General features: G+C 54.2%; 43 protein-coding genes and 2 pseudogenes (1 of these 45 running past the window's edge). 26 read left to right on the top strand and 19 right to left on the bottom strand.

Annotated elements, in window-relative coordinates:
* The 5 genes from hisS to EPIR_RS12565 all read left to right on the top strand — a co-directional run.
* On the top strand, positions 1–1,159 hold the 3' portion of the coding sequence (gene hisS / locus EPIR_RS12585; RefSeq protein WP_023655804.1) for a histidine--tRNA ligase. It extends 119 nt beyond the left edge of the window; 1,159 of the gene's 1,278 nt are visible here — the last part of the coding sequence; its start codon lies beyond the left edge, outside the window; it ends in the stop codon at positions 1,157–1,159.
* A gap of 37 nt (positions 1,160–1,196) precedes the next feature.
* Positions 1,197–1,817: a YfgM family protein gene (locus EPIR_RS12580; RefSeq protein ID WP_023655803.1), complete on the top strand. Its 621-nt coding sequence runs from the start codon at positions 1,197–1,199 to the stop codon at positions 1,815–1,817.
* A gap of 145 nt (positions 1,818–1,962) precedes the next feature.
* Complete coding sequence (bamB, locus tag EPIR_RS12575; protein ID WP_023655802.1) at positions 1,963–3,144, top strand: outer membrane protein assembly factor BamB; 1,182 nt, start codon at positions 1,963–1,965, stop codon at positions 3,142–3,144.
* Between the two features lie 214 nt (positions 3,145–3,358).
* Complete coding sequence (gene der / locus EPIR_RS12570) at positions 3,359–4,858, top strand: ribosome biogenesis GTPase Der (protein WP_023655801.1); 1,500 nt, start codon at positions 3,359–3,361, stop codon at positions 4,856–4,858.
* A 389-nt stretch (positions 4,859–5,247) separates the two neighbouring features.
* Positions 5,248–7,677 (top strand): glucose/quinate/shikimate family membrane-bound PQQ-dependent dehydrogenase, encoded by a 2,430-nt coding sequence (locus EPIR_RS12565; protein WP_023655800.1) that lies wholly within the window; start codon positions 5,248–5,250, stop codon positions 7,675–7,677.
* 94 nt (positions 7,678–7,771) lie between these two features.
* On the opposite strand, the gene xseA is transcribed toward EPIR_RS12565, so the two are convergent.
* Positions 7,772–9,142, bottom strand: a complete 1,371-nt coding sequence (gene xseA, locus EPIR_RS12560) for an exodeoxyribonuclease VII large subunit (RefSeq protein WP_023655799.1) — start codon at positions 9,140–9,142, stop codon at positions 7,772–7,774.
* Between the two features lie 170 nt (positions 9,143–9,312).
* Between xseA and guaB the strand changes: the two genes are divergently transcribed.
* From guaB to EPIR_RS12535, 5 genes are all read left to right on the top strand, one after another.
* Complete coding sequence (gene guaB, locus EPIR_RS12555) at positions 9,313–10,779, top strand: IMP dehydrogenase (RefSeq protein WP_012440781.1); 1,467 nt, start codon at positions 9,313–9,315, stop codon at positions 10,777–10,779.
* Between the two features lie 81 nt (positions 10,780–10,860).
* Positions 10,861–12,441 (top strand): glutamine-hydrolyzing GMP synthase, encoded by a 1,581-nt coding sequence (guaA, locus tag EPIR_RS12550; RefSeq protein WP_048697541.1) that lies wholly within the window; start codon positions 10,861–10,863, stop codon positions 12,439–12,441.
* A gap of 341 nt (positions 12,442–12,782) precedes the next feature.
* Entirely contained in the window at positions 12,783–13,436 is a 654-nt protein-coding gene (locus EPIR_RS12545; protein ID WP_023655797.1) for a hypothetical protein, read from the top strand.
* 3 nt (positions 13,437–13,439) lie between these two features.
* A complete protein-coding gene (locus EPIR_RS19095) occupies positions 13,440–13,682 on the top strand; it encodes a hypothetical protein (protein WP_023655796.1) in 243 nt (80 codons plus the stop codon).
* A 466-nt stretch (positions 13,683–14,148) separates the two neighbouring features.
* Entirely contained in the window at positions 14,149–14,799 is a 651-nt protein-coding gene (locus EPIR_RS12535) for a hypothetical protein (protein WP_048697540.1), read from the top strand.
* A 264-nt stretch (positions 14,800–15,063) separates the two neighbouring features.
* On the opposite strand, the gene EPIR_RS12530 is transcribed toward EPIR_RS12535, so the two are convergent.
* Positions 15,064–16,095, bottom strand: a complete 1,032-nt coding sequence (locus EPIR_RS12530) for a methionine synthase (protein ID WP_023655793.1) — start codon at positions 16,093–16,095, stop codon at positions 15,064–15,066.
* A gap of 26 nt (positions 16,096–16,121) precedes the next feature.
* On the bottom strand, positions 16,122–17,099 hold the full coding sequence (locus EPIR_RS12525) for a DUF1852 domain-containing protein (protein ID WP_023655792.1): 978 nt from the start codon (positions 17,097–17,099) through the stop codon (positions 16,122–16,124).
* Between the two features lie 369 nt (positions 17,100–17,468).
* On the opposite strand from EPIR_RS12525, the gene EPIR_RS12520 reads away from it, so the two are divergent.
* Positions 17,469–18,008 carry a DUF2058 domain-containing protein gene (locus EPIR_RS12520; protein WP_023655791.1) on the top strand — a complete coding sequence of 180 codons (540 nt, stop codon included), beginning with the start codon at positions 17,469–17,471 and terminating at the stop codon, positions 18,006–18,008.
* A gap of 110 nt (positions 18,009–18,118) precedes the next feature.
* Here the strand turns inward: EPIR_RS12520 and EPIR_RS12515 are convergent, their stop codons facing one another.
* Complete coding sequence (locus EPIR_RS12515; protein ID WP_023655790.1) at positions 18,119–18,817, bottom strand: RluA family pseudouridine synthase; 699 nt, start codon at positions 18,815–18,817, stop codon at positions 18,119–18,121.
* A gap of 176 nt (positions 18,818–18,993) precedes the next feature.
* On the opposite strand from EPIR_RS12515, the gene EPIR_RS12510 reads away from it, so the two are divergent.
* Positions 18,994–19,476 (top strand): cold-shock protein, encoded by a 483-nt coding sequence (locus EPIR_RS12510; protein ID WP_023655789.1) that lies wholly within the window; start codon positions 18,994–18,996, stop codon positions 19,474–19,476.
* A gap of 95 nt (positions 19,477–19,571) precedes the next feature.
* Here EPIR_RS12510 and EPIR_RS19295 read toward each other — a convergent pair.
* From EPIR_RS19295 to EPIR_RS12485, 5 genes and pseudogenes are all read right to left on the bottom strand, one after another.
* Positions 19,572–19,837, bottom strand: a pseudogene (locus EPIR_RS19295) (DUF2938 family protein).
* Between the two features lie 41 nt (positions 19,838–19,878).
* Positions 19,879–20,847 carry a D-erythronate dehydrogenase gene (gene denD / locus EPIR_RS12500; RefSeq protein ID WP_023655787.1) on the bottom strand — a complete coding sequence of 323 codons (969 nt, stop codon included), beginning with the start codon at positions 20,845–20,847 and terminating at the stop codon, positions 19,879–19,881.
* A 17-nt stretch (positions 20,848–20,864) separates the two neighbouring features.
* Entirely contained in the window at positions 20,865–22,172 is a 1,308-nt protein-coding gene (locus tag EPIR_RS12495; RefSeq protein WP_023655786.1) for an MFS transporter, read from the bottom strand.
* Positions 22,173–22,385: 213 nt separating this feature from the next.
* On the bottom strand, positions 22,386–23,828 hold the full coding sequence (gene mgtE / locus EPIR_RS12490) for a magnesium transporter (RefSeq protein ID WP_023655785.1): 1,443 nt from the start codon (positions 23,826–23,828) through the stop codon (positions 22,386–22,388).
* Between the two features lie 112 nt (positions 23,829–23,940).
* Positions 23,941–24,123 carry a YfgG family protein gene (locus EPIR_RS12485; protein WP_048697535.1) on the bottom strand — a complete coding sequence of 61 codons (183 nt, stop codon included), beginning with the start codon at positions 24,121–24,123 and terminating at the stop codon, positions 23,941–23,943.
* A gap of 315 nt (positions 24,124–24,438) precedes the next feature.
* On the opposite strand from EPIR_RS12485, the gene EPIR_RS12480 reads away from it, so the two are divergent.
* The gene (locus EPIR_RS12480) at positions 24,439–26,688 is read left to right on the top strand and encodes a sensor domain-containing phosphodiesterase (protein ID WP_023655783.1); all 2,250 of its coding nucleotides are present in this window, start codon (positions 24,439–24,441) and stop codon (positions 26,686–26,688) included.
* Here the strand turns inward: EPIR_RS12480 and tehB are convergent.
* From tehB to ppk1, 3 genes are all read right to left on the bottom strand, one after another.
* Complete coding sequence (gene tehB, locus EPIR_RS12475) at positions 26,678–27,283, bottom strand: tellurite resistance methyltransferase TehB (protein ID WP_023655782.1); 606 nt, start codon at positions 27,281–27,283, stop codon at positions 26,678–26,680. The two genes, EPIR_RS12480 and tehB, sit on opposite strands and share 11 nt — an antisense overlap.
* 118 nt (positions 27,284–27,401) lie before the next feature.
* Entirely contained in the window at positions 27,402–28,928 is a 1,527-nt protein-coding gene (gene ppx / locus EPIR_RS12470) for an exopolyphosphatase (protein ID WP_023655781.1), read from the bottom strand.
* 5 nt (positions 28,929–28,933) lie between these two features.
* Positions 28,934–30,994, bottom strand: coding sequence for a polyphosphate kinase 1 (gene ppk1, locus EPIR_RS12465; RefSeq protein WP_023655780.1), 2,061 nt, complete (start codon positions 30,992–30,994; stop codon positions 28,934–28,936).
* A 143-nt stretch (positions 30,995–31,137) separates the two neighbouring features.
* On the opposite strand from ppk1, the gene EPIR_RS12460 reads away from it, so the two are divergent.
* From EPIR_RS12460 to pstB, 3 genes are read left to right on the top strand one after another with little or no spacing between them, the layout of a single operon-like run.
* A complete protein-coding gene (locus EPIR_RS12460; protein WP_023655779.1) occupies positions 31,138–33,291 on the top strand; it encodes an ABC transporter permease subunit in 2,154 nt (717 codons plus the stop codon).
* Positions 33,291–34,940, top strand: a complete 1,650-nt coding sequence (pstA, locus tag EPIR_RS12455; RefSeq protein ID WP_023655778.1) for a phosphate ABC transporter permease PstA — start codon at positions 33,291–33,293, stop codon at positions 34,938–34,940. The genes EPIR_RS12460 and pstA overlap by 1 nt, the downstream gene beginning before the upstream one ends.
* A gap of 14 nt (positions 34,941–34,954) precedes the next feature.
* Positions 34,955–35,731 (top strand): phosphate ABC transporter ATP-binding protein PstB, encoded by a 777-nt coding sequence (gene pstB / locus EPIR_RS12450; RefSeq protein WP_023655777.1) that lies wholly within the window; start codon positions 34,955–34,957, stop codon positions 35,729–35,731.
* 49 nt (positions 35,732–35,780) lie between these two features.
* Here pstB and purN read toward each other — a convergent pair.
* Positions 35,781–36,427: pseudogene (gene purN, locus EPIR_RS12445) on the bottom strand (phosphoribosylglycinamide formyltransferase).
* Entirely contained in the window at positions 36,424–37,464 is a 1,041-nt protein-coding gene (gene purM / locus EPIR_RS12440) for a phosphoribosylformylglycinamidine cyclo-ligase (protein WP_048697581.1), read from the bottom strand. Before purM ends, purN begins: the two are co-directional and overlap by 4 nt.
* Before the next feature lie 245 nt (positions 37,465–37,709).
* Here purM and upp point away from each other — a divergent pair, with 245 nt between their 5' ends.
* The 3 genes from upp to hda all read left to right on the top strand — a co-directional run bounded on the left by upp (position 37,710) and on the right by hda (position 40,660).
* On the top strand, positions 37,710–38,336 hold the full coding sequence (upp, locus tag EPIR_RS12435) for a uracil phosphoribosyltransferase (RefSeq protein ID WP_023655773.1): 627 nt from the start codon (positions 37,710–37,712) through the stop codon (positions 38,334–38,336).
* A 179-nt stretch (positions 38,337–38,515) separates the two neighbouring features.
* The gene (gene uraA / locus EPIR_RS12430) at positions 38,516–39,805 is read left to right on the top strand and encodes a uracil permease (protein ID WP_023655772.1); all 1,290 of its coding nucleotides are present in this window, start codon (positions 38,516–38,518) and stop codon (positions 39,803–39,805) included.
* 153 nt (positions 39,806–39,958) lie between these two features.
* Positions 39,959–40,660, top strand: coding sequence for a DnaA inactivator Hda (gene hda / locus EPIR_RS12425; protein ID WP_240987364.1), 702 nt, complete (start codon positions 39,959–39,961; stop codon positions 40,658–40,660).
* On the opposite strand, the gene arsC is transcribed toward hda, so the two are convergent.
* The gene (gene arsC / locus EPIR_RS12420) at positions 40,657–41,010 is read right to left on the bottom strand and encodes an arsenate reductase (glutaredoxin) (RefSeq protein WP_023655769.1); all 354 of its coding nucleotides are present in this window, start codon (positions 41,008–41,010) and stop codon (positions 40,657–40,659) included. The two genes, hda and arsC, sit on opposite strands and share 4 nt — an antisense overlap.
* Positions 41,011–41,024: 14 nt before the next feature.
* Positions 41,025–42,488, bottom strand: coding sequence for a beta-barrel assembly-enhancing protease (gene bepA / locus EPIR_RS12415; RefSeq protein WP_023655768.1), 1,464 nt, complete (start codon positions 42,486–42,488; stop codon positions 41,025–41,027).
* A gap of 340 nt (positions 42,489–42,828) precedes the next feature.
* Here bepA and EPIR_RS12410 point away from each other — a divergent pair, with 340 nt between their 5' ends.
* Positions 42,829–44,421 carry a sensor domain-containing diguanylate cyclase gene (locus tag EPIR_RS12410; protein ID WP_023655767.1) on the top strand — a complete coding sequence of 531 codons (1,593 nt, stop codon included), beginning with the start codon at positions 42,829–42,831 and terminating at the stop codon, positions 44,419–44,421.
* A 112-nt stretch (positions 44,422–44,533) separates the two neighbouring features.
* On the opposite strand, the gene bcp is transcribed toward EPIR_RS12410, so the two are convergent.
* Together bcp and EPIR_RS12400 are read right to left on the bottom strand one after the other, a co-directional pair.
* The gene (gene bcp, locus EPIR_RS12405) at positions 44,534–45,001 is read right to left on the bottom strand and encodes a thioredoxin-dependent thiol peroxidase (RefSeq protein WP_023655766.1); all 468 of its coding nucleotides are present in this window, start codon (positions 44,999–45,001) and stop codon (positions 44,534–44,536) included.
* A 57-nt stretch (positions 45,002–45,058) separates the two neighbouring features.
* Positions 45,059–45,610 carry a glycine cleavage system transcriptional repressor gene (locus EPIR_RS12400; RefSeq protein WP_023655765.1) on the bottom strand — a complete coding sequence of 184 codons (552 nt, stop codon included), beginning with the start codon at positions 45,608–45,610 and terminating at the stop codon, positions 45,059–45,061.
* A gap of 143 nt (positions 45,611–45,753) precedes the next feature.
* On the opposite strand from EPIR_RS12400, the gene dapA reads away from it, so the two are divergent.
* The 6 genes from dapA (at position 45,754) to EPIR_RS18920 (ending at position 51,895) form a co-directional block, all read left to right on the top strand.
* Positions 45,754–46,632: a 4-hydroxy-tetrahydrodipicolinate synthase gene (dapA, locus tag EPIR_RS12395; RefSeq protein ID WP_023655764.1), complete on the top strand. Its 879-nt coding sequence runs from the start codon at positions 45,754–45,756 to the stop codon at positions 46,630–46,632.
* A 15-nt stretch (positions 46,633–46,647) separates the two neighbouring features.
* Positions 46,648–47,679 carry an outer membrane protein assembly factor BamC gene (gene bamC / locus EPIR_RS12390; RefSeq protein ID WP_023655763.1) on the top strand — a complete coding sequence of 344 codons (1,032 nt, stop codon included), beginning with the start codon at positions 46,648–46,650 and terminating at the stop codon, positions 47,677–47,679.
* 194 nt (positions 47,680–47,873) lie between these two features.
* Positions 47,874–48,587 carry a phosphoribosylaminoimidazolesuccinocarboxamide synthase gene (gene purC, locus EPIR_RS12385; protein ID WP_023655762.1) on the top strand — a complete coding sequence of 238 codons (714 nt, stop codon included), beginning with the start codon at positions 47,874–47,876 and terminating at the stop codon, positions 48,585–48,587.
* 150 nt (positions 48,588–48,737) lie between these two features.
* Positions 48,738–49,592 carry a KPN_02809 family neutral zinc metallopeptidase gene (gene ypfJ / locus EPIR_RS12380; RefSeq protein WP_023655760.1) on the top strand — a complete coding sequence of 285 codons (855 nt, stop codon included), beginning with the start codon at positions 48,738–48,740 and terminating at the stop codon, positions 49,590–49,592.
* 6 nt (positions 49,593–49,598) lie between these two features.
* Positions 49,599–51,605, top strand: a complete 2,007-nt coding sequence (locus EPIR_RS12375) for a tRNA(Met) cytidine acetyltransferase TmcA (RefSeq protein ID WP_023655759.1) — start codon at positions 49,599–49,601, stop codon at positions 51,603–51,605.
* Between the two features lie 152 nt (positions 51,606–51,757).
* Positions 51,758–51,895, top strand: a complete 138-nt coding sequence (locus EPIR_RS18920; protein WP_167337189.1) for a hypothetical protein — start codon at positions 51,758–51,760, stop codon at positions 51,893–51,895.
* 179 nt (positions 51,896–52,074) lie between these two features.
* Here EPIR_RS18920 and EPIR_RS12370 read toward each other — a convergent pair.
* The coding region (locus tag EPIR_RS12370; RefSeq protein WP_157037530.1) for a non-ribosomal peptide synthetase at positions 52,075–57,671 on the bottom strand (5,597 nt) is incomplete at its 5' end.

Below are 57,671 nucleotides of genomic sequence, written 5' to 3'. Positions count from 1 at the left end.
AATCCGCATGCCGATTGTAGAGCAGACCCCGTTATTCAAGCGCGCTATCGGTGAAGTCACCGACGTGGTTGAAAAAGAGATGTATACCTTTGACGATCGCAATGGTGAGAGTTTGACCTTGCGCCCGGAGGGAACCGCAGGCTGCGTGCGTGCGGGTATCGAGCACGGTCTGCTGTACAACCAGGAGCAGCGTCTTTGGTACATCGGCCCGATGTTCCGCTATGAACGCCCGCAAAAAGGGCGCTATCGTCAGTTCCATCAAATTGGTGCCGAAGTATTTGGTCTACAGGGGCCGGATATCGATGCTGAACTGATTATGATGACCGCCCGCTGGTGGAAAGCGCTGGGTATTGCCGACCATGTCAGTCTGGAGCTGAACTCCATCGGCTCGCTGGAAGCGCGTGCAAACTATCGTAATGCGCTGGTTGCTTTCCTTGAACAGCATATTGAGGTGCTGGATGAAGATTGTAAGCGGCGCATGTACTCCAATCCGCTGCGCGTGTTGGACAGCAAAAATCCGGATATCCAGGCATTACTGAACGATGCCCCGGCTCTTGGTGATTATCTGGATGATGAATCACGCGAGCATTTCGCCGGGCTTTGCCATCAGCTGGATGCGGCCGGCATTGCTTATCGCGTCAATCAGCGTCTTGTTCGCGGTCTCGATTATTATAACCGCACCGTATTTGAGTGGGTGACCGACAGCCTGGGTGCCCAGGGTACCGTTTGCGCCGGTGGGCGCTACGATGGTCTGGTTGAACAGCTGGGTGGTCGCGCTACGCCAGCGGTTGGCTTTGCGATGGGGTTAGAGCGTCTGGTACTGCTGGTACAGGCAGTTAATCCAGAATTTGAACCGATGCGTGTTGTCGATGTCTATGTTATCGCTTCAGGTCATGGTGTACAGAGCGCAGCGATGCTGCTGGCTGAACAGCTGCGCGATGCGCTGCCGGAACTGAAGCTGATGACCAATTTTGGCGGTGGTAACTTTAAGAAGCAGTTTGCCCGGGCAGATAAATGGGGCGCGCGTATCGCCCTGGTCCTCGGCGAAGATGAAGTGGCGAATGAACAGCTGGTCATCAAAGATTTACGTAACGGCGAGCAGCAAACGCTGGCGCAGCGTGATGCAGCTGCCACTTTGGCGGCGCTGTTACAGCTTTAAGCCTCAAGGCGAGCACGATTTAAAGGAGTAGAATTGCGTGGAAGTGTATAGCAACGAAAATGAACAGACAGATGCGCTGAAAAATTTCTTTGCCCATAACGGCAAAGCACTGGTCGTTGGTGTGGTGCTGGGAGTGGGGGCTTTAATCGGCTGGCGCTTATGGAGCAATCACCAGGACAGCGGTTCGCGTGAAGTCTCTGCGGCCTACCAGCAGGCGACCACGGGGCTGGACGCCAGTAAACCTGCTTCGCTTGCAGCGGCAGCCAAGTTTGCCAGCGAAAACAGTAATACCTACGGTGCGCTGGCCTCGCTGGACGTGGCAAAACGTTATATTGACAACAATCAGCTGGATAAAGCGGCTGAACAGTTACAAAACGGCTTGAAAAATACCCAGGACGCGAACCTGCAGGCGGTGCTGAATCTGCGTCTGGCACGCATCCAGCTGCAGCAGAAGCAGCCAGATGCGGTATTAAAGACGTTGGATAGCGTCAAAGGCGATGGCTGGACGGCTATCGTGGCGGACGTGCGCGGCGAAGCGCTGCTCAGCAAAGGCGATACTCAGGGCGCACGTGATGCCTGGAGCAAAGGCATCGCCTCTGACGGGTCATCGTCGCTGAAAGAGATGCTGCAAATGAAAGTGAATAATCTGCCGGGCTAATACGGTCAAACATAATTTGAGTGCGGCACGACGACTTGAAGGGCAGAGGCCCGGTCATGTACCGCTTTTAGCTTGGGTTCTGTCGGCTTGAAGTATCATGGATCTGGCTCTAAAATTTGGCCTGCACAGGCACAAGAGGAATTTCATGGAATTGCGTAAGTTACTTTTGCCGGGACTGATGTCAGTTACCCTGCTTAGCGGATGCTCATGGTTTAGCGGTGAAGAAGATGTTGTCACCATGTCACCACTACCGACAGTACAGAATCAGTTCGAACCGAAAAAAGTGTGGAGCACCTCTGTCGGCAATGGCGTGGGTGATTTCTACTCTAACCTGCATCCGGCTTGGGCAGATAACACCGTTTACGCGGCCGATCGCCACGGTACGGTTAAAGCGCTGAATTCAGGCGATGGTAAAGAACAGTGGAAAGTTGACCTGTCTGAAAAAACAGGCTTTTTCTCAAGTAATATCCCGGCCCTACTCTCAGGTGGGCTGACTGTTGATAACGGCCGTGTTTACCTGGGCAGCGAACGCGCCCAGGTCTTTGCGCTCAATACCAGCGATGGCTCAATTGCCTGGCAGACTAAAGCGGCGGGTGAAGTGTTATCCCGTCCGGTAGTCAGTGATGGTCTGGTGCTGGTTCATACCAGCAACGGTATGTTGCAGGGACTCGATCAGTTAAGCGGTAATGTTAAATGGTCAGTAAATCTTGATGTGCCAGCGCTAAGCCTGCGCGGCGAATCTGCACCGGCCAGCGCATTTGGGGCTGCCATTGTCGGTGGCGACAATGGGCGCGTCAGTGCAGTGATGATGAATCAGGGCCAGATTATCTGGCAGCAGCGTATCTCGCAGCCTGGCGGCTCGACCGAAATTGATCGTCTCGCCGATGTGGATACTACTCCGGTCGTGGTGAACGGCGTGATATATGCGCTGGCCTATAACGGTAATCTGACGGCGCTGGATCTGCGCTCCGGCCAGATCCTGTGGAAGCGTGAAATTGGCTCGGTGCACGATATGATCGTTGACGCTGGCCGTATCTTCCTGATTGATCAGGACGACCGCGTCATGGCGCTGAACACTGAAGGCGGTGTCAGCATCTGGCGTCAGAGCGATCTTCTGCACCGTAACCTGACTTCACCGGTACTGTATAACGGCTACCTGGTAGTGGGTGACAGCGAAGGTTACCTGCACTGGATTAATACCGACGACGGGCGTTTTGTTGCGCAGCAGAAGTTGGACAGTTCTGGTTTCCAGACGGAGCCGGTGGTTGCCAGCGACAAGTTGCTGATCCAGTCGAAAAACGGCGAGGTTTACGCGATTACGCGCTAATCCGATTTTGCATGACTACCCGCTTGTTTCGCCTGCTGGCAGGCTGAATGATAAAGGGTAAAACGGCTCCTGATTAGTCAGGGGCCGTTTTGTTTTTCTCCCGGCGTGTTATCCTAAGCGCCATCGGCCTGTGCCCTGCGTCAGATTAACTGACCACGGGCAGCGAAAAGATCTTCGCAGCCAGGCGCTTATTATTTAGTTATGAGGCTTCAATATGGTACCTGTGGTCGCGCTGGTCGGGCGTCCCAATGTGGGAAAATCCACCCTTTTCAACCGCTTAACACGCACAAGAGATGCGCTGGTAGCGGATTTCCCCGGGCTAACCCGAGACCGCAAATACGGTCGTGCCGAAATAGAAGGGCGTGAGTTTATTTGCATCGATACCGGCGGTATCGACGGTAACGAAGAGGGCGTTGAAACCCGTATGGCGCAACAGTCACTGCTGGCGATTGAAGAAGCCGATGTAGTGCTGTTTATGGTCGATGCCCGTGCCGGGCTGATGCCAGCCGATACGGCTATTGCTAAACACCTGCGCTCTCGTCAGAAGCCAACTTTCCTGGTCGCCAACAAGACTGACGGACTTGATGCAGATTCTGCGGTTGTGGACTTCTGGTCACTGGGTTTAGGGGAAATTCACCCGATTGCCGCCTCCCACGGACGCGGCGTAACCAGCCTGCTGGAGCTGGTATTGCTGCCGTGGATGGACGAGGTTGCCCCGGAGCGTGAGCTGACGGAAGAAGAAGAAAACGAAGCCTACTGGGCTGAACTGGCAGCGAAAGAAGCCAAAGCCAATGGCGAAGAGACAGCGGATAAAGAAGATGATTTCAATCCGCTCGATCTGCCAATCAAGCTGGCCATCGTCGGTCGTCCTAACGTCGGCAAGTCAACGCTAACTAACCGTATTCTCGGCGAAGACCGCGTAGTGGTGTTTGATATGCCGGGAACTACGCGTGACAGTATTTATATCCCGATGGAGCGTGACGGTCGCGAGTATATCCTGATCGACACCGCCGGAGTGCGCAAGCGCGGAAAAGTCACTGAAACGGTTGAAAAATTCTCGGTAATCAAAACGCTGAAAGCCATTGAAGATGCCAACGTGGTGATGTTGGTTATCGACGCTCACGAAGGTATTTCCGATCAGGACCTTTCCCTGTTGGGCTTCATCCTTAATAGCGGGCGCTCACTGGTGATTGTGGTCAACAAGTGGGATGGTCTGTCACAGGAAGTGCGTGACGAAGTCAAAGAAGCGTTGGATTATCGCCTCGGCTTTATCGACTTTGCGCGTATTCACTTTATCTCTGCCCTGCACGGCAGCGGCGTGGGTAATCTGTTTGAGTCGGTGACCGAAGCTTACGACTGTTCAACGCGTCGCGTTAACACCTCGATGCTGACGCGGATTATGAATATGGCCGCTGACGACCATCAGCCACCGCTGGTACGCAGCCGCCGCGTGAAGTTAAAATATGCTCACGCCGGGGGTTATAACCCGCCGATTGTGGTGATCCACGGCAATCAGGTTAAAGACCTGCCTGATTCCTATAAGCGTTATCTGATGAACTATTTCCGTCGTTCGCTGGATATCATGGGTACGCCGATCCGTATTCAGTTTAAAGAGGGTGATAACCCTTACGAAGGCAAACGTAACCTGCTGACGCCTAATCAGCAGCGCAAACGCCAACGCTTAATGAGTCATCTGAAAAAGAACAAACGTTGATATCTGAGGGGGCCTGATGGCCCCCTTTTTTTTCGGCTGAAAACGGATGCCGTTGGTCAGATTATCAGCCGCTTGTCATCGTACCTGTTGCCCGCCGGAGCCGGAGAGTGAGTTTTTCTCTGCAATATGACGATATTAAACACTTATCCCTTTGTTGATCATTTTGTGCCGAGATTGGGCTAACCGTTACCAATAATGGTTAAGTTGTTAACTTCATGTTTCTGCATTACGAACCTGATGGTACAATTTTTTTGCTTGCCAGTATTGCTGCTTACGCCTGCGCGTAACGGCCTGCTTGCGCAAAAAGGAGGGCGTTACGGCCCCAGGTCAGGTTCAATCAGATAAGGCTTTACGTGAGTCGGCCTTATTATCTCCAGGAGTATTTTTGTATGCCTCAAATGCACGCCGGGTCCTCAAAATGGCTGGGCTTATGGTGTTTTGTGCTGGGTATTCTGTTACTGGCAACCGGTCTTTACTTTGTTATCGGTGGGGGCAAGCTGGTATCACTCGGCGGTAGCGGGTATTTCCTCATCGCCGGTATCTTCACCGTACTTTCCGCCATCCAGTTCTTCCGCCGCCGATCTTCTGCGGTAGTGATTTATGCACTGGTGTTTATCGGTTCCGCTATTTGGGCCGTACAGGATGTTGGCGTGGACTTTTGGCCGCTGGTTTCTCGCCTGATGTTTCTCGGTGGGATATTGCTGCTCGCGTTACTGACTTACCCATCTTTGCGCCTGCGCGAAGCGCGTAACGGTCATGCCAAAGTCGCCTATGGCCTGAGCGGAGTGACGTTGACAGGTCTGCTGGTTACCGCATACGGGATGTTCCAGCCGCACCCGACCGTGGCTTCTGATGGTCAGGAACTGCCGCTGGTGGCGGTTGATAAATCTGCCGAGCAGAAAAATTGGGACAACTACGGGAATACCGCTGCGGGAAGCCGCTTTGTGGCGCTGGACCAGATCACCCGCGATAACGTGAAGGATTTGAAGCCGGTATGGACTTATCACACTGGCGATACCCCCGAAAGCCCGACCGGTAACGGTGCGGAAGATCAGCAGACTCCGTTGCAGGTCGGCGATCGTGTGTTCCTCTGCACTCCGCATAATAACGTGATTGCGCTGGATGCCGACAGCGGTAAGCAGATCTGGAAAACTGAGATTAACGCTCAGTCTCAGGTATGGAACCGCTGCCGTGGCCTGGCCTATTTTGATGCCGCTAAACCGCTGCAACAGCCTTCAGTACCGGACTCCACCCCGGTGACGCCGGTTATTCTGGCGGCGGGTGACAGCTGCCAACGCCGTATCCTGATGAATACTATCGACGCGCGTCTGGTGGCGATCAACGCTGACAATGGCGAGCTATGCCAGCACTTTGGCAACAAGGGGTTTGTTGACCTGAAAGCCGGTTTGGGTGAAGCCAGCGATCCTAAATATCAGCTGACTTCAGCGCCGACCCTGGCGGGTACGACGGTGGTTGTGGGCGGTCGCGTCGCGGACAATGTGCAGACCGATATGCCTGGTGGCGTGCTGCGCGGTTTTGATGTCGTCAGTGGTGCCATGCGCTGGGCGTTCGATCCGGGTAACAAAGAGCCCAACGCCCCTCTGGAGGACGGCAAGAACTTTACTCGCAGCACGCCGAATTCATGGGCGCCGATGTCTTACGATGCGGCCATGAACACCGTGTTCTTACCCATGGGGAGTTCTTCGGTCGATCTGTGGGGGGCTAACCGCAACGCGCTTGACCACAAATATGGCGCTTCCATCCTGGCGCTGGACGCCACCAGCGGGAAAGAGAAGTGGGTGTATCAGACCGTGCATAACGATTTGTGGGATTTCGACATTCCGATGCAGCCAAGCCTGATCGACTTCCCGCAAAAAGATGGCAGCACGAAACCGGCGGTGGTGTTTGGCACCAAAGCGGGACAAATTTACGTGCTGGATCGTCTGACCGGCCAGCCGCTGACTGAAGTGAAAGAGGTTCCGGTTAAGCGCGGGAATATCCCTAACGAACAGTACACGCCAACCCAACCGAAATCCGTCGGGATGCCGCAGATTGGCGCAGAAACCCTGAAAGAGTCGGATATGTGGGGGGCCACGCCGTTTGACCAGTTGGCCTGCCGTATCGGCTTTAAATCGATGCGCTACGATGGTCTCTATACCGTTCCGGGGACCGATATTTCTCTGAGTTTCCCGGGATCGCTGGGCGGTATGAACTGGGGCAGCTTGTCCACCGATCCGCATAATCATTACATCTTTGCTAACGATATGCGTCTTGGCCTGTGGGTGCAGATGCTACCGGCAAAAGCCGATGCCAAAGCCGGTAATGGCGGCGAGTCGGTAAATACCGGGATGGGTGCGGTACCGTTAAAAGGCACGCCTTATGCGGTAAACAAAAACCGCTTTATGTCTCCATTGGGGATCCCCTGCCAGAAACCGCCGTTTGGCACGCTTTCGGCAATCGATTTGAAAACGCAGAAAGTCGTATGGCAGGTTCCGGTAGGGACAGTGCAGGATACCGGGCCGTTTGGTATTAAAATGCATGTGCAGATGCCGGTCGGAATGCCGACGCTGGGCGGTACGCTTGCCACACAGGGCGGCCTGGTGTTTATCGCCGGAACCCAGGATTACTATTTGCGTGCTTTCGATACCTCAACCGGTAAAGAAGTGTGGAAAGCCCGTCTGCCGGTCGGAAGCCAGGGAGGGCCGATGAGCTATAAATCGCCAAAAACCGGTAAGCAGTACATCCTGATCTCTGCGGGCGGGGCGCGTCAGTCACCGGATCGTGGTGATTATGTGATAGCTTACGCGCTCGACAAATAGCAAGCATTGCCGTCTGTCAGCGATACCCCTTCAGTTATGGAGGGGTATTTTTTTGCCTGTTAATCGTCACGACCGTGCCGAAGCGGTGGGGCAATCAGAGGCTGCGTTTGCGCGGTTTTTTCAGCGGGGTGATGGCGGTGACTTCACTTTCTACCCAGCCATCGTCGAGGCGGGTCTTCAGCGTGTCACCCTGATGCAGCTGTCTGGTTTTTTTGATCACCTGACCGTCGGCGGTACTGGTGACGCTGAAGCCGCGTGCCAGCGTAGCCAGCGGGCTGACGCCCTCCAGCCGGGCGGCAAGCTGACCAAAGTGCTGCTTTCCTGCGCTAAGCTGCTGCTGCATCGCCTGCTGTAGCCGATATTGCTGCTGTTGTAACTGCTGGCCTGCCCGCTCAATACGCATCTCCGGGCGGAAAGCGTTGAGGCGCTGGCCGAGTTGCTCCTGGCGACGCGTGGCCTGGCGCAGATGCTGTTGCAGCGCATCGTCCAGACGGCGCTGCACTTTCATTAGGGCGGTTTGTTGGCGCGCCAGCCTCAGCTGCGGGTGCTGCTGCTGTAAGCGATGCTGCAAGCGGGTAAACGTGCTCTGCTGCCGGGCGAGATAGTAATCCATCGCCATTTCCATACGCTGCTGCTGCGACTGTAGCTGGCGCAGCCGATCAATCTGATCGCGGCTGACCAGCTCGGCGGCGGCGGAAGGCGTCGGGGCGCGCAGGTCGGCAACAAAATCGGCAATGGTGACATCGGTTTCATGGCCCACCGCACTGACAATCGGTATGCGGCTGGCATAAATCGCCCGCGCCACGCGCTCATCGTTGAAGCTGCATAAATCTTCCAGCGAACCGCCACCGCGACCGACGATCAGCACGTCGCACTCGTTACGGGCGTTGGCCAGCTCAATGGCGCGTACGATGCCTGTAGGCGCTTCTGCGCCCTGCACGGGAGTCGGGTAGATAACCACGGGCAGGGAAGGGTCACGGCGTTGTAACACGCGTAACACGTCGTGTAACGCAGCGCCGCTAGAGGAGGTGATCACCCCAACCTGACGCGCCGGATCCGGCAACGGTTTTTTATGCCTCTGTTCAAATAGACCTTCGGTCATCAGGCGCTGCTTCAGCCGATCGAACTGCTGCTGTAACAGGCCGTCTCCGGCAGGCTGCATGCTTTCGGCGATCAGCTGATAGTCGCCGCGTGGTTCATACAGGGTGATGGTGGCGCGCACCAGTACCTGCTGACCATTTTGCGGGCGGAAGGTGACGCGGCGGTTGCCGTTGCGAAACATCGCGCAGCGAACCTGAGCCGTATCGTCTTTTAGCGTAAAATACCAGTGGCCGGAAGAGGGTTGGGAGAAATTAGAGATCTCCGCGCTCAACCAGACCTGGCCCATCTCAATCTCCAGCAGCTTACGCACTGTGCTATTGAGACGGCTCACGGTAAAAATATTACTGGCTGGTGGTTGCGACATGTGATGAAGATGAAACTCTAAATCAGCGGGTTAATCAACTGATACTACATCCCTGGCTCAGGGGATCAAGAGTTTTAAGTAAATAATGCTGGAGGCAATCGATTACCGCCTGTATAATGCCGCGGCAATATTTTACAAGTTCTCATTCACCCTGAGGTTGAGATATTGCCATGCTAAGAATCGCTAAAGAAGCCCTGACATTCGACGACGTTCTGCTCGTTCCTGCTCACTCCACGGTGCTGCCAAACACCGCCGACCTCAGCACCAAGCTCACTAAAACTATCCGTCTGAACATTCCCATGCTATCTGCTGCTATGGACACCGTGACCGAAGCGGGTTTGGCCATTGCGCTGGCGCAAGAAGGCGGTCTGGGCTTTATTCACAAAAACATGTCCATTGAGCGCCAGGCGGAAGAAGTTCGCCGGGTGAAGAAGCATGAAAGCGGCGTGGTAACCGACCCGCAGACCGTGCTGCCAACTACGGCATTAAGCGAAGTGAAAGCACTGACCGAACGTAACGGCTTTGCCGGTTACCCAGTGGTCAACGGCGAAAACGAGCTGGTCGGCATTATCACCGGACGTGATGTTCGCTTTGTTACCGATCTGAGCCTGCCCGTTTCTGCGGTGATGACGCCAAAAGAGCGCCTGGTGACGGTGAAAGAGGGTGAAGCGCGCGAAGTGGTGCTGCATAAAATGCACGAAAAACGTGTAGAAAAAGCGCTGGTGGTGGATGACAGTTTCCATCTGCTGGGCATGATCACCGTGAAAGACTTCCAGAAAGCGGAACGTAAACCTCTTGCCTGTAAAGATGAGCATGGTCGCCTGCGCGTGGGTGCCGCCGTCGGTGCGGGGGCTGGCAATGAAGAACGCGTGGACGCGCTGGTCGCTGCCGGAGTTGACGTGCTGCTGATCGACTCCTCCCACGGCCATTCTGAAGGCGTTCTGCAACGCATCCGTGAAACCCGTGCTAAATACCCCGATCTGCAAATCGTCGGCGGCAACGTGGCGACCGGCGCTGGCGCGCTGGCGCTGGCCGAAGCGGGCGTCAGCGCGGTGAAAGTCGGTATCGGCCCTGGCTCCATTTGTACTACCCGTATTGTTACCGGCGTGGGCGTACCGCAGATCACCGCCGTTTCTGACGCTGTTGCCGCGCTGGAAGGCACCGGCATTCCGGTTATCGCTGATGGCGGCATCCGCTTCTCTGGCGATATTGCTAAAGCTATCGCCGCCGGTGCTGCGGTGGTGATGGTCGGCTCCATGCTGGCAGGTACAGAAGAGTCGCCGGGCGAAATTGAACTGTACCAGGGACGTTCATTTAAGTCTTACCGTGGTATGGGCTCACTGGGCGCGATGTCGAAAGGTTCTTCCGACCGTTATTTCCAGACCGACAATGCTGCAGATAAATTGGTGCCGGAAGGTATCGAAGGCCGCGTGGCGTACAAAGGCCGTCTGAAAGAGATCGTGCATCAGCAGATGGGCGGCCTGCGCTCCTGTATGGGTCTGACCGGCTGTGCTACTATCGACGAACTGCGCACCAAAGCGGAATTCGTGCGCATCAGCGGTGCCGGTATTTCGGAAAGCCACGTTCACGACGTGACCATTACCAAAGAGTCGCCGAACTACCGTATGGGTTCCTGATAACCCGATACTACCCGCCCGGCTTGGCCGGGCGTTTTATCCCATCCCGAATTTTGTATGACATCGCCCTGGAATAGCCCAATGACGACGGAAAATATTCATAAACATCGCATCCTGATCCTCGATTTCGGTTCACAGTACACTCAGCTGGTCGCGCGTCGCGTGCGTGAGCTGGGTGTCTACTGCGAGCTGTGGGCGTGGGACGTTACCGAAGAGCAGATCCGTGGGTTCAATCCGAACGGCATCATCCTCTCCGGCGGCCCGGAAAGTACCACAGAGCACGACAGCCCGCGTGCCCCGGAATACGTGTTTAACGCCGGCGTGCCGGTGCTGGGCGTGTGCTACGGTATGCAGACAATGGCGTTGCAGCTCGGCGGCAAGGTGGAAGGCTCCAGCGAGCGTGAGTTCGGCTATGCGCAGGTGGAAGTGAAAAACCAGAGCGCGCTGGTCCGCGATATCGAAGATGCTATCAGCGCAGACGGTAAGCCGTTGCTGGACGTGTGGATGAGCCACGGTGATAAAGTCACCGCCATCCCGTCTGATTTTGTCACCGTTGCCAGCACCGATACCTGTCCGTTTGCCATTATGGCTAATGAAGAGAAACGTTTCTACGGCGTGCAGTTCCATCCGGAAGTGACGCATACCCGTCAGGGGCTGCGCCTGCTGGAGCGCTTCGTGCGCGATATCTGCCAGTGTGAAGCGCTGTGGACCCCGGCGAAGATCATTGAGGATGCCGTTGAACGTCTGCGTGAGCAGGTAGGTAACGACAAAGTGATCCTCGGCCTGTCCGGCGGCGTTGACTCCTCCGTTACCGCGATGCTGCTGCACCGCGCTATTGGCGACCGTCTGACCTGCGTATTCGTGGATAACGGCCTGCTGCGCCTGAACGAAGCGGAGCAGGTGATGGAGATGTTCGGTGACCACTTTGGTCTGAATATCATCCATGTGGCGGCGGAAAACCGCTTCCTTGACGCACTGGCCGGTACTGACGAGCCGGAAGCCAAGCGCAAGATTATTGGTCGCGTATTCGTGGAACTGTTCGACGAAGAAGCCACTAAGCTCACTGATGTGAAGTGGTTGGCGCAGGGAACTATCTACCCTGACGTGATTGAATCTGCCGCGTCGGCAACCGGTAAGGCGCATGTGATCAAATCGCACCACAACGTGGGTGGCCTGCCGAAAGAGATGAAGCTGGGTCTGGTTGAGCCGCTGAAAGAGCTGTTTAAAGATGAAGTGCGCAAAATCGGTCTGGAGCTGGGCCTGCCGCACGCCATGCTGTTCCGTCATCCGTTCCCGGGGCCGGGTCTTGGCGTGCGCGTACTGGGCGAAGTGAAGAAAGAGTACTGCGACCTGCTGCGCCGTGCCGATGCTATCTTTATTGAAGAGCTGCATAAAGCCGACCTGTATAACAAGGTCAGCCAGGCGTTCACCGTGTTCCTGCCGGTGCGTTCCGTTGGTGTCATGGGCGATGGCCGCAAGTATGACTGGGTCGTTTCCCTGCGTGCGGTAGAAACCATCGACTTTATGACCGCGCACTGGGCGCATTTGCCGTATGAGTTCCTCGGCCGCGTATCTAACCGCATCATCAACGAAATCGACGGTATTTCCCGCGTGGTTTACGATATTTCTGGAAAACCACCGGCGACTATTGAGTGGGAATGATTTAACGTCTGGCAACAGCCTGCTCGTAAAGCAGTAAAACTCATCTAAACCCGCGTAACTGCGGGTTTTTTTGTGTCTGGCATTTCCTGGCAGCTATTACTTACGGGAAGTACTTTTTTTAATGGGATTGTTTTTAACTCAATGAAAAATAAACATTTAAATGGTTTTATTGGTAGCTGTATTGCTATCGTAGCTTCCCAAGCCCTCTGCCTGTCGGTGAAAAAAACTTCGCTTCATGCTCTCTGATGCCGTTCGAACGAAATTTCTACTTGCTTTATTTTCTTTAATAACGCAGCATCGTCCCTTGTCCCGGGACGCGGGACGGCGAGATAGGTTGGGGTATGAAAGGTCAAGATATTTTATTATTATTGAAGCTGGTATCGCTGCAACGCCAGGAAAAGCACCTAAACGATGCTGAAAAATTAAGGCCGCGGCCTGAGTTATGGCGGGACTGGGACATCACAGAAGAAGAAGCGCTGAAGCAGAAAGGGATCATTGAATTTAGTGAGATTGGAGCTTACCGTGAGAGTCTTTATACCGTTCGTAGCTTGGAAAAAACGACGGGCATAAGTAAAACACAAATAGCAGAGTCTGTTAAGAGATGCACGGATATTGGTCTGGCTAAGAAAGACCGTAAATATGGTGTGCCGAGAACTAATAAGAAATCCCTGCTCGAATTTGTCATCTACGGGATAAAGTATGTCTTCCCCGCCAGGATGGGAGAACTAACACGTGGGATAGCCACCTCTTTTTCTGCTCCTGTGTTAAATGAAAAGCTGTTCAGTTCGGGTGAGTTAATCGCGGTCTGGCCTGATGAAAGAGCAAAAAGTAAAGGATTGAAAGTGATACCTTTATTTCATAGCGTTCCTTATGCTGTTCGGCAGGATGGTGATTTATATGCCATGCTTGCCTTGGTAGATGCGATCAGGCTCGGAAATCAGCGTGAAGCGGGCTTAGCCGCAAATATGCTGAAAAATATGTTTACGGAGATATGATTCATGCAAGCTAAACAGCAACAGCGTATGCTGGTCGAAGTGGCGGGTGCATTAGGGCCTGATTTGGTGAAGCAGGTCACTTTTGTCGGAGGATGTACTACTGCACTTTTACTGACGGATGAGGTTACTGCTGAGCAAGTCCGGCATACAGATGATGTAGACTTAATTGTTCATGTGATTAGTTATGCAAGTTATCATGCTCTTCAGGATAAATTAAAGGAGAGGGGTTCAAAGATGTTGCCCTAGATATAGATGAAGATACCCCCATTTGCGCTATGCAACTGGGTGAACTGCGTGTAGATATTATGCCAGATGATGAAGATATTCTAGGTTTCAGTAACAGATGGTATAAAGAAGCCATGGAAAATGCTTTTGATTAGCAACTTAATGAAGACATCGTTATAAAGCTTGTTTCTCCGGTCTACTTTATTGCCACCAAACTCGAAGCCTGGCTTGGCAGAGGGCAGGGAGATGCATTAACCAGCCGTGACATTGAGGATATCATTAATTTAATCGACGGGCGTGAAGAGTTAATAAGTGAACTGGGCAGTGCACCAGATGCAGTTAAGGCATTTATCTCAGAGCAACTTAGCCAGTTACTGGACGACACTAATTTTGAATATGCAGTGAGCAGTCAAAGCAACGGTAGTAGCCAGCGTGAGAAAATTATATTTGATCGTATTGAAGAGATAGTCACCCGGACTTCATGCTAATGCATATATCCTGGAAAAGCCAAAAAGGCTCATCACATAAGAATAATAATGATTATGTAGCCATCAGAGCGAATGGTGACCATTTTTCTGCGGTTATTGTTGATGCCTCAGATAAAGGTAAAGCACCCAGTCGTCTGGCTGAATATTGGGCAAAAACACTGTTAACGAGTTATATAAAGCAAGAACATGGATCGGTCTTGACGCTTCTGAAGGATATTCACCGGACGCTGATCCCAGACTATCTTACCGAGAGTGCCAGTTATACTCTGATTGACATTGACTTAAAGGATCGTAGCGGAGAGATCGTTTATGTCGGCGATTGCAGACTGGGAAAAAGCAATCACTGCGATATTAATTGGGTTAACGAACCCCATATTATTGTTAGCACTTTCCCGGAGTTAGATGAAAGCTATGCTTGCTTCCTCACTCGAGTTTTAAAAGCCCGTCGATTTACCTTGCCGGACCAGGTAAATTTTAGCTGGCAACACGGAGAGATATTGCTGCTTTGTACCGATGGCTACTGGCGACCTCATAGCGATAATCAAGGGTTAAATCGTGATGATGCCAGTGCACTCAAAGTCAGGCCTGACGATTCTGACTTAACTCTTACTGTCGATTCAGATTGTGACAATTTCTTCTTTATTACTTAAGAAGCACGCATGACCAATAGAAATCACAGCTCAAAGCCAACACGAGATGATCCTGAGACGACTTTGTTTCGGTAGCGGACATTGGCGTTCCAGACTAAATCAATGAAGGGCAGGTCATGGACAGGAGAATCGCAGAAGGGGAAGTCACGTTGCTGAGTATGATCATGATTGCTCAGTCCGGTTGGTGGTCTGGGATACCTCGCGATTGATCAGATCGCTCAAACCGGACTGATTTTCCTTCGATTAAACTGATTTTTGGCGAAGTTATTTCGCCGTCAGCTCTCTTCGCACGATTTCTGCGCCTGCACTTAACGCATGCAGTTTGCCTCTTGCGACACGACGCGATAAGGGAGTCATGCCACAGTTTGTTGAAGGATAGAGTTTGTCGGCATCGACAAACTGAAGTGCTTTTCGTAGCGTATTGGCAACTTCTTCTGGTGTCTCAATGTTGTTGGTTGCCACGTCAATGGCCCCAACCATGACTTTTTTGCCTCGAATAAGCTCAATGAGATCCATTGGAACACGAGAGTTTTGACATTCCAGCGAGATGATATCGATTTGAGAAGTTTGCAGTTTGGGGAAAATCTCTTCATATTGCCGCCATTCTGACCCCAGCGTCTTTTTCCAGTCAGTATTGGCTTTGATGCCGTATCCATAGCAAATATGCACAGCAGTTTCACATTTAAGCCCTTCAACGGCCCTTTCTAACGCGGCAATCCCCCAATCATTCACCTCATCAAAGAAGACGTTAAATGCAGGCTCATCAAACTGGATGATATCGACACCGGCAGCTTCTAATTCTCTGGCTTCTTGATTGAGTATTTTAGCGAATTCCCAGGCCAGTTTTTCGCGACTTTTATAGTGGCTATCATAGAGCGTATCTATCATCGTCATCGGGCCTGGCAGCGCCCATTTAATGGGTTGTGTGGTTTGTTGACGTAAGAACTTTGCATCTTCGACAAAAATGGGTTTCTGACGCGCCACAGCGCCGACGACTGTCGGTACACTCGCATCATAGCGATTACGAATTTTAACGGTCTCGCGTTTCTCAAAATCCACACCGTCGAGGTGCTCAATAAACGTAGTGACAAAATGTTGGCGCGTTTGCTCACCATCGCTGACGATATCAATACCGGCCTGCCGTTGGTCTTCCAGGCACAAACGCAGGGCATCTTGTTTACCCTCAATCAGTTCATCACCTTGCAGTTTCCAGGGAGACCACAGTGTTTCGGGCTGTGCCAGCCAGGAGGGTTTAGGCAAACTGCCCGCAGTTGAGGTAGGTAACAATATTTTCATAACAGATGACCTTGTGTTTTGTTTAATCAGAGAACGTTATTAGCAGACCATTGCTCAAGAATAGCCCTGTATGGTTTGATGAAGTGCTCCTCGGTAAACTTTCCCTGCTCAATAGCTAACTGGCTACGTTCTTCTCGATCATAAACAATTTGAGTTAATGCATAATCCGGGTTAATCAGGTTTGGCTGGTATTCTTTTCCTGCTACAGAATTAGCATTGTAAATCTCAGGTCGATAAATCTTCTGAAAAGTCTCCATCGTGCTGATGGTGCTAATAAGCTCAAGATCCGTGTAATCGCTCGTTAAATCGCCGGAAAAATAAAAAGCCAAAGGCGCAACACCGTTTGGTGGCATAAAATAACGAGCCCGTAACCCCATTTTGTTGAAATAATGGTCAGTCATGGAAGGTTTGTTTTGCTGGTATTCGAAGCCCAATACAGGATGCTGGTGTTCAGTGCGATGATAAGTATTTTTATTAGAGACACTCAGGCATATTACAGGCTGTTTATTGAACTTATCTTTGAATTCATTTGAGTTAACGAAGCATTTAAACAGATTTCCATGCAAATCGCCGAAGTTTGCTGGGGTGCTAAATTCGGTTTTGTCCTTGTTGTGCTCTGGAAGTAATACGCTAAAGTCGTAGTCCCTCACGTAAGAAGAAAAGTTATTGCCGACAATACCTTCGATGATTTCGTTGTTTTTTTGATCGATAATATTCGTTTTTAATATTTCAATCACTGGGAAGGTATTGCCCTTGCCTTCAACATCCATCTCAACGGAAATGATCTCTAGTTTGACAGAGTAGCGATCCCCATTGGGGTTATCCCAGTGTGCCAGGGTGTTGAAACGATGGTCAATCATCATTAAGGTATTGCGCAAATTATCCTGACGCTTACTTCCTCTGGCTAAATTAGCAAAGTTGGTCGTGATACGCGTATTCTCGGATGGGTTATAATTTTCATCGAAGGAAATGCTTTTAATCGTAAATGTAAATTCTTTATTCATCGCGATGCGGTATCCTGATTTCCAATATAAACCTGAAATTAATTCTTGTTTTTACAGCAATTTCAAATTTTCTTGTACGGTTTTAGTCTTTATTGGCCTTCAGGCCTTCATGTTGTCTGGTACTGATTGCACTGCATACTTTATGCCAGAGTCATCGATTGAGTAAAAGTGATTTAATTTCATCAAAACATGAGCCACCTTCATGATTTGGTGCATGTGGAGCATTGTATCCGCTCCAAGAGCACACCAGCCGACCTGTGGTCGCATCCTTAAACTCAAGTCAAACGGTGCTCGGGTGCGGCAGCCTGGCATAGCCTCTAAAATTACAGGTATAATCCGATAAATTTCTCAACGGGTTTAGAGACGAACATGACAAAACTCACCTTACAAGAGCAGATGCTTAAAGCTGGGCTAGTGAGCAGCAAAAAAATGGCCAAAGTCCAAAGGACGGCTAAAAAATCACGGGTTCAGGCTCGTGAGGCAAGAGAGGCAGTGGAAGAAAATAAAAAAGCACAGCTTGAGCGCGATCAGCAGCTAAACGAACAACAAAAACAGGCTGCTTTATCTAAAGAATACAAAGCTCAGGTGAAGCAGCTTATTGAAATGAATCGAGTTGTCATTTCAAGAGGTACCATCGATTTCAATTTCACGGATAATAACCTGATTAAAAAAATAGCGGTTGATAAGACCACGCAAACGCAGCTGGTGAGTGGGCGTCTCGCCATTGCTCGCCTGGTGACCGGTAATAGCGCAGAGAGCGAATATGCCATTATCCCCGCGATCGTCGCCGATAAAATCGCGCAACGTGATGCGAGCTACATCGTATTAAATAGCGTACTGAGTCAGGAAGAGGAAAATGAAGAAGATCCTTATGCCGATTTTAAAATTCCTGATGATTTGATGTGGTAAAGACAATTTCGAAATTTTACTATTTAAAATCAGATGATTAACGACATTGTTATGCGCTTTGCATGATGCCGCGAGGCTTCGCTGCGGCAGGGTGATAGAGGCTTGCGCTTTCAGAACGGGCTGGCGTGATGTGCGTTGATCCATTCCCCGCTGATGGGATGCACAAAGTGCAATTCACTGGCGTGCAGCATCAGCCGTGGCGTCCGTTCAGTGCCCGGCGCCAGGCGGCCGCCATACAGGTCGCACCCCAAAATGGGGTGGCCTAGCTGCTGGCAGTGAATGCGGAGTTGATGTGTGCGGCCAGTCTCTGGGGTTAGCTGTACCCGCGTCAACGGTAGTTGCGTACCGTTTTGCGACGGGTGATAAAAGCGCGCCAAGACCTGATAGCGTGAGCGTGCGGGCTTGCCGTGGATTGAGCAAATCGACATCAGCGGGAACAGCGCCGGATCTTTGGCAATCGCCGCATCTATCATCCCTTCGTTATCGTTCAGGTGTCCGTAGAGCAGTGCGCTGTACACTTTAGCTACCTTGCGCTGACTAAACTGCTGGCAGAGGGCGGCATTAATAGCCTTATTGCGGGCAATCAACATCAGTCCGGAAGTACCAAAATCAAGGCGGTGGACCAGGGTGCAGCCGGGAAATATCTTTACCAGCCGATGATGTACCGAGTCGATATTTTGTGGATTTTTCCCCGAAAGGCTGAGCAGCCCGGCGGGTTTATTAATCAACATCAGGTGTTCGTCCTGATAGAGGATCTCTATCTGGTCATAACAGGGTGGGGCAATAAAAGTATCGGCGATCGTAGACATCAGGCTGCCCGGATGGAAAGTGGGAGCGGATGATAGCGAATTTCCAGCCGACTGGCGAATCTGGCTGTGCGGAAAATTATCGTCCACACTTAAACCAAAGACGTAGTCTGCGCAGGCATTGTGTTTTACACTGCGCGCTGCAAAAATTGAGTAGATAAACGATTAGGTAGACGGTAATGGCGATGAACGGAACGATCACAACCTGGTTTAAAGATAAGGGTTTTGGATTTATCAAAGATGAAAACGGTGAAAACCGTTATTTTCACGTGATTAAAGTCGCCAATCCCGAGCTGATTAAGAAAGATGCGGCGGTGACCTTCGAACCCACTACGAATAACAAAGGTTTATCAGCTTATGCTGTGAAAGTCGCACCGGAAAGCCAGTACATCTATATCGCGGGCGAGCGCCTCAAGCTGACCTCGATCAGATCTTACCTGGTTTACAGCGAAGAAGTGCCTGCCGAGACCCGAATTGATAAAGAGAATACGGTGCTGTCGGTCGGTGCACTGATGAGTAGTATTCGACCAAAAACAGCCGTTGAACCCGGCGACACACGCTCGCTGAAAAAACTGGCGATCACCACCTTTCAGGGAACGACGTTAATCTTCTCTGAAGATGAAATAGACGTAGATGCCACGGTGAAAATGCTTAAGGTTTGAAACAGGTTGGACGGGCCCAGCGCTGAAGTTCTGCGCCCGTCATGTGTATTGACTCAGACCTGACAACCGTTCTCAAGCGGCAGAACGGCCAGCTGTCAGGTTTGATATCGAAAATATTTAGATAAGGGGAAGGCCAGCAGCCATGCGCTTAACCACCGGCCAAGGCCAAAGGAGACATGTGCGACCAGATTGCGCCTGCGCCCCAGCCACGGGGCCGGGGTTTTCGCGGCAGCGATACCATTACCCAGGCAGGGTTGCATAAGCAGAAAGGGGACATCACGCTGATGACACCCATCAGAAGCGCAGGCCAGAAAGTAGGGCATTGCAACCAGCTGTCACCCACGATAAGAATCGACTGCATGGAAAAAACGATACCAATAAGATAGTGTGCCATCCCTCCGCTCAGGCAGGTTCCACCAGATATTCGTTTATCATTTCATCAAATGAGGCATTGGCCTGAAAACCCAGCCTGTGCGCATAATCAGCATGAAAATCACCTGGCCACGAATTCACAATGTCCACAATGGCGCGATCCTGCTGGAAGCTGACGCGCGATGCGGTTTCATCGCCGCACAGGCGCTGAAGCGATGCCAACATCTCTGCTACCGTCACTGATAGACCGCACAGGTTAATCACTCGCCCCTGGTCGAGCCGTTTGACATCCAACTCATGGCCGTGGATCAGTGCCTGTACGGCCCTGGCCGGGGACATCAGCCACAATCGCGTCTGAGGGCTTACCGGGCAGTTGACCGCTGCACCATTAAGCGGTTCGCGGATAATACCGCTGGCGAAACTGGATGCGGCGGCATTGGGTTTGCCCGGACGTACCACAATCGTCGGCATCCGCAGACTGCGTCCGTCGATAAAGCCCCTGCGGCTGTAATCTGCCAGCAGCAGGTCACTTATTGCTTTCTGCGTGCCGTAGGAACTTTGCGGCATCCACACCCAGCTGTCCTCAACCTTGAGCGGCAGTCTGCCACCAAACACCGCAACTGAACTGGTGGTCACCAGCCTGACGCGCTGTGGCAGATGGCGCAGGCGATCGATAATTTGGCGTACTGCATCAATATTGATCTTCATGCCCAGTTCAAAGTCCTGCTCCGCCTGACCGGACACGATCGCCGCCAGGTGAAACACGCTGTCTGTACGAGCGTCAATCAGCGATTCCAGTTCAGAAGTTTGGCTGATATCCGCACTCACTGCCCTTAATCGTGGATCGCTGATCCCCTTGAGCGCGACGATATCAATGGCGGTAATACGTTCTATCGCCCGTAATTGTCCCTGCCGATCCGTCAGGGAGCCTTTAGCCAACAGAGCCTGTACCAGCTTTTTACCCAGCAATCCGGCTGCGCCGGTGATAACGATATGCATCATGTGCCTCTGTGCAGTTAGCGATTGACGATACGGCCGGGGATAAAAAAAATCGCCCCTGCGCCGACCAACAGCGCGCAGGAAATAATCAACATGCCGCTCAGCGTCGAGTGGGTCAGATCGGTAAGTATTCCCATCAGGTAAGGGGCGACAAACCCGGCAAGGTTGCCGAAAGAATTAATCAGCGCGATGCCGACTGCCGCCATAGTGCCTCCGAGGAAAGCCGTGGGCAGGCTCCAAAACAGCGGCAGAGTGCTCAGGCTACCAGCCGCCCCGAGAGTCAGACCAAACATCGCAACCCACAGGTTGTCGCTATACAGGGCAGAAATCACCATACCCACGGCCCCGACCGTGGCGATAATCGCCAGATGCCAGCGGCGCTCACGATGTTTGTCTGCACTTCTGGCTGCCACGGTCATCGTGACAATGGCCGCCGTGTAGGGGATAGCGGTCAACAATCCGACGGTCAACACATCCTGCGTCCCGGCGTTCTGTACCAGAGTGGGGAGCCAGAAGCTAACAGTGTAGAAACCGGCAATCAGGCAAAAGTAGATAAAGGTGAGCAGCCATAACCTGCCGTTACGCAGTACGCTGTTCAATGTTGCCCGTGTGGCGGCGAGATCCTGCACGGCATCATCCTGTAGGCGGGCATTCAGCAATGACTTTTCTTCAGGGGCAAGCCAGCGAGCGTGCTCAATGCGCTCCGGCAGTAGCCAGAAGACCAGCACGCCAATCAGCAATGAAGGTGTACCCTGAATGATAAACAGCCACTGCCAGCCAGCCATGCCTAAACTGTGATGGAAGTTGGTCATAATCCAGCCTGAAATCGGGCCGCCGAGCAACCCGGATAGCGGTACGGCGGCGGCAAACAGAGCAAATATTTTGCCGCGACGATATGAAGGGAACCACCTCGAAAGATAGAGGATCACCCCAGGATAGAAAGCGGATTCGGTCAGACCAAGTAGAAAGCGTACCGCATAAAACTCTCCGGGCGTGGTAACGATGGCGGTAAGCGGGGCAATTGCAGCCCAGGAGATCAACAGCGCGGTCAGCATGCGACGTGCACCAATACGTTGCAACAGCACATTGCCTGGGATCTGGAAAAAGAAAAAACCGATAAAAAAGATACCGGCGCCAAGCCCGTATACGGTTTCTGAAAAGGCGAGGTCGCCGGACATTTGCAGTTTGGCAATGCTGACGTTGATGCGGTCGAGATAGGCGAAAATATAGCTGATGGTCAAAATCGGTAAGATGCGCCATATGGTGCGCTTCCAAACCTTTTCTTCCAGCTCACTCGTAGAGTGAACTGCATTGGGTGAACACATATAGCATCCTTTGCGGGTGAGGGAGATATCCTTTCTTCAATAATAGCCAACCCGACTCTTCTGCCGCCGGGAGTCAATCCGGCAACAGAAAAGTGGGGGCAACAGCGATCTTGGCGATCGGGGGGCAGTCTAGAGGAGTAGGGGGCAAATGATCTGAGTCCGCTATCACAATAATCACCATCGGTGATTAATTTATAGGCGAAAAAGTGACCTTTACGCCTGGTGAAGCAGGAAAATTGTCGCCAGTCCGAGGAAGATAAAGAAGCCGCCGGTATCGGTCAGAGCGGTAATCAGCACGCTAGAGCCTACTGCCGGGTCGCGTTTCATTTTTATCATCAGTAGCGGGATCAATACGCCCATCAGGGCCGCCAGCAGCAGATTAAGCAGCATCGCCAGCATCATGACGCCGCCCAGTGCCGGGTTACCATACATCGCCCAGGTAATGCCCCCCATTACACCTCCCCAGAACAGACCGTTGATCAGGGCGACGCCCAGCTCGCGCCTGATTAAAAAGGAGAAGTTAGCCGGTTCTACCTGATGAAGTGCCATTGCCCGCACGATCATCGTGATCGTCTGGTTGCCGGTATTACCACCAATTCCGGCGACAATCGGCATTAGCGTGGCCAGCGCAACCAGCTGCGAAATGGTATTTTCAAACAGGCCAATCACTCGCGAAGCGATGAAGGCGGTACAGAGATTAATTGCCAGCCAGGCCCAGCGGTTACGCACCGACTTTCTGATTGGCGCAAAAACATCCTCTTCGGGGTTCACCCCGCCCATTTTTCGAATATTGCTGTCGTTCTCTTCGCGCACCAGATCGACCACATCATCAATGGTGACACGCCCCATCAGTTTGCCTTTGGCATCGATGACGGCAGCAGAAATCAGGTTATAACGCTCAAATGCACCGGCAGCATCTTCAGCCTTATCATCGATAAGAAAGCTGGTTGGCCTGTTGTTCATCACTTCGAACACCTGTTTATCCGGTGTGTTCAGCAAAATATCAGTCAGCGGCAGCTCGCCCAGCAGCATATTGTTCTTATCGGTGATAAACAGTTTATCGGTGCCGTCAGGAATGGTTTTTTTTCGGCGCAGGAAACGTTGTACGGTCTCCAACGTCACATCGGCACGCACTGTCACCAGTTTGAAATCCATTATGCGGCCGACGCGATCGCGATCGAAGTCCATGACCTCCAGCACGTGTGAACGTAGCGCTGGGTCAAGTGATGTCAGTAACCGGCCCGTTAAATCGCGCGACAGATATTTGGCCAGCCAGGCCTGTTCGTCGATATCAAGGGGCTTGATAGCACGTAACAGATCGCGGTCGCTCATCTCCTCTATCAGACTTTCCCAAACGTTTTCTGACGCTTCGAGCAGGACATGACCTCGGCGGTCGTTTCCTATCAGCCGCCAGAGCGCCTGGCGTTCGTCTTCGGGCAGCGCTTCCAGCAGGTCGGCAATATCGGCGGCGTGGAGCAGAGGTAATGTTTGCTTAATCTCCTCAACCTGCTGACGATGAATGTCCGCTTCCGCAGGCGTTTCACGCCGTGGGCGTTCAAGAAGGGTATCGACAAGATCTTTATCAGATAGCAGCAGATTGAGAATGCGGCTACGGACTTCAGCCAGTTGCTGGACATGAGAAGGGGCTAAAGGCATGCAATATCCTTTTGTCTGACGGAAACAAGGGTTATAGCTTAGCTGATTTCAGGCAGCAGCGTGTGGGCAAATGTCAGGAAAAACATCTGCTTCGCGAGCCATGCATCAATGATTACTTTTCGTTAACAGCGCTGGTGGATGTTGCTGGTGAGAGTTTTTTCTGTTGGTAATGCTGAATCGCACCCGGAACAACATAGATCAGCCTTCCCAGCAAAATAATAAAACTGACCAGTAAAATAACGCGGGTGAAATGGCTGGTCTTCTTACGTTTTTTTAATAGCATAGCGTTATTCACGCAGTGAATCCTGTAGTATACCCGTCAGGGCGATGGAATATTGAGTCACAGTTGATAACAAAGGTCAATGGCAAAGAGCACGCTTTTGGGCTAATTATTGATGGATCTGGCTATTTTTTAAGTCTTGCCGTTGATGTTTATTGATGAAAAATTTTTAAGTATTATTCACTGAATCATAGCCCTGAACGGATTAAAGTGACTCATATCATCTTCATCCGTTCAGGATGCCATAAACGCTTTTCATAAATATGCCATACAATTGTCGGCTATGATGTTGAAACTCTACGAATAAAAACAGTAAATAAAGATAAAACGATGAAAAAAACGAGAATGCTGGAAAAATTTACCACTCGCTGGTGGGGGTTACCGCTGCTGCTTGCGCTGGTGATGCTACCATTAGCTTCTGCATTGTCGGTGCGCCTTTGGATTTCAGATGGTTATGTCTACCTTATCTATCTGCCCGTAGCAATGATGATCGCCATGCTGATGGTGTTTGACTGGCGTTCTTTTCCCGGTATCGCTGTAGCTTTATGCTTCCACTATTTGGGGCGCTACACCGTGCCGCAGACGATAGTGCTTGTTGGGATGTTACTGACTTCGTTGGCGGTGGGCTGGTGGGGTTATCGAGCGCAAATCAAAACTCGCTGGAGCGTCACTCCCGGTGAGCTGAGTCAGGTAAGCATTCGTTTAATCTGGCTGGTATTGGTGATATCTACCCTGTATATGATTTTTACCCAGCTGGTGCTCCCGACCGGAATTCTCCCGCTTCATGGATCGGTCTTCGTTGACGATTCATTTTCTCTGCGTACGCTACTCAACTATCAGTCGTTACTACTGGCATCGCTGGGTACCGTACCTCTGTTCTATTTTTCTATACGTCTGCTGCGTAAACCGCGATTTATCTTCATTTTAAAAATGCGCTGCCAACGCCAGATTTCCGCAGGGGTGACGCGGCGAGAATGCCTGCTGTGGCTGGTCTTACTGGTGTCATTACTGATCATGCTGACGTTATTTAGAGCCAATCAGGATAATCTTCTGACAACCGAATACGGTCTGCCACTTTTGCTACCGCTGATGCTATGGTCTGCTCTGCGTTTTGGCTATCTTTTTACCTCGCTAAGTTGGGGCATACTGCTGGTTGTGCTTTATCAGCTGCGTGACCGTTTTATGGATCTGACGGCGATGAAACCCTACAATTTGCTGGTTATTTCAGCCTATCTGTTGGCTTTTACGCTGGTGGTTTTGCTGATGTCGGCTATCAGCACGCGTCAGCGTAAATTGCTGGCGCGCGCCAGAGAATTAGCGCTGACCGACCCGATTATCGGGCTACCCAATTTGCGCGCCCTGAACCAGGATCTGACGGTTGTCTCATGCTCTTCACTCTGCTTTCTACGCATTCCCGATCTCGATCGTTTAAGCCGCACTTACGGGCTGCGGCTGCGTATTCAGTACAAACGCAGTCTGGCTATTTATCTGCGGCCTAACCTGTTTACCGGTGAGACGATTTATCAGCTGCCTGGCTTTGACTTGGTCATACGCCTGAATAATGCCGTTCTTCCGTCACGTATTGAAGAGCTGGAGGCGCGCATAAAGAGTTATCACCTGAGCTGGGATGGCCTGCCGATCCATCCCGACATTGGCCTTAGTTACTGTACGGTCAATACGCCGGTGCTACACCTGTATGAGTTATTGGGGGAGATGAGCGCGTTAGCCGAAACCTCACTGCGCAGTGGCCACGCGGTCAATCTACAACAGACGACGAATGTCACGGTGCAGCGCCATATCACGGAAAAACTGGCGATGTTGCATGATATTCAGTCCGCCTTGCAGAACGGAAGTTTTCAACTGATGTCGCAAAAAATCTGCGGCGTCCGTGGCGATGATTACTATGAAATTTTGCTGCGTATGGTGAATGCGCAGGGTGAATATATCAAACCCGCCAGCTTCATGCCGGTCGTGCAGGAGTTTGGATTGACCTGGGAGGTCGATCGCATGGTACTGGAGCAGGCGCTGCTATTTGTCAGTCGTCATCGCGATCGGCTACCGGGCATTCGTTTTGCGGTCAATTTATTTGCCGCCACGCTGTGCCGACCGCAGCTGACGGAGGAAATTACCTCCTGTCTTAAAGCCCACGGTGTGGAGCCTTGGCAACTGATCATTGAAGTGAAAGAGTCGCCGATGCTGAGTGACAACAGCTGGGGTAACCGCTCATTGGCCCAGTTACGTACACTGGGTTGTCGGGTGGCGATTGACGACTTTGGCACAGGCTATGCCAGCTATTCACGCCTGAAGCGGGTGCAGGTCGACATGCTGAAAATTGATGGTAGCTTTGTGCGCAATATGCTGAATAACAGTCTGGATTATCAAATAATTGTCTCTATTTGCGCGGTGGCACGACTGAAGCGGATGCAGATCGTAGCTGAGTTTGTCGAAACGGAAGAGGTCGCCGAGGAGCTGCGCAAGCTGGGTGTCGACTATCTGCAGGGAGAGAGAGTCGGTATGCCCATACCGCTGCAGGAGCTGGCCTCTGATAAAACAGAGGCCGATCGGGGTATCAGGCTTTGACGCTGGCTTTCTGTGCCAGTAGGGTGGCATAACGCAGTGAGATGCACTGACCATTTTCATCGATGCGATGCCACTGCCCGACATTCTCGTTGTATTTCACAATATGCCATTTGCGATAGTAGTGACTCAGTTCGCCGGACTGGAAAGTAAACGAAAAGCCCTCGTGACAAGGATAGTCGTGACTGTCCATGACTGACACAATCAGGTTATAGCCATCGCGTACCGTGCTGGCCTGCATATCGGCAATCAGCTGTGGAATGGTTGCCGGCTGTAGACACATCATGACTCCCGTCGACAGTACCAGGTCATAAGCCCCGTTAAAACGCAGCGCGTTGAGATCGTGCCGCGCGGTATGCACGCCGGACAAATTCTCGGTAGTCACAATGTGATTGAGCAGGGCGAGGTTGGTCGGGTTATTATCCCAGGCCGTGACGTCAAAGCCTTTACCGTTCAGCCAGAGTGCATGACGTCCGCTACCGCAGCCAATGTCGAGTGCTCGGGTTCCCTCAATACGCGGCAGCGCTTCTGCCAATTCTGAGTGCGGTGCGCCAAGCGAATATTTTGTGCAAAGGGGGTCATCAGCGAGTTCGGTCATGAGGTCAGTTTATGATATCCAGTCATTGTCTCACTGCGGCTGCGGAATGATCGACACATCAAGTCGAACCCCGCCGCCGCAACAGGCGGTATACACAGGTAGAATAACGCAGGCCGGTTTATGGCTCTTCGCGAATGGTGAGTTGCCAGCCGGTCACATCATTCCAGTAACTCTGTTCGCGCTCAACATCCAGCTGAACCAGATTGTTCTGGCTGAAGTAATCACGCGGAAAAGTCAGAGTCCAGTTACCCTCATCGGTATGCAATTGCAGATGGCCCGGCTTAGTGGTGGCCTGTCGCTGGTTGTTTAGCAACGCGGCCAGACGCAACAGAAATACCATCGGCAGGAACTGTTTGCGCTTAAACAGCGTCAGGCGCGGCATATCTTCCACTTTAACCGCTTTACGATGATAGCGTACCAGCGTGGCCAACAGCGTCTGCTGATCCTGGTTGAACCCCGGCATATTGGTGTTCTGTAGGATGTAGGCAGAGTGACGCTGCATACCGCTGTGATTAATGGTCAGTCCGACTTCATGCAGCATCGCCGCCCATTTTAGTAGGGCAAACAGCTGCGGATTTGCCTGCTTCTCATTCTGGTCGCGCCACTGATAGTAGAGCTGCTCGGTGGTTTCCAGCACGCGGCGTGCCTGGTCGTTGTCGATAGCATAATGATTCGCCAGGCTCTGCGCCGTGCGGCTACGGATATCCTGATGTCTGAAACGGCCTTCCATTTCGTAGAGTACACCTTCGCGCAGTGCGCCGTCGGACAGGCGCAGTTCACGGATGGCAAGGGCATCAAAAACGCCGCACAGGATCGCCAGACCTGGTACAAATACGCCTTTGCGCTCTTCCGATAACCCCGGCAGGCTAAGGGCATCAAAGGATTTATGCTTGATGACTTCGTCCTGCAATAATTGCAGGCGCTCCGGGGTGATCAGCTTATCTTTCTCTCCCATCGCCTGTAGCACTTCGCAGGCTGCTTTGATGGTGCCGGAGGCACCCAACGCAAACTGCCAGCCTTTCAGACGATATTGCCAGGCCAGCGTTTCCAGCTTTTGAACCGCTGCCAGCCGGGCGCGACGAAAGTTCTCTTTGCTGATGTTGCCGTCAGGAAAATAGAGATTGGCAAAACTGACACAGCCCATTCGTCGGCTTTCAACCAGTTTCGGTTCGAAATCTTCACCAATCACCAGCTCGGTGGATCCACCGCCAATATCGATAACCAGCTTGCGTCCTTTTTCTGGCTGGGTGTGTTCCACGCCCATAAAGATCAGTCGCGCTTCTTCATGGCCCGAAATCACTTCGATAGGATAGGGGATCACTTCTGCCGCGCGCTGGAGAAACTCTTCTGCATTCACCGCCTGGCGCAAGGTGTGAGTACCGACAATAGTCACATTGGTTGCGTTAAATCCCTGTAAGCGCTCGGCGAAGAGCGCCAGGCAGCCGAGGCCACGTTGAATCGCGTCTTCGCTGAGGACATTATCATTATCCAGCCCGTCCGCCAGATGGACACGCTGTTTAAGGCGTCCCAGTACCTGCATGGCGCCATCTACCACGCGGGCAATCACCATGTGAAAACTGTTTGAACCCAAGTCAATGGCCGCAAATTCCTGCGGCTTGGCGATATTTTTAGGGGTAATTGGCATAGTGATTAATCAGGTTGTTCAAGTGATTTAATGTATTCGTAGATCGCCAGCTGCGAACGAACCTTACGGCGATTACCGCGCGGAACATATCGATTGCTCAGCTCTTTATCAACGAAGCGGGCTTTCAGCGTATCGCTCATCAGGATGGTAATAATATCCATGATGCGCTGCTTCAGAATGGGATCAAGTATGGCAACGGCGACTTCGATCCGGTAATCAATGTTGCGCGTCATCCAGTCTGCTGAAGACAAGAAGACCTTCTTATCGCCGGCATTCTCAAAAATATAAACGCGATCGTGCTCCAGATAACGGTCAACGATGCTGATCACTCGGATATTATCACTGATCCCTTCAAGATTGGGTATCAGTGAGCACATGCCGCGCACCACCAGTTCCACTTTGACGCCGACGCTGGAAGCGGTGTACAGGCGATCGACCAGACCTTTATCCACCAAATTATTGATTTTGAGGGTTATCCCGGCAGGTATGCCCTGCTGCGCATTGGCTATTTCATTATCGATCAGCTGATAAAGCATCTGCCGCGAGTTCTGTGGCGATACCATAAGATGTTCAAAAGTCACCGGACGATACGGGTTTTCAATAAAGTTGAAGACTCGCCGCACTTCATTGGTGATGCGCGCGTCGGCGGTCATCAATGAATAATCGGTGTAAAGCCGTGCGGTCTTTTCATTAAAGTTACCGGTGCCAATATGCGCATAGCGGTTGATCTCCCCGTTTTCACGTCGTGAGATCAGGAACAGCTTGGCGTGAATTTTCAACCCCGGAGCCGAGAAGATAACGTGTACGCCAGCTTCCGTCAGGCGCTTCGCCCAGTGGATATTGGCTTCTTCATCGAACCGAGCCTGTAACTCCACCACCACGGTGACTTTTTTACCGTTGTAGGCGGCATGGATCATCGCGTCAATAATGCGGGAGTCTTTGGCAACGCGATAAATATTGATTTTGATTGCCAGTACCGCCGGGTCGAAAGAGGCCTGACGCAGCAGTTCAAGCACATGTTCAAAGGTGTGATAGGGATAGTAAAGCAGCACATCGCGGTTACGGATAGCATCAAATCCATTGCGAAAACGGTCGAACCAGATGTGACGCAGCTGCGGCAGCGGTTTGTTCACCAGATTGGCTTTGCCCACGTTGGGGAAGCTAATAAAGTCTTTAAAGTTATGATAACGTCCGCCGGGAACAATCGAGTCGTAATTGGATATATTCAGCTTGTTGCGCAGCAACTCCACCATCGCATCCGGCATATCGCGCTGGTAGACAAAGCGCACCGGTTCAGCCGTCAGGCGCTGTTTCAGGCTGGATGACATCAGTTCCAGCAGGCTGGACTCCATCTCTGTGACCAGGTCGTACTCCGCATCACGCGTCATTTTCATCGAATAGGCGTTGAGCGCGTCATAATCAAAAAAGCCGCGAAAAATATCACCCAGGCAGTAACGCAAAATATTATCCAGCAGGATCATCGGCTTTCTGCGGCGCGGCGTTTCAGGAGGCAGATTGACAAAACGCGGCACTTTATCCGACGGGATCTCCAGCAGCGCGTAGTTTATCTCTTCTCCGCGAATAATTTCCACCGCCAGATACGTGTAGTCGTCTTTGAGAAATTCAATTAAATCAGTGTCATGGTTGATCAGGATCGGAGTAATATGCTGGCGCAAATGATGTTTGAAGTAGTGGCGCAGCCAGCTTTGCTGATTCGGTGAGAGCTGGCGTTCATTGATCAGGAAGATTTGATTACGTGCCATCTCCAGCAGCAGATCGTTGTAGAGGCTGTCGAACTCCTGATCGGCTTTCAGTACCCGGGCCTGAATTTTTTTCAGCAGGTGGCGCGGTGTACCGGGGATGCCCTGTTCTTCACCGATAAGAATGCGGCGCTTCAGGTCAGCAAAGCGAACTTTATAAAACTCTTCTAAATTATTGGAATAAATGCCAAGAAAGCGCATACGTTCAATCAGCGGGTTACTCTTATCTGCCGCTTCTTGCAAAACGCGCTCATTAAAGGATAACCAACTCAACTCTTTTTCTATATACAACTTTTCCTGACCCATTTTTACTCCGTTCGCTGCTCCAGGATAAAGGTAGCCATTATCCTGAAACATTATGGCGACAGTATGGCAGCATTGTCCAACGCTCGGTGAATGTTGATTGTCTTATTAATCACAGACGGGCAACATAACGGTTTTGAACTAACATGGAAAGCCACCCAGAGATGACTGACCGCCCAATCCCCGTTCACGACAACACCGGGCGTCGCCGCACGATCGAAAGGCTGACGCGGCGCGTGGTAACCGCGTGCGGGATGGCCATTTTGCTGGTCATGATGCTGCTGCTCTTCTGGTTGATCTGGGTGGTAGTGCCGCTGTTTATCGCTCCGGGGTTTCAGGCAGAAAGGCCGATAGCGTTGGGGCAAAACGATGGGGCGGTAGCAATGGGGATGGATCGCCAACAGAAGTGGGGCTGGCGTATTGATAATCAGGGCAGAGGACGTTTTGTGCCGCTCAATGCTGAACCGCCAACCGCCGCTTTGACGCTGCTACCCGGCCGCATCAGAGCCAGCGCCAGCATGGATAATCACAGCGTGATGCTGTTGTCAGAACGCGGGACGATGGTGCTGGTGCAACCCGACTTTACCTCGGGCGCGCAACCGCGCTGGACACATCCTCTCGGCGATGCGCCACTCTCCAGTGGTGAAGATAACATCGGTCATTTCGCTCTCACGCAGAGCGCGGAGAACTGCTGGCAGGTCGCACTGGCAACGCCCGATCATGTCGCCTTGTGGCGGTTGCAGACGCAGCAGCCCGCCGTGACCTATCGGCTGAATATCAGCGGCGTTGAACGTCTGGTGCTCTCGCCAGACGGCAGTAAGCTGTTCACGCTGTCCGGCACGCAGCTACGGGTGTGGACGATCGGCAGCGGTGAACCCCGGCTGCGCGAGTCTCTGACGTTGACGGAAAAGCCGACGGACATGAAATTATTAAGCGGTGGTACGTCACTTTTGATTGCCGACCAACAGGGCATCGGCCAGTGGTTTGATATTGCCAGCGCCAAAGGGCCGCAGCTGCATTTTATTCGCCACTTCGTCGATGCGCAGTGGCAACCGCTAATGATGACGGAACCTTATCGTCGCGTCTTTGCCACCTTGAGTCCGCAGGGCGAACTCAAGCTGTTTGCCAGTAAGCAGCAGGGGGCTATCTTGAGTCGTCAACTGATACCCGGCGTACAGATGGCGCGATTTGCTCCTGAAGGCGACGGGCTGCTGGTGGAACGCGCTGGCTCCTGGCAACATTATCGCCTGACCAATCCGTGGCCAGATGTCAGCTGGCGCAGCCTGTGGCACAAAGTCTGGTATGAAAACTACCCTGAGCCCGATTATGTCTGGCAGTCGACCTCAGCCAATGACAATTATCAGGGTAAATATAGCCTGGTGCCGATGGTGGTGGGGACATTAAAAGCGGCGGGTCTGGCCATGTTATTTGCCACTCCACTGGCGCTCGCCGCCGCAATCTATACGGCCTGGTTTATGACGCCGGGCCTCAGACGCTGGGTGAAACCCTCTATTGAAATGATGGGAGCGCTGCCGGGCGTGGTCATTGGGCTTGTCGCCGCGCTGTGGCTAGCTCCGAGGATAGCCGACCGACTGTCCGGCGTTCTGCTATTGCCGCTGATTCTGGCGGCAATACTGCTGTTATGCAGTTGGGTGGTGCAAAAATTACCGCCAAAGTGGCAAAAGCGCTGGCGCACAGAGGGAAATGAAGTGCTGCTGCTGATGCCGTTGTTACTGTTAAGTGCTCTGTTTTCTTTGTGGGCGATCCCGTTGCTGGAGCAGGCACTTTGGGGGCAGGGGCTGGCGGAACGTTTGAGTGCCGATTATCAACAGCGCAATCTGCTGGTGGCCGGGGTAGCGATGGGTATTGCCCTGGTTCCGCTCATTTTTACCCTATCTGAAGATGCTATTTTCAGCGTGCCCGCCTCACTGGGGCAAGGCTCAATGGCACTGGGTGCAACCCCCTGGCAGACGCTGATGCGGGTGGTTCTACCGGCCGCCTCATCCGGTATTTTCGCGGCACTGATGATCGGCTTTGGTCGGGCGATAGGAGAAACGATGATCGTGCTGATGGCTACCGGAAATACCCCGCAGACCGACGGTGGGCTATTTGCAGGCTTACGCTCACTGGCTGCCAATATTGCGGTGGAAATGCCGGAGGCGGCGGCAGGAAGTGCTCACTATCGCATGCTGTTCTTATCTGCGCTGGTGCTGCTGGTGTTCACACTGGTGGTCAATACCCTCGCTGAACTGGTACGTCAGCGCCTGCGGCAGCGTTACAAACAGTTGGAGATACAGTGATGAACGGTGCCGCTGCGGGTAATAACCGCTGGCGCTGGCTAACCGCCGGGGCGGTGTCGGTCAGCCTGTTGGCTTTTCTGCTGCTTATTGTGCTGCTCGCCTGGCAGGGACTACGCTATTTCTGGCCGCAGCCGCTGGTGCTTTTCACTCTGCACGCTCCGGCTGGACAGGTGCAGATGTTAGGTGAGGTTGCTTCACAGCAGCAGGTATCGCGCCAGCAACTGCGGGACAGCGGGCAGTCACTAGCGGAAAATCTGCCGGAAAGCGTCACGCGCTATCTGATTAAAACCGGTAACCGCGATGTCGATAGCGCGGATTTTCGCCCGCTGCTTGCCAGCGAAATCCTGCGCCAGGAAACGCCCGTGCAGGCCATCGTGTTGCAGCGGCGCTCTGGTGGCAATGCGTACGGATGGTTTGAAGGGCTGATGGAAGACCAGCATCCGCTGACTGCACAAAACCTTTTCCAGACCTTGCAGCAACGTTTACGACAGACTCACGAGATCCTGGATGAAGCGGAAAGAGTGCGGCGGGTGAATCTGGCGCGACTCAATGCGCAGATGAAAGATCTTGAACAGAAAAGTCAACAGCAGCATGATCATCAGCGTTATACGCCGGAAGCCCAGTCTGCATATGAATCCGGTCGCGCCGAGCTACGGCGTCAGTTCACCCGCCAGTCATCTGTTCTGGCGACGTTGAATCAGGAAAGTCTCAATACCGTTTTGATCCTGCGCGATGCCAGCGGAGTCAGGCACTCAATACCGCTGGCGCAGATCGTCGCCGCCTGGCAGCCGAATGCCATGACCACCGGGATGAAATGGCGGCACTTTGGTCACCAGCTGTGGCGCTTTGTCAGTGACTCCGGGGATGGTAACCTCAGTGACGGCGGTGTATTCCCGGCGATTTTCGGCACCATTCTGATGGTACTGCTGATGTCCGTGGTGGTGATGCCGTTAGGCGTGGTGGCGGCAATCTGGCTGCACGAATATGCCGGAAGCAATGGGTTGACCCGGTTGGTTCGCATCGCGGTGGTCAATCTCGCGGGCGTTCCCTCCATCGTGTATGGCGTATTTGGTCTCGGTTTCTTTGTCTGGCTAATGGGCGGCAGCATTGACCGTCTTTTTTTCGCCGCCAAGCTGCCTAATCCCACCTTTGGTACGCCGGGCCTGCTCTGGGCCTCATTGACGTTGGCACTGCTCACCTTGCCGGTAGTGATCGTTGCCACTGAAGAAGGGCTGTCGCGTATTCCTCCCTCGCTACGCCAGGGATCGCTGGCATTGGGGGCCACTTCGGCGGAAACGCTGTGGCATATTACCTTGCCGCTGGCTGCGCCCGCCATGTTAACCGGGCTGATCCTGGCGGTGGCGCGCGCCGCCGGAGAAACGGCACCGCTGATGCTGGTGGGCGTGGTCAAAAAAGTGCCGGAACTGCCGATCGATGCGCTGTTCCCATACTTACATCTGGATCGTAAGTTTATGCACCTCGGGTTTCAGATCTACGATCTGGCGTTCCAGAGCCCCAATGCCGAAGCCGATCGTCCACTGGTTTTTGCCACCGCACTGCTACTGGTATTACTGATATTGGCTTTAAATCTGATGGCAATGATATTGCGCCATCGTCTGCGCGAGCGCTACCGTGCGCTGATGCCTTAACCTGGGGATCTTTAATGGCAATCACGATTGATGATGCGGATACCGCGCTGGAACTGGATAATCTGAATTTATGGTATGGCGGGAAACAGGCACTCAATGAGATCAGCCTGCGGGTGCCTGCCAAGCGTATCACCGCGCTAATCGGCCCTTCTGGCTGCGGCAAGTCGACTCTGCTACGCTGTTTTAACCGCATGAACGATGCCATCGAAAGCTGCCGTATTACCGGGAATATCCGTCTGCAACAACACCCAATTCTGGCTGCGGGGCAGGATCTTTGTGCGCTGCGCCGCCGGGTTGGGATGGTGTTTCAGCGGCCAAATCCCTTCGCTAAATCCATTTATGACAATGTGGCGTACGGCCTGCGTTTACAGGGCGTACGCGACAGGCGGGTACTGGATGAAGCGGTAGAGCGGGCGCTGCGTGCGGCGGCGCTGTGGGCGGAGGTGAAAGATAACCTGTGGCAGAATGCCCTGACGCTTTCCAGCGGGCAGCAGCAGCGGCTGGTTATTGCCCGTGCGATTGCCATAGAGCCAGAGATTTTGCTGTTGGACGAACCGACTTCGGCCCTTGACCCGATTTCAACGCTGGTGATTGAAGAACTGATGACCACGCTGAAACAGCATTTCACCCTGATTTTGGTGACGCACAATATGCAGCAGGCGGCGCGCGTATCTGACTATACCGCGTTTATGCATCAGGGGAGCGTGGTGGAGTTTGGTTTGACCGATACGCTGTTTACCGCGCCGCGTCAGCGGCGTACGGAAGATTATATTACCGGAAGGTATGGCTGAGGCGGGCCGAAATCGAGTTTAATCCAGCCCGTAACATCGGTTTTGCTGCTTACTCAAAGGCATGTCCTGCTGCGGGCAGCCGACGATCGTCTAGCCAGGCTGCACCATCACGCATAGCCAGGCGACCATCAACAAACCAGCTCACCACCAGCGGGTAAATAGCATATTCCTGGTGCTGTACCCGTGCGATGACGTCTTCTTCGCTATCATCACTGAATACCGGCACTTTTGCCTGCAAAATCACCGGGCCGCCGTCGAGCTGCTCGGTGACAAAATGCACTGAGGTGCCGTGCTCTTCATCGCCATTTTCAATGGCCTGGCGATGAGTATGCAGCCCCGGATATTTCGGCAGCAGGGAAGGGTGAATATTCAGCATGCGTCCGACGTAGTGTTCAACAAACTCTGCGCTGAGAATGCGCATATAGCCTGCCAGCACCACCAGATCGGGCGCATAAGCGTCAATTTCCCGCATGAGCTGACGATCGAAAGCACAACGGTCGGCGAAATGGGCCGCTTCCACCACATGGGCGGCAACATCAGCGGCGCGCGCACGCTCCAGTGCAAAAGCCCCGGGTTTATTGCTGAAGACGGCAGCTACGCTGCCGTCGATCCGTCCTTGCTGGCAGGCTGGCAGGCGTCGAGAATGGCCTGCAAATTGCTTCCGTTACCAGAAACCAGCACGACTATGCGTTTCATGCGTTGATGACCACACGCTCTTCAGAGTCAGAGGCTTTGATTACGCCAATTTTCCAGGCTTTCTCACCCGCATCGTTCATCAGCCGTATTGCTTTGTCCGCGTCCGCCGCGCTCAGGGCAATCACCATGCCAACGCCACAGTTAAAGGTGCGGTACATTTCAAAGCGGCTGACGTTTCCGGCCTGCTGCATCCAACCGAAGACGGCTGGCCACTCCCAGCTTGACTCTTCCAGCACGGCCTGGGTGTTGTCGGGCAGTACGCGAGGGATATTTTCCCAGAAGCCGCCGCCGGTCAGGTGCGCAATAGCGTGCACATCGACCTGTTCGATCAGGCTGAGGATATTTTTCACGTAGATGCGCGTCGGGGCCAGCAGATGGTCCGCCAGCGGCTTACCTTCCAGTTGGGTGACTTCCGGATCAGTGTTGCTGAATGCCAGAATTTTGCGCACCAGCGAGTAGCCGTTAGAGTGGGGGCCGCTTGAACCAAGGGCGATCAGTACGTCGCCTTCAGCCACTTTGCTGCCGTCGATGATCTCGGATTTCTCCACCACGCCAACGCAGAAGCCGGCGACATCATAATCTTCGCCGTGGTACATGCCCGGCATTTCAGCAGTTTCGCCGCCAACCAGCGCACAGCCGGACTGCGAACAGCCTTCTGCGATGCCGGTGATCACACTGGCAGCCGTATCGACGTCGAGCTTGCCGGTAGCATAATAGTCGAGGAAAAACAGTGGCTCTGCGCCTGATACCACCAGGTCGTTCACGCACATGGCGACCAGGTCGATGCCAATGGCATCATGGCGTTTCAGATCCATCGCCAGACGCAGCTTGGTGCCAACGCCGTCAGTGCCGGAAACCAGAATCGGCTCACGATATTTTTGTGGCAGGGCACAAAGGGCACCGAAACCGCCCAGGCCACCCATCACTTCCGGGCGACGAGTCTTTTTCACTACGCCTTTGATACGGTCGACTAAAGCATTACCCGCATCGATATCTACGCCGGCGTCTTTATAGCTGAGAGAGGTTTTGTCGGTCACTGCGAAATCCCCACGCGGTTTGCGATTGGTGTGGTGGTAAAAATAGAGCGCGGCAATTCTACCAGTGCAGGCAAACGTTTGCGAGTCCCATCTTTTCCCCTGTTGCATATCCCCGAATCCCAGGCGATGCTTATAAAGGCTGGACGGCAGAGAGAAACATTTGCACGAAGTCATAGGGCAGCAGAGGAAATGGCGCTATAATCCCGCGATTTTTTTTTGCAGCTTAACACTCCGGGAGAACAACAATGAAGATCGTGGAAGTTAAACACCCGCTGGTCAAACATAAACTGGGCCTGATGCGAGAGCATGACGTAAGCACCAAACGTTTCCGTGAACTTGCGTCAGAAGTGGGAAGCCTGCTGACTTATGAAGCCACCGCCGACCTGGAAACCGAGAAGGTCACCATTGAAGGCTGGAATGGCCCAGTCACCATCGATCAGATCAAAGGTAAGAAAATTACCGTCGTACCAATCCTGCGTGCCGGTCTGGGCATGATGGAAGGCGTGCTGGAGCATGTACCAAGCGCTCGTATCAGCGTGGTTGGCGTCTACCGTGACGAAGAAACTCTTGAGGCCGTTCCCTATTTCCAGAAGCTGGTATCCAATATTGAAGAGCGTATGGCGCTGGTCGTCGATCCGATGCTGGCTACCGGTGGCTCGATGATCGCCACCATTGATCTGCTGAAAAAAGCGGGTTGCAGCAGTATTAAAGTGCTGGTGCTGGTCGCCGCGCCCGAAGGCATTGCCGCACTGGAAAAAGTGCACCCGGACGTCGAGCTTTACACGGCTTCTATTGATCAGGGGCTGAATGAGAAGGGTTATATCATCCCTGGCCTCGGCGATGCGGGTGATAAGATTTTCGGAACCAAATAAATGTTGCTACAGCCCATCTCAACGGCATATTTACGCCCCGTTTCCTGCGCGCTGGCCGTAACGGCTGGCCCTCACGCTTTGGCGTGCTGCAGCGATGGTGCTGTAACATAAGATCTGATTTGACAAGCCGACCGCAGAGTCGGCTTTTTTATGGCTCACACTTAAAGGGTAATGACCGTATGACACGTCGTGCAATTGGTGTAGATGAGCGGCCACCGCTGCTGCAAACCATTCCACTCAGCTTCCAGCATCTGTTCGCCATGTTTGGTGCTACCGTGCTGGTGCCGATCCTGTTCCATATCAATCCGGCTACCGTACTGCTGTTTAACGGCATCGGTACGCTGCTTTATCTGTTTATCTGCAAAGGCAAAATTCCGGCGTATCTGGGATCGAGTTTTGCCTTTATCTCCCCGGTGCTGCTGCTGTTGCCTTTGGGTTACGAAGTGGCGCTGGGCGGTTTTATCCTCTGCGGCGTGTTGTTTTGCCTGGTAGCGCTGATTGTTAAAAAAGCCGGCACCGGCTGGCTGAACGTGATGTTTCCCCCGGCGGCGATGGGCGCGATTGTGGCGGTTATTGGTCTGGAATTGGCGGGCGTGGCGGCGAATATGGCCGGCTTATTACCGGCTGACGGCGCAGCTCCTGACAATAAAGCCATGATTATTTCTATGGTCACGCTGGGCGTAACGGTCTTTGGCTCGGTGATGTTCCGTGGCTTCCTGGCGATTATCCCGATTCTGATTGGCGTGCTGGCAGGCTACGCCCTTTCCTGGGGTATGGGGATGGTAGACTGGACGCCGGTACGCGAAGCGCACTGGTTTGCTTTGCCTACCTTCTATACGCCGCGTTTTGAGTGGGCTGCCATTTTCACCATTCTGCCTGCTGCGCTGGTGGTGATCGCCGAACATGTCGGCCATCTGGTGGTGACGGCAAATATTGTGAAAAAGGATCTGCTGAAAGATCCGGGCCTGCACCGATCCATGTTTGCCAACGGGATTTCCACCGTATTCTCCGGCCTCTTTGGCTCGACGCCAAATACCACCTACGGTGAGAACATCGGCGTCATGGCGATCACCCGCGTTTACAGTACTTGGGTGATTGGCGGCGCGGCGATTCTGGCGATCCTGCTCTCCTGCATTGGTAAACTGGCTGCGGCGATCCAGGCGGTGCCAGTACCGGTTATGGGGGGAGTATCGCTGTTGCTCTATGGGGTCATTGCCGCTTCCGGTATTCGCGTATTGATTGAATCGAAAGTGGATTACAACAAGGCGCAGAACCTGATCCTGACATCGGTTGTCCTTATTATCGGCGTCAGCGGGGCAAAAGTGCATATCGGGGCCGCCGAGCTCAAAGGGATGGCGCTGGCGACGATCGTCGGCGTTGCACTCAGCCTCATCTTCAAGGCGTTCAGCCTGCTGCGCAAAGAAGAAGAGGTTATCGACGTACCGGATAAGCGTCACGACGCGCAGTAAACCTGCTGGGGCAGCGCCCGCTGCCCCTCTTCTACGCAGCAACGTGCTGGCTCGCCACCCCTTACTTTGGCATCCTGGTATAGCGTTTCATGATCCAGCCAGAATTGTGATAGAATTTTTGCGTTTTCTGCCTGCTCAAACCCTGAGGTGATTCTGAACACGCCGGCACAGCTTTCACTGCCACTTTACCTGCCCGATGACGAAACCTTTGCCAGCTTCTGGCCGGGGGAGAATATGTCGCTGTTGGCCGCGCTACAGAGCGCATTGCACCAGCAACATGGCAGCTACTTCTACTTCTGGTGCCGCGACGGCGGAGGGCGCAGTCATCTTCTGCATGCCGCCTGCGCGGAATTGTCGGCGCAAGGCGATGCGGTCGGCTACGTTCCGCTGGATAAACGCACCTGGTTTGTGCCTGAAGTGCTCGACGGAATGGAGCAGCTGTCCTTAGTCTGCATCGACAATATTGAATGTATTGCAGGCGATGAACGATGGGAAATGGCGATCTTCGATCTCTATAATCGCATTTTGGAAACCGGAAAAACGCGGCTGCTGATCACCGGGGATCGTCCCCCGCGCCAGCTCAATCTGAAGCTGGCGGACTTGGCTTCGCGCCTCGACTGGGGTCAGATCTATAAGCTACAGCCTCTTTCCGATGAAGATAAGCTACAGGCGCTACAGCTGCGCGCCCGACTGCGCGGTTTCGAACTGCCCGAAGACGTCGGCCGCTTTCTGCTGAAACGTCTCGATCGTGAAATGCGAACGCTATTTGTGACGCTGGATAGGCTGGATCACGCCTCTATCAGCGCCCAGCGCAAGCTGACCATCCCTTTTGTTAAAGAGGCGCTGGCGCTCTAAAGGATCTCCAGTACCTTCTGTGGCGGCCTGCCGATCCGCGCCTGGCCGTTTGCCACCACGATGGGGCGTTCGATAAGTTTCGGCTGTGAAGCCATTGCCCGCATTAATTGCTGTTCTCCAACCTGCACATCTTGCAAACCCAGGGCCAAATATTCCTCCTCTTTTATGCGCATCAGCTGGCGCGCGCTGCTCATTCCCAGCTGCTGCAACAGCGTTGTGAGCGTGGCGATATCCGGCGGTGTTTCAAGATAGAGAATAACCTGTGGTTCAATGCCCTGTGCTCTTAGCAGTCCCAGCGTTTCGCGGCTCTTCGAGCAGCGCGGATTGTGATAGATTTGTACGTCGCTCAAGCTGTTCTCCCTGATTATTTCTGGTACTGACGAAAACGCTGCTGTAGCTGTCGCAGCTGATCGATACGTGCATCGTAGCGTGCCTGTTTCAGACTTCCCAGTGCGACCTGCGCGCTGGCGCTGCTCAGGCTGCGGATCGCCTGGTCGAGCTGACCGGCTAACGCCAGGCTTTCGGCCCGGGCGGCCTGCTCTTCATCACTCAACCCTAGCTGAGAAGATGCCAGTGCCAGCAAATCCCAGCCGTTGGCATCGTCTTTGTTGGCCCAGGTATAGCGATACAAAATCTTGCTGGCATTGGCAGGCTGTTTCGCTTCTATATACGCATTAGCCAGGTTGAGCTGGATGACCGGGCTGTTGCTGATGCTACCCTTTACCGCCAGCAGGCGGTTTATCGCCTGCTGCGGCTGCTTCAGCCCGATATCAATGTCGGTCATGATATCCAGATACCAAACGTTGTCAGGCTGTTTTGCCAGCAGCGGGGCGATGATGTTATGGGCGTCAGAAAACTTGTTGTCACCCAGCAGTAATACCGCTTTGCCATAGTGTGCGGCGGCCTGTTCGCGAGTGTTGCCGCGTGAAAGAAGCGTGAGCAGATCGTCATTTAGCTGGTTCTGCCCGGTGGAGAACATGCCCAGCGCTCTGACTTTCGCCATGTAGTAATCCGGGGAGGATTGGACAACCACGGGTTTCATCTGATTTGCGCGGTTACGCGTATCGGCCAGGCGGCTGTCGGGAAGAGGGTGCGTCAGTAAAATCTCCGGCGGTTTAGAAGCATAGCGCGATGCGTCGGCCAGCTTTTGCAGAAAGTCCGGCATGGCTTGCGGGTTGAAACCGGCACGTTGCAGCACCTGAATTCCGATGCGATCTGCCTCCTGTTCATTTTGCTGGGTAAAGCTTATCACCCCTTGTTGAGAGCCGGCGAGCGTGCCGCTCAGCGCCGCCATCCCTGCCTGCGGGCTGGCCATTGCCAGTAATATCGATCCTAGCGCTCCCACCCAGGTGAGGGGGGCATTGCGCTGTTGCTGTTCCATTGCTCGTGCCAGATGACGCTGGGTAACGTGCGAGATTTCATGGGCCATAACCGACGCCAGCTGGCTCTCATTATCGCTGTAGCGAAACAGCGCAGAGTGCAGAACCACGTTGCCGCCAAAAAAAGCAAACGCATTAATTTCATCATTGCGTATCAGATAGAAATGGAAGGGCGTTTTGACTGACCAGGCGTGTGCCACCAGGCGTTGGCCCAGCTGGTTAATATATTGATCGAGTAACGGGTCGGTGATGATTGGGGCGCTGGCTCTTAGCTGGCGGACATAAAAATCGCCCATTGCCAGCTCCTGATTAATCGATAGCGTACCTGCCGCCGTGGTGCCAATATCCGGCAGATTATCGCTGACGTCGGCATGAGCCGCAAGCGTGTTCACGGCTACGACCGAGGTGAGCAGCGAGATCAGCAGGCTTTTCTTCAATCGAATCGACATACGGGACCCTAACAAGGAAATGCTGTTTTAACCGTTAAAGCGGCGTAAAATGTCTGTATGCCTTTTTCCACGGCACCAACCTTATATATTAACCAGTGCATGCACTGAAAGAAACGGCTAAAACATGCGAATCGGTAGGGTGAATACAATGAGAACAGCGGTTTTTTGCGCGAAATCATCATGATTTGAAACAATTCGTCCAGCCGACAAATGTTATATGATTTATGAAACGATTTAGCGGTGTGCGATTAGCCGTTGCCAGCACAGATGCGAATACGGTTAATACATATCGATACGATAAGGCAATGATTATCATGCTTTTTATAATGGAGAGTCGGCGTTGAGACTCAAACGGTATAAAACGGACTTGCGCACCTTGATTACCCTGCTGGCGGTCGCCAGCATCGTGATCACGCTGGCTAATTCTTTGTACGCCAGCTGGCGGGTACAGCGAGAGGTGCTGATCAACAATACGTTGGAAGCGAACAGGGTTTACGCGACTAAGCTGGCTTCGACTACCGAGGTGTTTTTCAATCTTGCCAGGTCACAGCTCTCCTACAGTGCCAGCGTACTGAGTGAAGGAATTGACAGCGAGAGCACGTTGCAGGCTGAAGTTGAGCGACTGCGTGGACAAACCAACAGTTTTAACTCGGTGGTGATCGCCGATGCGCACGGCTGGGTGCGCGCCATTTCACCAGAATCGCTGATGCTAAAGGGAATGCAGCTCAGCTCCTCTGTGGCAAAGCAGGCACTTATCGAGCGTAAGCCGCTGATTAGTCAACCGGGTCTTTCTACCGCCAATAATCTGTTGGTCTTTATCTCACGCCCTGTCTGGTCGAAAAGCGGTAGCTATCTGGGCTTTGTGGGGGGATCTATCTATCTGAAAAAGAAGAGCGTTCTTGATGTACTCCTCGGCGAGCAGTTTTATCGCGACGGATCTTCATTGTACGTGATCGACGGTGAAAACCGGCTGCTGTATCACCAAGATCTTATGCAGGTGGGCAAAACCATCGATCCACCGATCACCCGGCAACAGCGACAAGATGCCAGCAATGGAAAGCTTGAAGTTGTCATGCCTGACGGTGAATCCGTGTTGGCAGGCTATGCGGTGGTTCCCTCAACAGGCTGGACGATTGTCTCGCTGAAACCCACCGCAGCGACGCTGTTACCGTTAAACAGCCTGCTGTTGCAGGTGCTGAAGAATTCGGTTCCGTTTGCCCTGCTGACGGTGATCCTTGCGCTGATCCTCGCGCGCCGTATCGCCCGACCCCTTTGGCAGCTGGCGCGCAAAGCCAGCCGCATGGATGCAAAAAATGTTTCACACGAAATCAACAATATCCGTTCCTGGTACTATGAATCCTCACAGATTAAGCGGGCGATGCTGGCTGGGATCGCGCTGATGCAGGACAAAATAGGACGTTTGAAGAGTGAAGCGCAAACCGATCCGATGACCGGGCTGCTTAATCGCCGTGGGTTAGATGCGGTGCTGGACTATTTTCTCTCTACCCATCAAGCCTTTGCCGTGTTGGCACTGGATATCGATCGTTTTAAACGCGTGAACGACACCTTTGGCCATGCTGTCGGCGACAGGGTGATTAAAACCGTGGCGGATCTGCTGGAAAAGACGGCCAGACGAAGCGATATTATCTGTCGCAATGGTGGGGAGGAGTTCTTGATGATCCTACCGGGTGCAGAGCGTGATATTGCGCTGATGATTGCTGAAAGAGTGCGTGTACATATTGATCAAATCCACCTTGAGGCGGTTGGCCATGTGACTGTCTCTATCGGTATCTCTTTCTGGGCACCTGACGACGAAACGACCATGCACCAAACCTTCGGGCAGGCGGATGATGCGCTTTATCGGGCGAAAAACGCGGGGCGCAACTGTGTCATCGTCGCAAAAAATGCGCCGCAACCTCCTGACCGGGTTTAAAAAATCTCGCGCCAGCCGCCTGTCAATGTGATGTTTGTCTTGTGAAAAGCGCTATTGAGCAGGCCCGGTCCCCTGTGCGGGCGGCCCGGATGATTGGGCTCGCCGCCGAAGTTCACGCGTTTTTCAGGTAATCAATAACGATATCGTGATGGTTACTGGTTTTGAAGTCGTCGAAGACTTTCTCAACTTTGCCATCGGCATCAATCAGGAAGCTGGTGCGATGTATGCCGTCATAGGTTTTACCCATAAAGGTTTTTTCACCCCAAATGCCAAACTGGTTGCTGACCTGATGATCTTCATCTGACAATAAGGTGAAGTTCAGTAGCTCTTTTTCAACGAAGCGCGACAATTTTTCCGGTTTATCGGTGCTGATACCCAACACTTCAACCCCGCATTTTTTCAGCTCGTCCATGCTGTCGCGCAGACCACAGGCCTGAACGGTGCAGCCCGGCGTCATCGCTTTCGGATAAAAATAGACCAAAACGCGCTGTCCCTGGAAGTCGGTCAAATTGATCTGTTCACCATCCTGATCGGGCAGGCTAAATTTCGGTGCGATATCACCGGCTTTCAGTGCATTCATTACTACTCTCCATGGGTTGTCGTCATAAAATCGTCGGCATAACACCTATTTCGCACCTTACACTTCGTGGTGGGAAACGGCTTTAATAGTGCCTTGAGCGTGTAACTCTGTACATAGCTGATGGAATGCTTGTTCAATAAAAGAGGCATCCTGGCTGGCCGGACTGTGTGCCGTTATTTGAATGTAGAGTTGCGGGGGCTGGTTTTCTTGCGCTGGCTGCGTGCGTGAGACCAGCTCCGCAATATTCATCTGATGCGTATCGAAGAGATCGGTAAAGCGCTCAATGATATGCGGCGAGTCGGTGACTTCAACTTGCACCCAGACCGTGGCTGGCATCGGTGGACGCAGGCTGGCATTGGTGCGTTTCATCACGATCAGAAGCTCCAGCTCGGCCCCTTTCAGCGGTAGCGTGGACTCAATCAACGTTATCGCGTGCCAGCTACCGGACAGCAGCATGATAAAGCTAAACTCTTCGCCGAGAATAGCAAGACGGCTATCCTCGATATTGCATCCGCAGCTGCTGACATGGCGAGTAATGGTATTGACTATTCCGGTGCGGTCAACGCCAAGTGCGGTGATAACCAGATGGTGTTGCGATGGCTGCGGCAAAATCACGTTTCCTGTCTAAATGCTAATAACCGTAAGGTAAACATAAAAAAAACTGCTGACAAGCACATAGGTCGACCTGCGCACTTGCTTTTATTACGCGGTCAAACGTACCATGAAGAACTTGTTTGTCGAGGGGATGACTAATGTTCACGGGAAGTATTGTTGCACTCGTTACACCGATGGATGACAAAGGAAATGTCTGCCGCGCGAGCCTGAAAAAACTGATCGATTATCATGTTGCCAGCGGAACTTCGGCAATTGTTTCTGTTGGAACGACCGGCGAGTCAGCCACCCTGAGTCATGATGAACATGGTGAAGTGGTTTTGTTAACGCTGGAACTGGCCGATGGGCGTATTCCGGTTATTGCCGGCACCGGTGCGAATGCTACCGCTGAAGGCGTCTGTTTGACCAAACGTTTTGAAAACTCTGGCGTTGTTGGTTGTCTCACCGTAACTCCCTATTACAACCGTCCGACGCAGGAAGGATTGTATCAGCACTTCAAAACCATTGCGGAAAGTACTGACCTGCCGCAAATGTTGTATAACGTTCCCTCGCGTACCGGCGTCGATTTATTGCCGGAAACCGTCGGTCGGCTGGCCAAAATTAAAAATATTATCGGGATCAAAGAGGCCACCGGGAACTTATCGCGGGTAAGTCAGATCCAACAGCTGGTAAATGATGACTTTGTGTTGGTAAGTGGCGATGATGCTTCCTCACTGGACTTCATGCAGTTGGGCGGGCAGGGCGTCATCTCCGTGACGGCGAACATCGCTGCACGCGAAATGGTTGAACTCTGTGCTCTGGCACAGCAGGGAAACTTTGCGCAAGCACGCCTCCTGAACCAGCGCCTGATGCATTTGCATCAGAAACTGTTTGTGGAACCCAATCCTATCCCGGTGAAATGGGCCGCGAAACGATTAGGATTAATAGCGACCGATACGCTGCGTTTACCCATGACGCCGCTGACCGATGCCGGTTGTTCGGTTGTTGAGCAGGCGCTCAAAGATGCAGCCCTGCTTTAAATTTAGGGAGAATTGATGGTTTACTCAGTACAAAAGTCCGCAGTTGCGAAAGTGGTCGGACTGTCGCTAGTGATGCTGCTTGCAGCTTGTTCCAGTGACCAGCGTTACAAGCGCCAGGTGAGCGGTGATGAATCCTATCTGCAGGCGGCCAATCTTAGCGATTTGCACGCGCCTGCGGGTATGATCCTGCCAATACAAAATGGCGACTTTGATGTCCCGTCCGTCAATGAAAAAGGGCCGGTGGGTAAGCAGCTTGATATCCGTCCACCGGCACAGACTTTGGCGCTGATGAACGGTACTCGCAGCCAGTTTGCCGGTAACACGGGCATTCTGCTGATTGACAGCCGCAGCGGTGCCATCTGGACACAGGTGGTTGATGTCGTGCAGGCAGCGAAGTTCCCCATTGCCGACCGTCAGGACGCGCGTCAAACTCTGACCACCGATTGGGTTCAGTGGAACCGTGCCGATGAAGACAATCAGTATCGTGGCCGTTACCAGCTGAGCGTTCAACAGCAGGGCGGGCAGCAGGCGCTGATGGTGAAGCTGCTTGAACTGCAACAGCAGGATAAAGTGGTTAACTCGCCGGTGCAGATCCAGCGTTACACCGCGCAGATGTTGAACGAAATCAGCGCAGGTCTGGATAAAATTGAAACCCGTCGTGAAGATACCGTAGCCAGCCGCAGCCCAACACAAATCGATGTGCAGAGCGGTGCCGATGATACTGGCCTGCCTGATCTGATCCTGCGTGCGCCGTTCAACGTGGTCTGGCAGCGCCTGCCGGCCACGCTGAAACACATTGGTATGAAGGTCAAAGATGACAACCGTTCGCAAGGTAGTCTGAACGTGACATACAGTGCACCGGACAGCAGCACCTTCGATGAGCTGGGTGCCAAAGATCCGCAACTGAAAAATGGTGATTACAAACTTCAGGTCGGTGACCTGGGCAACCGTAGCAGCCTACAGTTCCTCGATCCTAAAGGCCATCCGTTAACCCAGTCGCAGAATGATGCGCTGGTAGCGGTGTTCCAGGCCGCATTCAGCAAGTAAGCTTTAAGGCCGGAAAACTTCCGGCCTTTTTAATTTGGCGTGACGTAAACGATTGCTTCGATTTTTCATCAACGGAACCTATAATTCCGTCAGTCAATTTTTTAACGGGTTGGCTTTACCAACCCGATAGTTATCTACCTACGGCCAGATTGATGCCGGGTACAGTTCATTATTGTTGGAGTGGAGTTAACAAGATGCAAAAGAAAGCTGAGTTGTATCGCGGCAAAGCGAAAACCGTCTACAGCACCGAAAACCCGGATCTGTTGGTACTCGAATTCCGTAACGATACGTCAGCGCTGGACGGCGAGCGCATCGAACAGTTCGATCGTAAGGGCATGATTAACAATAAGTTCAATCATTTCATTATGACCAAACTTCAGGAAGCCGGGATCCCAACACAGATGGAGGCCCTGCTCTCTGACAACGAAGCATTGGTGAAAAACCTGGAGATGGTGCCGGTGGAGTGCGTGATGCGTAATCGCGCTGCGGGATCTCTGGTGAAGCGTCTGGGCGTGGAAGAGGGCATGATCCTTACTCCCCCACTGTTTGATCTGTTCCTTAAAGATGATGCTAAACACGATCCGATGGTGAACGAATCCTATTGCGAGACGTTTGGCTGGGTAAGTAAACCGCATCTGGCGCGTATGCGCGAACTGACATACCAGGCGAACGAAGTACTCAGCAAGCTGTTTGCCGATGCGGGCCTGATTCTGGTGGACTTCAAGCTGGAGTTCGGTCTGTTTAAGGGCGAAGTGGTGTTGGGCGATGAGTTCTCACCGGATGGCGCACGCCTGTGGGACAAAGAGACCCTGAATAAGATGGACAAAGACCGTTACCGTCAAAGTCTGGGTGGCCTGATCGAAGCCTACGAAGAAGTGGCAAATCGTCTGGGCGTTAAGCTGGACTGATCCCCCTTATTTTTCGCGCAGTGCCGAGGCCAGGGAAACCTGGCCTTTTGCATCATATAGCGCGCTTTTTAGCGTTTTCTGGTTTTCCCCGCCTTCTGCGACTAAAATCGACACAGCCATAAAATAAAAATTTATCTCAAGGGGACAGTTATGCGTTGGCAAGGACGTCGCGAAAGCGACAATGTGGAAGATCGCCGTGATCAGTCAGGCTCCGTTGGCAGCGGGCGAATGCGCATTCCCCGTGGGAAAGGCGGCATCGCCCTGCTGATTGTGGTGATAGTGGCCGGTTACTATGGCTACGATCTCAGTCCGTTATTGAGCGGTGGCAGCTCCTCCGTTTCACCGACCACCCAGCAGCAGTCTTCTCCAAAAGATGATGAAGCCGCGCAGTTTACCCGCACTATTTTTGCCATGACCGAAGATACCTGGCAGCAGCTGTTCCAGAAAATGGGCAAAACCTGGCAGGCACCGACGCTGGTGATGTACCGCAATCAGACATCAACCGCATGCGGCAGCGGTCAGTCGGCAATGGGGCCATTCTACTGCCCTGGCGACAGCAAGGTTTATATCGATCTTTCATTTTATGATCAAATGAAAAGCCAGCTCGGCGCGGGGGGGGAATTCGCTCAGGGTTACGTCATCGCCCATGAGGTTGGCCACCATGTGCAGCACCTGCTGGGGATCGACCAGAAAGTCCGTCAGATGCAGCAGGGGGCAAATCAGACCCAGGTGAACCAGCTGTCGGTGAAAATGGAACTTCAGGCGGACTGCTTTGCTGGCGTTTGGGGCTACTATATGCAGCAGGAGAAGGTACTGGAAACCGGCGACCTTGAATCGGCGCTTAATGCGGCTCAGGCGATTGGTGATGACCGCCTACAGCAGCGCAGTCAGGGGCGCGTGGTGCCGGACAGCTTTACTCACGGAACCTCGCAGCAGCGCCTAAGCTGGTTCAAAAAAGGTTTTGACGGCGGTAATCCGGCTCAATGTAATACGTTTGCCGATTAACCGCAGGTGGGTGATTTATTAAAGGCGACAGCCCAAATCGAAAGACAGGGCTGGCGTCGCCTGTTGGTTGTCAGTGGCGATGCTCTCTGGTGTGAACAGCAGGTTGCAGCCTGTATGGCACAGATCCCCGGCGACTGGTTGACGGTGGGCGAACGGCCGTTCAGCGCGCAGCACTGTGCGCCGCAGGCGGTTCGTACGCTGCTTGGCCGCGAGTTTAAACACGCGCTGTTTGATGCCCGCCACGGTTTTCATGCCGAAGCGCTGGCAGCGCTGGCAGGGACGCTGCGCGCCGGAAGCTGGCTGGTGATGCTGGTTCCCGAATGGCAACAGTGGCCGCTTCAGCCTGATACGGATTCACTACGCTGGAGCGAACGCGACAGCCCCATTCCCACTCCTTTTTTTATTCACCGTTTCCAGCAGCAGCTGCTGGCCGATAAGCGTGTCGTGCTGTGGCGTCAGCACCATCGATGCGCCGTGACCGATTTGAGCGACCCGCCAACCAGGCAGGGCGATAACAGCGATCGGCAGCAGCAGGTACTGACGGCGCTTCTGGGCGCTAAGCCGGGCATCTATGTGGTGACCGCCGCTCGCGGCCGTGGCAAATCGGCGTTGGCGGGGATGCTGGCCGCGCGCTGGCCGGGGCGCAGCCTCGTGACGGCTCCGGCGAAAGTATCAACGGACGTGTTGGCTCACTATGCCAGAGAGCATTTCCGCTTTATCGCTCCCGATCGCCTGCTGGCTGAAGCACACCAGCACCAGGCGGGCGTTGACTGGTTGCTGATTGACGAGGCAGCAGCCATCCCCGCTCCACTGTTACAGCAGCTGGTCGCCTTGTTCCCTTATGTGCTACTGACCACGACGGTACAGGGCTATGAAGGCACCGGGCGCGGCTTCTTGCTGAAGTTTTGCGCCACTCTGCCAGACGTGACAGGCTATCAGCTGGATTTACCTTTGCGCTATGCGGCGGAAGATCCGCTGGAACAGTTTATCAGCCAGGCGCTGCTGTTTGAGGATGCGGTCTCTGTCTCCCGGTCAGATGCGGTGGTCATTCAGTCGTTAGAGCAAAGTGATTGGGCGCGACGGCCTGGCAGTATGGCCGCTATCTACCAACTGTTAACCAGCGCCCACTACCGCACCTCTCCCCTCGATCTGCGCCGGATGATGGATGCCCCGGGTATGCATTTCAGCGCGGCGTGGCAAGGGGATAACATTCAGGGTGCGCTGTGGCTGGTGGATGAGGGCGGACTGTCAGCCGAACTCTCCGCCGCCGTCTGGGCAGGATACCGCCGCCCGCGAGGTAATCTGGTGGCGCAGTCGCTGGCGGCGCATGCGGGTTTTGCTGAAGCTCCGCAACTACGTTCGCGGCGTATCAGCCGCATCGCGTTGGCACCCTCGCTACGCGGGCGTGGTGTTGGGCAGCAGCTGATCTCCCGCAGCTGTCAGGCAGCGCACGGGCTGGATTTTCTTTCGGTTAGCTTTGGTTTTACGCCCCGACTGTGGCGGTTTTGGCAGCGCTGTGGTTTTCAGCTGGTGCGTTTTGGCAGCCAGCGCGAAGCCAGCAGCGGCTGCTATACGGCAATGGCAATCTATCCTCTGTCAGCGGCCGGGCAGCAGCTGACGGAGCGAGCGACAAGGCGGCTGGCGCGTGATGGCTACTGGCTGCGCCAGTTACTGGATCAGGACGATTTGCCGTTGCTCACGCAGCGCGATGGTCAGATGACGGAAGATGACTGGCAGGAGCTGGCAGGATTTGCCTGGGCGCAGCGGCCGTTTGAGGCCAGCTTCGGGGCATTGGGGCGGCTGGTGACTTTATGGGGCAGCGAACTGCCTCTGCTGCATGCCGCACTGCTGGAAGGACTGTCTGTGGCCGAGCTGTGCAGCCGTTTCGCTCTGGCCGGGCGCAAAGCGCTGTCAGAGGCCCGGCGGCGCGAGGCACAGCAGGGGTTAATTATGCTGGATAAGCTGCGTGCGCTGCGCTGGCAGCAGTGGGTTAGCGGGCTAAACGCAAACTGAATTACCCTTAACATCTTAAGTGTGCCTAAATGCCAAAAAACGAAAAAACCCGCTCGCCGGCGGGTTTTTCGCTCTGTCAGCCAGCTGTTTCGCGTGCGGCTAACGTACAGCATGATGAGATTCTTCTTTAGCGAAGTGAACGGTATAACCGGATGGGCAGATTAGCGGTAAGGGGGCTGCTCAATCACCTACACGCCACAAAGATGGTGGGGCGGGCTATGTCAGAGCTGGCAATAGCGATACTTAGCTTAGTTCTGGCGGTGCTGGAACAGATCAACGGGTTCCTTTAATTGAGCCGGTAAAACGGCAAAGTTTATAGCCGTCCTTCGGGACGGCTTTTTTGTTGTGTGCCGGACGTGCTTACCAGCCTGAGAAGAAAGTCCACCGTCAAGACGGGGCATGGCGAAGCACAGGTGACGAGCTGCCGATGGCACAAACGCCGTATGATACGGCGTTTGTGCGCAGCAGGTTAGTGACGTGACTTCAGAACCTGACTGATGCGCTGCGCCAGCAGACGGCGGTTTTCCTTATCGCTCATCATACTGGCATGATCGCCATTTACCCTCTCAACACTAAGTTGACCATCATTGTACAGCGCGCTCCAGCCCAGATCCTCCAGGCTGGCCGTATGCGCGACAAAACGGTTAAATCTGGCGGCATCGGCGAGCATCAGCGGATCGACATCCGGCACCGGCAAGGTTTCCTCCGCCGCAATCAGATGAACACGCGGCAGCACCGGGCGCTGCGACGCGCCGCTGCACAGCTGTTGATAATGATAGCTCTGCTGCCAGCGTTCAGGTGATACGGCAAACAGCTGCTCAGTTTCCGGCATGTTTGACTCCTTAAGTTTTTGATAAATAGTATTCCTGTCCAACTGCATCAGCTCTTCGATCAGCGAACTATCCCACTGTTGCGCCAGCACAGGTGCATTAAACAGGAACATATTCACCAGCCACGGGTTAAAAGCAGGCGCGGGCGCAGATCCGGCGAGGGTATCGATCAGGCCAAGTAACGCCACCTTCTCTCCGGCCTCCTGCAGCTGCACGCCGATTTCATGGGCCAGCAGTCCGCCGGAAGAGTAGCCGAACAGCGTATAAGGCCCTTTCGGCTGAACTTCCTGCACCATTTCCACCATGTGCTTTGCCAGCGCACACAGTGTTTTCGGCCGGGCCGATGCGTGTTCAGGCCAGGGCAGGGCATAGATCGGGCAGTCAGTGCTGATTTCACGCGCCAGTCGGAAAGCGTAGGTGTAATCGCCAAGCCCGGTAGGCATGAAGAAAACAGGCTGCTCTTTTCCTTCGCCGCGCACGGCGACCGCGCGTGTCTGCACGCTTTCATCGTGCGCGGCCACCGCTGCGGCAAATTCCCACAGCAGCGGTTTAGCGAACAGAATATCTACGCCGATACTGCCATACGGGCGCAGGCGTTCGACAACGCGCACTGCCAGCAGTGAGTGCCCGCCGAGGTCGAAGAAATTATCGAAGCGTCCCGGCTGTTCAACATCAAGCAGCTCGGCCCAGATACTGGCCACGATAGTTTCGGCTGGCGTAACGGGAGCGGCATTTTCTGCCCGAATAAAGGCGTGTTCATCCGGCAGCGGCAGCCGGTTGCGCGCCAGCTTGCCGTTAGGGGAGAGCGGCAGGCTTTCCAGCATCACCCAGGCGGCAGGCACCATATAATCCGGCAGGCTGTCATTCAGGGTTTGACGCAGATCGGCAGCGTTCAGCTGGCTGTGTGGACGTAACACCACATAGGCCACCAGCTGCGGCTCCCCACGGCGATAATCGACGATAACCGCCGCTGCATCCACCTCAGGATGCGCCTGAATCGCCGCCGCAATCTCCCCGGGTTCAATACGCAGTCCGCGAATTTTCACCTGATCATCGTTGCGGCCGAGATAGATAAGACTGCCATCGGGCTGGTAGCGTGCCAGGTCGCCGGTACGATACATCCGCCCACCGCTCTGATTGCAGAACGGATCGGCCAGGAAGCGTTCCGCCGTCAGCTCAGCACGATGGTGGTAACCGCGTGCAACCGGCGTGCCGGCAATATACAGCTCGCCGCTGGCTCCGAAAGGCACCGGCTGCCGTTCGTCGTTCAGCAGGTAGATGCGGCTGTTGGCAATCGGGCGGCCAATGGGTACCGGCTGCTGCTGCCGTAACGTGTGACAGCGCCAGGAGGTGACATCAATAGCGGCTTCGGTTGGGCCATAGTGGTTGAAACAGGTTACCGTTGGCAATGCGCACAGCACCTCCTCCAGCAGTTCGGCGGGCAGCGCCTCCCCACTGAAGACCAGGCGGCGTAGGCTGTCATCGCAGCGCCCGACCGGGTGATGTAAGAACAGCGCCAGCATTGAAGGCACAAAGTGGGCTGTTGTCACCCGCTGCTGCTCGATCAGTTCTACCAGATAGGCGGGATCTTTGTGACCGCCGGGCCTGGCAATGACCAGCGAAGCACCGACGATCAGCGGCAGGAAAAGCTCCCAAACTGAAACGTCAAAGCCGAAAGGCGTTTTTTGCAGAACCCTGTCGCTGGCGTCTAGGCCATACTCATCCGCTGCCCACAGCAACCGGTTGATCAGGCTGCGGTGGCTGTTACCGGCTCCTTTAGGGTTGCCGGTAGAGCCAGAGGTATAGATCACATACGCCAGATCGTCCAACGAGTCTTCATCCACAATGTGCTGAGGATTGCTGAGCGGCCACTCCCCCTCTAACGGGATATCGAGCGCAATGGTATCAACCTGATGTTCACCCAGCGCCGTGCGTCCGGCCGCATCTGCCAGCAGCAGCGGCGCGGCAGCATCCTGCAAGATATAGTGCAGGCGCTGTTCCGGATAGTCAGGATCGAGCGGCACATAAGCGGCACCGGTTTTCAGCACCGCCAGCAGCGCAACCATCAGCTGCGGGCTGCGTGCGGCGCAGATAGCCACCAGGCCATCCGGCCCGACGCCTTTGGCCAGCAACGCATGCGCCAGCTGGTTTGCCCGGCTGTTAAGCTCGCCATAACTGAGGGTTTGCTCCTCAAAGGTCAGCGCCAGCACGTCGGGGTGTTGCGCCGCCTGTTGCTCAAACAGCACCTGTACCGGCTGGCAGGTCGGCCATGTCACCGTGGTCTGGTTCAGCTCGTCCAGCAGAAAATGCCGCTCAGCCGCTGTCAGGATATTCAGCGATCTCACTACCCTATCCGGGGCGGTTTCCAGCGCATCCGCAATAGAGGTCAGCGCCTGGCTCATCCAGCCGCAGACCTGTTCCGGCGTTGCCATCGCCGTGGTCTGCGCGGTAAGTCCCAGCGCATCGCCGAAATCTTCTACGGATAACACAAACGGATAGTTAGTGCGCTCTTCGGCATCAAGGATCTGCATGCCCTCCGGCGTCTGCTGCACGTTGCGCCCATCGCTGTGACGGTAGTTCAGCAGGGCGCTGAACAGCGGAGCCGGTGCGGCGATGCCGCTACAGCGCTGCGCCAGCGCCAGCGAGGCATGTTCGTGCATTAGCAGTTCGCTTAGCGCGCGATGGGTTTCCTCTACCGCCTGGCGCACGCCGCGCTGGTCGATATCCAGTCGTAGCGGCAACGTGTTGATAAACAGCCCCATGGTGCTTTCCGCGTCACGACCACCCTGCAGGCGACCGAGCAGCACGGTGCCGAACACCACCTGGCTATTGCCGCTGGTGTGCGCCAGCAGCTGGCCCCAGGCAAGGTGGCACAGGCTGGCCAGGCTGACGCCCAGTTTGCGTGCCAAATCGCGTAAGCGCTGATTAAGCTCAACCGGCAGACGCTGGTGCGCTTCTGTTACCTGGCAAGCATCGCTGTGCTTCCCGGTTAAGCCAAACGGCAGCGTTGGCGTATCGATGTCGCCCAGCATTTTGCGGAAGAACTGTTCATGATCCTGCTGGCTGACCCCCAGCCGCGCCTGGGCAATCAGATTGCGGTAAGGGGTTGGCGGCGGCAGACTGTCACCCTGTCCGGCATAGATTGCCGCGATCTCCTGCTGCTGAATGGCCAGCGTGGAGTGATCGCCGATCAGGTGGTGCCACATTTGCAGAGCATACCAGCGTCCGTCATCCCCGCGTGCGGCGATCAGGCGCACCAGCGGAGGCTGACTGAGATCCAGACGGAAATGCGCCAAATCGTAGCGCGACAGCAGCTGCGCCAGCGCCGGGGTGCTGTCGTCCAGCTCCACTTCGGTCAGCACCGAGTCTACCTCGCGCAGCACCACCTGGGCCGGCTCGCTCAGGCCTTCCCAGACAAAAGCGGTACGCAGCACGTCGTGGCGCGCCACCACCCGGTCAAGCGCCGCCGCATAGCGCAGCAGGGCAGCATGGCTGTCAAAGCTCAGTTGAACCAGCAGCAGGTAAGGATCGCCACCCGTCGCCAGCAGATGGTGGAACAGAATACCTTCCTGTAATGGCGACAGGCCGTAGATATCCTGGATGGCGGCTACGCCGCCGGGCAGACGTCCGGTGAGGCTGTCAATATCCGTCTGGCTGAGGGAGATCAGCGGCAGCATCTCCGGGGTGACCTGACGGCAGTCTTGCGTCAGCAGCAGCGGCGGCACGCTGACCTCCTGCTGCTGACCGAGGGTGGCGGCCAGCTCGGCGAGGGTGCGGGTGGCAAATACGCTACAGCGCTGCGCCAGCGTCAGTGAAGCATGTTCATGGCCCAGCAGGCGGCTCAGGGCGGCGTGCGTCTCCTGTACCGCTTCACGCGTGGCGCGCTGGTCAATATCCAGCCGTAGCGGCAGGGTATTAATCACCAGACCGAGGATGCGGTCCGCTTCCGGCCCTGCCTGCAGGCGACCGAGCAGCACGGTGCCGAACACCACCTGGCTATTGCCGCTGGCGTGCGCCAGCACCTGACCCCAGGCGAGGTGGCACAGGCTGGCCAGGCTGACGCCAAGCTGGCGCGCCTGCTGGCGCAGGCCACGGCTCAGGGTATCCGGCAGCGCGAGGTGCGCTTCACGTACGCCCTGACCGTCGGCATGCACGTCGCCCAGCCCGAAGGGCAGCGTGGGCGTGTCAATGTCGCCGAGCATCGCACTGAAAAAGTCCTCCTGCGCCTGTTGGCTGACGCCAAGACGGGCGTGGGCCACCAGATTGCGGTAGGGGGCTGACGGCGTCAGGCTGTTACCGCGTCCCTCGCAGATCGCGGCGATCTCTTCCTGCTGGATCGCCAGCGCGGTATGGTCGCCGATCAGGTGATGCCACAGCTGCACGGCGTACCAGCGGCCGTCACCGTCGCGCGCGGCGATCAGGCGCAGCAGCGGGGCCTGGCCGAGATCCAGACGATAGTGACGCGGATGGAAGCGTGCCAGCAGCTGATCCAGCGCCGGGGTGCTGTCGTCCAGCTCCACTTCGGTCAGTACCGACTCCACTTCGCGCAGCACCACCTGGGCCGGTTCGCTCAGGCCTTCCCAGACAAAGGCGGTGCGCAGCACGTCGTGGCGCGCCACCACCTGGTCAAGGGCCGCCGCATAGCGCAGCAGGGCGGCGCGGTCGTCAAAGCGCAGCTGGGCGATCAGCAGGTAAGGGTCGCCTTTGTCGCTCATCAGATGATGGAACAGGATCCCTTCCTGCAGCGGCGAAAGGCCGTAGATGTCCTGGATGGCGGCCACGCCGCCGGGCAGACGTCCGGTGAGGCTGTCAATATCCGTCTGGCTGAGGGAGATCAGTGGCAGCATATCCGGGGTGACCTGACGGCAGTCTTGCGTCAGCAGCAGCGGCGGCACGCTGACCTCCTGCTGCTGACCGAGGGTGGCGGCCAGCTCGGCGAGGGTGCGGGTGGCAAATACCGCCTGCACGCTGGCGGGCAGCTGCTGGCGGCGCAGCCGCTCCATCAGGCGTACCGCCAGCAGGGAATGGCCGCCGAGGGCGAAGAAGTTGTCAAAGCGGCTGACGCGATCCACCGCCAGCAGCTCCTGCCAGATAGCGGCCAGCGCCTGCTCGACCTCGCCCTGTGGCGCTTCAAAGGCGCTGCGGGCAAAGGCGCTGTCGTCCGGCCCCGGCAGGGCACGGCGGTCAAGCTTGCCGTTGGCGGTCAGCGGTAGCTCAGGGGTGGTGATATACGCGG

It is taken from the genome of Erwinia piriflorinigrans CFBP 5888, assembly GCF_001050515.1.
Lineage (GTDB): Bacteria > Pseudomonadota > Gammaproteobacteria > Enterobacterales > Enterobacteriaceae > Erwinia > Erwinia piriflorinigrans.
The sequence above is the reverse complement of the archived record's forward strand: the minus strand, read 5'-3'. Positions and strand labels throughout refer to the sequence as shown.

Excerpts from the sequence above, each read along its gene's own strand:
- der (WP_023655801.1), top strand. The coding sequence starts at position 3,359 with ATGGTACCTGTGGTCGCGCTGGTCGGGCGTCCCAATGTGGGAAAATCC.
- EPIR_RS12515 (WP_023655790.1), bottom strand. The coding sequence starts at position 18,817 with ATGTCTACGATCGCCGATACTTTTATTGCCCCACCCTGTTATGACCAG.
- EPIR_RS12510 (WP_023655789.1), top strand. The coding sequence starts at position 18,994 with ATGGCGATGAACGGAACGATCACAACCTGGTTTAAAGATAAGGGTTTT.
- EPIR_RS12535 (WP_048697540.1), top strand. The coding sequence starts at position 14,149 with ATGCATATATCCTGGAAAAGCCAAAAAGGCTCATCACATAAGAATAAT.
- EPIR_RS12520 (WP_023655791.1), top strand. The coding sequence starts at position 17,469 with ATGACAAAACTCACCTTACAAGAGCAGATGCTTAAAGCTGGGCTAGTG.
- EPIR_RS19095 (WP_023655796.1), top strand. The coding sequence starts at position 13,440 with ATGCAAGCTAAACAGCAACAGCGTATGCTGGTCGAAGTGGCGGGTGCA.
- bcp (WP_023655766.1), bottom strand. The coding sequence starts at position 45,001 with ATGAATGCACTGAAAGCCGGTGATATCGCACCGAAATTTAGCCTGCCC.
- ypfJ (WP_023655760.1), top strand. The coding sequence starts at position 48,738 with ATGCGTTGGCAAGGACGTCGCGAAAGCGACAATGTGGAAGATCGCCGT.
- dapA (WP_023655764.1), top strand. The coding sequence starts at position 45,754 with ATGTTCACGGGAAGTATTGTTGCACTCGTTACACCGATGGATGACAAA.
- EPIR_RS12565 (WP_023655800.1), top strand. The coding sequence starts at position 5,248 with ATGCCTCAAATGCACGCCGGGTCCTCAAAATGGCTGGGCTTATGGTGT.
- denD (WP_023655787.1), bottom strand. The coding sequence starts at position 20,847 with ATGCATATCGTTATCACCGGCGCAGCCGGATTGCTGGGTAAAAAGCTG.
- xseA (WP_023655799.1), bottom strand. The coding sequence starts at position 9,142 with ATGTCGCAACCACCAGCCAGTAATATTTTTACCGTGAGCCGTCTCAAT.
- bamB (WP_023655802.1), top strand. The coding sequence starts at position 1,963 with ATGGAATTGCGTAAGTTACTTTTGCCGGGACTGATGTCAGTTACCCTG.
- purC (WP_023655762.1), top strand. The coding sequence starts at position 47,874 with ATGCAAAAGAAAGCTGAGTTGTATCGCGGCAAAGCGAAAACCGTCTAC.
- guaA (WP_048697541.1), top strand. The coding sequence starts at position 10,861 with ATGACGACGGAAAATATTCATAAACATCGCATCCTGATCCTCGATTTC.
- bamC (WP_023655763.1), top strand. The coding sequence starts at position 46,648 with ATGGTTTACTCAGTACAAAAGTCCGCAGTTGCGAAAGTGGTCGGACTG.
- bepA (WP_023655768.1), bottom strand. The coding sequence starts at position 42,488 with ATGTCGATTCGATTGAAGAAAAGCCTGCTGATCTCGCTGCTCACCTCG.
- guaB (WP_012440781.1), top strand. The coding sequence starts at position 9,313 with ATGCTAAGAATCGCTAAAGAAGCCCTGACATTCGACGACGTTCTGCTC.
- EPIR_RS12460 (WP_023655779.1), top strand. The coding sequence starts at position 31,138 with ATGGAAAGCCACCCAGAGATGACTGACCGCCCAATCCCCGTTCACGAC.
- EPIR_RS12480 (WP_023655783.1), top strand. The coding sequence starts at position 24,439 with ATGAAAAAAACGAGAATGCTGGAAAAATTTACCACTCGCTGGTGGGGG.
- EPIR_RS12530 (WP_023655793.1), bottom strand. The coding sequence starts at position 16,095 with ATGAAAATATTGTTACCTACCTCAACTGCGGGCAGTTTGCCTAAACCC.
- uraA (WP_023655772.1), top strand. The coding sequence starts at position 38,516 with ATGACACGTCGTGCAATTGGTGTAGATGAGCGGCCACCGCTGCTGCAA.
- pstA (WP_023655778.1), top strand. The coding sequence starts at position 33,291 with ATGAACGGTGCCGCTGCGGGTAATAACCGCTGGCGCTGGCTAACCGCC.
- upp (WP_023655773.1), top strand. The coding sequence starts at position 37,710 with ATGAAGATCGTGGAAGTTAAACACCCGCTGGTCAAACATAAACTGGGC.
- EPIR_RS12495 (WP_023655786.1), bottom strand. The coding sequence starts at position 22,172 with ATGTGTTCACCCAATGCAGTTCACTCTACGAGTGAGCTGGAAGAAAAG.
- EPIR_RS18920 (WP_167337189.1), top strand. The coding sequence starts at position 51,758 with ATGGGCAGATTAGCGGTAAGGGGGCTGCTCAATCACCTACACGCCACA.
- mgtE (WP_023655785.1), bottom strand. The coding sequence starts at position 23,828 with ATGCCTTTAGCCCCTTCTCATGTCCAGCAACTGGCTGAAGTCCGTAGC.
- EPIR_RS12525 (WP_023655792.1), bottom strand. The coding sequence starts at position 17,099 with ATGAATAAAGAATTTACATTTACGATTAAAAGCATTTCCTTCGATGAA.
- ppx (WP_023655781.1), bottom strand. The coding sequence starts at position 28,928 with ATGCCAATTACCCCTAAAAATATCGCCAAGCCGCAGGAATTTGCGGCC.
- EPIR_RS12545 (WP_023655797.1), top strand. The coding sequence starts at position 12,783 with ATGAAAGGTCAAGATATTTTATTATTATTGAAGCTGGTATCGCTGCAA.
- tehB (WP_023655782.1), bottom strand. The coding sequence starts at position 27,283 with ATGACCGAACTCGCTGATGACCCCCTTTGCACAAAATATTCGCTTGGC.
- ppk1 (WP_023655780.1), bottom strand. The coding sequence starts at position 30,994 with ATGGGTCAGGAAAAGTTGTATATAGAAAAAGAGTTGAGTTGGTTATCC.
- pstB (WP_023655777.1), top strand. The coding sequence starts at position 34,955 with ATGGCAATCACGATTGATGATGCGGATACCGCGCTGGAACTGGATAAT.